The sequence below is a fragment of the Flavobacterium luminosum genome (genome assembly GCF_023635005.1).
GTDB lineage: Bacteria > Bacteroidota > Bacteroidia > Flavobacteriales > Flavobacteriaceae > Flavobacterium > Flavobacterium luminosum.
On sequence record NZ_JAMLJM010000001.1, the window covers coordinates 230687 to 288357 of the forward strand.

Annotated in this window: 47 protein-coding genes and 1 tRNA gene (2 of these 48 running past the window's edge); 19 read left to right on the forward strand and 29 right to left on the reverse strand. The window is 34.3% G+C overall.

Annotated features, from left to right (window positions below):
• Positions 1-1655, reverse strand: the 5' portion of a protein-coding gene (locus NAT50_RS01065; RefSeq protein ID WP_250590614.1) for an ABC-F family ATP-binding cassette domain-containing protein. 262 nt of this gene lie to the left of the window's left edge; only the first 1655 of its 1917 coding nucleotides appear in the window; it begins with the start codon at positions 1653-1655; its stop codon lies beyond the left edge, outside the window.
• A 66-nt stretch (positions 1656-1721) separates the two neighbouring features.
• Between NAT50_RS01065 and NAT50_RS01070 the strand changes: the two genes are divergently transcribed.
• Complete coding sequence (locus NAT50_RS01070) at positions 1722-2111, forward strand: DUF983 domain-containing protein (protein WP_250590617.1); 390 nt, start codon at positions 1722-1724, stop codon at positions 2109-2111.
• Positions 2112-2167: 56 nt separating this feature from the next.
• Here NAT50_RS01070 and NAT50_RS01075 read toward each other — a convergent pair whose 3' ends face one another.
• From NAT50_RS01075 to topA, 7 genes are all read right to left on the reverse strand, one after another.
• Positions 2168-3232 carry an NAD(P)/FAD-dependent oxidoreductase gene (locus NAT50_RS01075; RefSeq protein ID WP_250590619.1) on the reverse strand — a complete coding sequence of 355 codons (1065 nt, stop codon included), beginning with the start codon at positions 3230-3232 and terminating at the stop codon, positions 2168-2170.
• 64 nt (positions 3233-3296) lie between these two features.
• Complete coding sequence (gene porN, locus NAT50_RS01080) at positions 3297-4292, reverse strand: type IX secretion system ring subunit PorN/GldN (protein ID WP_250590622.1); 996 nt, start codon at positions 4290-4292, stop codon at positions 3297-3299.
• Between the two features lie 52 nt (positions 4293-4344).
• Positions 4345-5880 carry a type IX secretion system motor protein PorM/GldM gene (gene porM, locus NAT50_RS01085; protein WP_250590624.1) on the reverse strand — a complete coding sequence of 512 codons (1536 nt, stop codon included), beginning with the start codon at positions 5878-5880 and terminating at the stop codon, positions 4345-4347.
• Between the two features lie 53 nt (positions 5881-5933).
• Positions 5934-6578, reverse strand: coding sequence for a type IX secretion system motor protein PorL/GldL (gene porL / locus NAT50_RS01090; protein ID WP_250590626.1), 645 nt, complete (start codon positions 6576-6578; stop codon positions 5934-5936).
• Between the two features lie 68 nt (positions 6579-6646).
• Positions 6647-8041 (reverse strand): T9SS ring complex lipoprotein PorK/GldK, encoded by a 1395-nt coding sequence (porK, locus tag NAT50_RS01095; protein WP_250591398.1) that lies wholly within the window; start codon positions 8039-8041, stop codon positions 6647-6649.
• 124 nt (positions 8042-8165) lie between these two features.
• On the reverse strand, positions 8166-9308 hold the full coding sequence (locus NAT50_RS01100) for a formimidoylglutamase (RefSeq protein ID WP_250590628.1): 1143 nt from the start codon (positions 9306-9308) through the stop codon (positions 8166-8168).
• Positions 9309-9311: 3 nt separating this feature from the next.
• Complete coding sequence (topA, locus tag NAT50_RS01105) at positions 9312-11813, reverse strand: type I DNA topoisomerase (protein WP_250590630.1); 2502 nt, start codon at positions 11811-11813, stop codon at positions 9312-9314.
• Between the two features lie 201 nt (positions 11814-12014).
• On the opposite strand from topA, the gene miaB reads away from it, so the two are divergent.
• The 7 genes from miaB to groL all read left to right on the forward strand — a co-directional run bounded on the left by miaB (position 12015) and on the right by groL (position 18717).
• The gene (gene miaB / locus NAT50_RS01110; protein WP_250590632.1) at positions 12015-13469 is read left to right on the forward strand and encodes a tRNA (N6-isopentenyl adenosine(37)-C2)-methylthiotransferase MiaB; all 1455 of its coding nucleotides are present in this window, start codon (positions 12015-12017) and stop codon (positions 13467-13469) included.
• Between the two features lie 78 nt (positions 13470-13547).
• Complete coding sequence (locus tag NAT50_RS01115) at positions 13548-14813, forward strand: sigma-54 interaction domain-containing protein (protein ID WP_250590634.1); 1266 nt, start codon at positions 13548-13550, stop codon at positions 14811-14813.
• A 32-nt stretch (positions 14814-14845) separates the two neighbouring features.
• Positions 14846-15349 (forward strand): LptE family protein, encoded by a 504-nt coding sequence (locus tag NAT50_RS01120; RefSeq protein WP_250590636.1) that lies wholly within the window; start codon positions 14846-14848, stop codon positions 15347-15349.
• Between the two features lie 2 nt (positions 15350-15351).
• On the forward strand, positions 15352-16221 hold the full coding sequence (locus NAT50_RS01125; protein ID WP_250590638.1) for a tetratricopeptide repeat protein: 870 nt from the start codon (positions 15352-15354) through the stop codon (positions 16219-16221).
• Between the two features lie 6 nt (positions 16222-16227).
• Positions 16228-16584 (forward strand): preprotein translocase subunit SecG, encoded by a 357-nt coding sequence (gene secG, locus NAT50_RS01130; RefSeq protein WP_250590640.1) that lies wholly within the window; start codon positions 16228-16230, stop codon positions 16582-16584.
• 143 nt (positions 16585-16727) lie between these two features.
• Positions 16728-17003: a co-chaperone GroES gene (locus tag NAT50_RS01135; protein WP_250590642.1), complete on the forward strand. Its 276-nt coding sequence runs from the start codon at positions 16728-16730 to the stop codon at positions 17001-17003.
• An 82-nt stretch (positions 17004-17085) separates the two neighbouring features.
• Entirely contained in the window at positions 17086-18717 is a 1632-nt protein-coding gene (gene groL / locus NAT50_RS01140; protein WP_250590644.1) for a chaperonin GroEL, read from the forward strand.
• A 412-nt stretch (positions 18718-19129) separates the two neighbouring features.
• On the opposite strand, the gene NAT50_RS01145 is transcribed toward groL, so the two are convergent.
• The 12 genes from NAT50_RS01145 to xrtF all read right to left on the reverse strand — a co-directional run bounded on the left by NAT50_RS01145 (position 19130) and on the right by xrtF (position 29792).
• A complete protein-coding gene (locus tag NAT50_RS01145) occupies positions 19130-19810 on the reverse strand; it encodes a DedA family protein (protein ID WP_250590646.1) in 681 nt (226 codons plus the stop codon).
• An 83-nt stretch (positions 19811-19893) separates the two neighbouring features.
• Positions 19894-20529 carry a carbonate dehydratase gene (gene can / locus NAT50_RS01150; protein WP_250590648.1) on the reverse strand — a complete coding sequence of 212 codons (636 nt, stop codon included), beginning with the start codon at positions 20527-20529 and terminating at the stop codon, positions 19894-19896.
• A gap of 4 nt (positions 20530-20533) precedes the next feature.
• Positions 20534-22132 carry a SulP family inorganic anion transporter gene (locus NAT50_RS01155; protein ID WP_250590650.1) on the reverse strand — a complete coding sequence of 533 codons (1599 nt, stop codon included), beginning with the start codon at positions 22130-22132 and terminating at the stop codon, positions 20534-20536.
• 66 nt (positions 22133-22198) lie between these two features.
• A complete protein-coding gene (locus NAT50_RS01160) occupies positions 22199-22489 on the reverse strand; it encodes a hypothetical protein (protein ID WP_250590652.1) in 291 nt (96 codons plus the stop codon).
• Between the two features lie 99 nt (positions 22490-22588).
• Entirely contained in the window at positions 22589-22930 is a 342-nt protein-coding gene (locus NAT50_RS01165; RefSeq protein ID WP_250590654.1) for a heavy-metal-associated domain-containing protein, read from the reverse strand.
• 24 nt (positions 22931-22954) lie between these two features.
• On the reverse strand, positions 22955-24952 hold the full coding sequence (locus NAT50_RS01170) for a TonB-dependent receptor plug domain-containing protein (RefSeq protein WP_250590656.1): 1998 nt from the start codon (positions 24950-24952) through the stop codon (positions 22955-22957).
• 69 nt (positions 24953-25021) lie between these two features.
• Positions 25022-25447: an HYC_CC_PP family protein gene (locus tag NAT50_RS01175; RefSeq protein WP_250590658.1), complete on the reverse strand. Its 426-nt coding sequence runs from the start codon at positions 25445-25447 to the stop codon at positions 25022-25024.
• A 146-nt stretch (positions 25448-25593) separates the two neighbouring features.
• On the reverse strand, positions 25594-26274 hold the full coding sequence (locus NAT50_RS01180; protein ID WP_250590660.1) for a hypothetical protein: 681 nt from the start codon (positions 26272-26274) through the stop codon (positions 25594-25596).
• Positions 26275-26594: 320 nt separating this feature from the next.
• A complete protein-coding gene (locus NAT50_RS01185) occupies positions 26595-27956 on the reverse strand; it encodes an MBL fold metallo-hydrolase RNA specificity domain-containing protein (protein ID WP_250590662.1) in 1362 nt (453 codons plus the stop codon).
• Between the two features lie 2 nt (positions 27957-27958).
• Entirely contained in the window at positions 27959-28792 is an 834-nt protein-coding gene (locus NAT50_RS01190) for an ATP cone domain-containing protein (RefSeq protein ID WP_250590663.1), read from the reverse strand.
• A 36-nt stretch (positions 28793-28828) separates the two neighbouring features.
• On the reverse strand, positions 28829-29272 hold the full coding sequence (locus NAT50_RS01195; protein ID WP_262918553.1) for an exosortase F system-associated membrane protein: 444 nt from the start codon (positions 29270-29272) through the stop codon (positions 28829-28831).
• Complete coding sequence (gene xrtF, locus NAT50_RS01200) at positions 29250-29792, reverse strand: exosortase family protein XrtF (RefSeq protein WP_250590665.1); 543 nt, start codon at positions 29790-29792, stop codon at positions 29250-29252. Before xrtF ends, NAT50_RS01195 begins: the two co-directional genes overlap by 23 nt.
• A gap of 73 nt (positions 29793-29865) precedes the next feature.
• Here xrtF and NAT50_RS01205 point away from each other — a divergent pair, with 73 nt between their 5' ends.
• From NAT50_RS01205 to rpe, 9 genes are all read left to right on the forward strand, one after another.
• Entirely contained in the window at positions 29866-30321 is a 456-nt protein-coding gene (locus NAT50_RS01205; protein ID WP_250590667.1) for a GAF domain-containing protein, read from the forward strand.
• Between the two features lie 97 nt (positions 30322-30418).
• The gene (rpsO, locus tag NAT50_RS01210; RefSeq protein WP_250590669.1) at positions 30419-30688 is read left to right on the forward strand and encodes a 30S ribosomal protein S15; all 270 of its coding nucleotides are present in this window, start codon (positions 30419-30421) and stop codon (positions 30686-30688) included.
• A gap of 151 nt (positions 30689-30839) precedes the next feature.
• A complete protein-coding gene (locus NAT50_RS01215) occupies positions 30840-33008 on the forward strand; it encodes a polyribonucleotide nucleotidyltransferase (protein WP_250590672.1) in 2169 nt (722 codons plus the stop codon).
• A 167-nt stretch (positions 33009-33175) separates the two neighbouring features.
• Positions 33176-33919: a hypothetical protein gene (locus NAT50_RS01220; RefSeq protein WP_250590674.1), complete on the forward strand. Its 744-nt coding sequence runs from the start codon at positions 33176-33178 to the stop codon at positions 33917-33919.
• Positions 33916-36681, forward strand: a complete 2766-nt coding sequence (locus tag NAT50_RS01225) for a TonB-dependent receptor (RefSeq protein ID WP_250590676.1) — start codon at positions 33916-33918, stop codon at positions 36679-36681. The genes NAT50_RS01220 and NAT50_RS01225 overlap by 4 nt, the downstream gene beginning before the upstream one ends.
• A 5-nt stretch (positions 36682-36686) precedes the next feature.
• A complete protein-coding gene (locus NAT50_RS01230; RefSeq protein ID WP_250590678.1) occupies positions 36687-37859 on the forward strand; it encodes a DUF4249 domain-containing protein in 1173 nt (390 codons plus the stop codon).
• Positions 37847-39571 (forward strand): hypothetical protein, encoded by a 1725-nt coding sequence (locus tag NAT50_RS01235; protein ID WP_250590680.1) that lies wholly within the window; start codon positions 37847-37849, stop codon positions 39569-39571. The genes NAT50_RS01230 and NAT50_RS01235 overlap by 13 nt, the downstream gene beginning before the upstream one ends.
• A 75-nt stretch (positions 39572-39646) precedes the next feature.
• On the forward strand, positions 39647-40510 hold the full coding sequence (locus NAT50_RS01240; RefSeq protein WP_014164868.1) for a sigma-70 family RNA polymerase sigma factor: 864 nt from the start codon (positions 39647-39649) through the stop codon (positions 40508-40510).
• A gap of 242 nt (positions 40511-40752) precedes the next feature.
• Positions 40753-41412 (forward strand): ribulose-phosphate 3-epimerase, encoded by a 660-nt coding sequence (gene rpe, locus NAT50_RS01245; RefSeq protein ID WP_250590682.1) that lies wholly within the window; start codon positions 40753-40755, stop codon positions 41410-41412.
• 145 nt (positions 41413-41557) lie between these two features.
• Here the strand turns inward: rpe and NAT50_RS01250 are convergent, their stop codons facing one another.
• The gene (locus NAT50_RS01250) at positions 41558-44392 is read right to left on the reverse strand and encodes a LamG-like jellyroll fold domain-containing protein (protein WP_250590684.1); all 2835 of its coding nucleotides are present in this window, start codon (positions 44390-44392) and stop codon (positions 41558-41560) included.
• Between the two features lie 139 nt (positions 44393-44531).
• Here NAT50_RS01250 and NAT50_RS01255 point away from each other — a divergent pair, with 139 nt between their 5' ends.
• Positions 44532-47345 (forward strand): sensor histidine kinase, encoded by a 2814-nt coding sequence (locus NAT50_RS01255; RefSeq protein WP_250590686.1) that lies wholly within the window; start codon positions 44532-44534, stop codon positions 47343-47345.
• Positions 47345-48091, forward strand: a complete 747-nt coding sequence (locus tag NAT50_RS01260; RefSeq protein WP_250590688.1) for a LytR/AlgR family response regulator transcription factor — start codon at positions 47345-47347, stop codon at positions 48089-48091. Before NAT50_RS01255 ends, NAT50_RS01260 begins: the two co-directional genes overlap by 1 nt.
• A 1-nt stretch (position 48092) precedes the next feature.
• Here the strand turns inward: NAT50_RS01260 and NAT50_RS01265 are convergent, their stop codons facing one another.
• The 8 genes from NAT50_RS01265 to ftsZ all read right to left on the reverse strand — a co-directional run.
• Positions 48093-48509, reverse strand: a complete 417-nt coding sequence (locus NAT50_RS01265) for a CBS domain-containing protein (RefSeq protein WP_250590690.1) — start codon at positions 48507-48509, stop codon at positions 48093-48095.
• Positions 48510-48584: 75 nt separating this feature from the next.
• Positions 48585-49886 carry a TolC family protein gene (locus tag NAT50_RS01270; RefSeq protein WP_250590692.1) on the reverse strand — a complete coding sequence of 434 codons (1302 nt, stop codon included), beginning with the start codon at positions 49884-49886 and terminating at the stop codon, positions 48585-48587.
• Positions 49887-49890: 4 nt separating this feature from the next.
• Positions 49891-52977 (reverse strand): efflux RND transporter permease subunit, encoded by a 3087-nt coding sequence (locus NAT50_RS01275; protein WP_250590694.1) that lies wholly within the window; start codon positions 52975-52977, stop codon positions 49891-49893.
• Between the two features lie 3 nt (positions 52978-52980).
• Positions 52981-54045, reverse strand: coding sequence for an efflux RND transporter periplasmic adaptor subunit (locus NAT50_RS01280; protein ID WP_250590696.1), 1065 nt, complete (start codon positions 54043-54045; stop codon positions 52981-52983).
• Positions 54046-54183: 138 nt separating this feature from the next.
• A complete protein-coding gene (locus tag NAT50_RS01285) occupies positions 54184-55041 on the reverse strand; it encodes a zinc-dependent peptidase (protein ID WP_250590698.1) in 858 nt (285 codons plus the stop codon).
• 161 nt (positions 55042-55202) lie between these two features.
• Positions 55203-55276 (reverse strand) — tRNA-Arg (locus NAT50_RS01290).
• A gap of 35 nt (positions 55277-55311) precedes the next feature.
• Positions 55312-55761, reverse strand: a complete 450-nt coding sequence (locus tag NAT50_RS01295; RefSeq protein WP_250590700.1) for a GatB/YqeY domain-containing protein — start codon at positions 55759-55761, stop codon at positions 55312-55314.
• Positions 55762-55916: 155 nt separating this feature from the next.
• Positions 55917-57671: the 3' portion of a cell division protein FtsZ gene (gene ftsZ, locus NAT50_RS01300; protein ID WP_250590702.1), read on the reverse strand. 210 nt of this gene lie beyond the right edge of the window; 1755 of the gene's 1965 nt are visible here — the last part of the coding sequence; its start codon lies beyond the right edge, outside the window; the stop codon is at positions 55917-55919.

Here is a 57671-nt window from a genome sequence, read left to right on the forward strand (position 1 = left end):
TCCTTTTTAACAGATGGCACGTCCTTTTTTTCCACTTCGCGGAAATTATCCACATTACGCTGTTCCAAAAAGAAGTTAATATCTCCTAGATACTCTTTTATTTTTTGATCTTTGAATTCATAAACGGTATTTGCCATTCCTTGTAAGAAATCACGATCGTGAGAGACCAGGAGCAATGTTCCTTCAAACTTTTGCAACGCTGCTTTTAAGACGTTTTTCGACTTAATGTCTAAGTGGTTGGTAGGCTCATCCATCAACAATACATTAATCGGTTGTAGCAATAGTTTACACAATGCCAAACGATTTCTTTCGCCTCCTGAAAGGACTTTTACTTTTTTCTCGACATCATCCCCTCTGAATAAGAAAGCACCTAACATGTCTCGAACTTTAGAACGATTTGTGTCGGTCGCTGCTTCCAACATAGTATCTAATAAGGTTTTTTCTCCATCTAGGTATTCCGCCTGATTTTGGGCAAAATATCCCAATTGTACGTTATGTCCTAATTTAATGGTTCCATCGTATTCAAACTCGTTGACAATAGCTTTAATAAAGGTTGATTTCCCTTGACCGTTTTGCCCAACAAAAGCTATTTTACTACCTCTTTCTACCAAAAGCGAAATGTCTTTCAGAATAGTTTTATCACCATATGCTTTGGTAACATGCTCCGCTTCCACTACTACTCTACCCGGTGTTACGGAAACCGGAAATGAAATGGACATAACCGAATTATCATCTTCATCGACTTCGATGCGTTCGACTTTATCTAATTTTTTAATTAACGATTGCGCCATGGAAGCCTTAGAAGCTTTCGCACGAAATTTCTCGATTAACTTTTCTGTTTCTTCTATTTTCTTTTGTTGATTTTTCTGAGTCGCCAATTGTTTTTCTCGAATCTCTTCTCGTAACAACAAATATTGAGAATACGGTTTATTGAAATCGTAAGCTTTTCCAAGGGAAATTTCAATAGTTCTGTTGGTCACGTTGTCTAAAAACATTTTGTCGTGAGAAACAATCACTACAACACCGGGAAAAGACTTCAGGAAACTTTCCAACCAAATAATACTTTCTATATCTAAGTGATTCGTAGGCTCGTCAAGAAGTAAAATATCATTTGATTGCAACAATAATTTAGCCAATTCAATTCGCATACGCCATCCTCCCGAAAAAGTATCCGTTTGATTATTGAATTCTTCTCTTTTAAAACCTAAACCTAAAAGAATTTTTTCTGTGTCACCTACATAATTATAACCACCTAATATTTCATAATGGTGTTGCACGTCACTCAATTGCTCAATCAATTCTGAATATTCAGCACTTTCGTAATCTGTTCGGGTAGCCAATTGATGATTAATGTCGTCGATACGCAATTCCGCTTTTTTGATCTCTTCAAAAGCCTGATAAGCTTCTTCAAGCACACTTCTTCCTTTGACGAAATCGATATCCTGACGTAAGAAACCAATTTTCACTTCCTTTTCAGTTGCAATACTTCCTGAGTCTGGTTTGATGTCACCAGCAAGAATTTTAAGCATCGTAGATTTTCCCGCACCATTCTTTCCAACAAGACCAACTCGATCCCCTGCACCCAAACGAAACGTTACTTCCTCAAACAAATAAGTACCACCAAAAGAAACGGACAAATTGTGTATATTAAGCATATTTTTGTGACTAAGATTACCTAGGCAATTAATAAAATTAAGTACCTTTGATTAAAATTTTTGCAAATGTTAAAAAAAGGATCGAAACTAAATAGCATTTTAACAGGAAGTTGTCCAAAATGCCAAGAAGAAAGTATGTATGTTAGCAATAACATGTATAATCCCAACTATACTATTAAAATGAATGAAAGCTGCAGTCATTGCGGAACTCATTATAAAATTGAGCCTTCTTTCTTTTATGGGGCGATGTACGTGAGTTATGCTGTAGGTGTAGCTTTTGGTGTAGCTGCTTTTGTGATTTTTTATTTTTTCTTAAAATCTGACTTAAAAACAGCGTTTATTGGTATCTGTGGTACTTTACTAGGATTTATGCCTATAATCATGCGTTTGTCTAGAAACATCTGGATTAACTTTTTCGTTAGTTATGATAAAGACTGGAAAGAACACAAACATTAAAATCTTTTTAAACACCTTCCATAGTCATAACTAACGGAAGGTGTTTTCGAAAAAGCCTATTCTTTTTTTCTAATTCCTAGTTTTTTATAAAATCGTTCTATATTAATATTAGGATCTAAGTCAATATTAGATTCTATCTTCTCAAACAAGGCCTTAGCCAACCAAGGTCCTAACATTACCCCTCGCGTTCCTAAGCCATTTAGGACATGGAGATGCTCATAAAGATAATGAGTCCCAACCAAAGGTCTTCTGTCTTTTACTGTTGGACGTACTCCTGCAAAATGCTTTATTATTTCAAAATCACAATCAATTAGTTCTTTAAGATTATTAATCAGCTCTTTCTTCCCTTCCTCTGTAGGCAGATCTGTTTTATCCTCCCAATTGTAAGTAGCTCCAACTTTGAATAGTTGATCTCCTATGGGCAAGATAAAAATACTCGATTTTAAGATCACGTCTAGATTAAGTTCAGGCGCCTTAATAATTAGTAATTCACCCTTCGTGCCATCTAGCGGTAAAAAATTGAACCAAGGATTTTTAATCAATCCAAAACCTTCTGCGAAAATAATTTCTTTCGCTTTGTAATTATCATAAGTAACAAAATCTTGATCAATAAGAAGTTTCGTATAATCAAAACTATTAGTATCAAAAGAATTATTGTGAATTAAAAATTCCTTGTAATGATCTAATAACAGAGAAGTATCAACATAGCCCGTATGCAAAACTTCACCAAATCCAAATTCAGAATCAATAGACTGATAATTTCTTTGAATAATCGTAGAGGATAAAAATGGAGCTAAATTAGGTCTATCAGCCGCCTGAAACCAATTGTTCTGTTCTTCGATAGAAGCAAATTTGCGATAAACCGGAATAGGAAAATCAAACTGAATTTTTATTTTGTCTTCTATTGCTTTGTAGAAAGGCAGACCTAATTCAATTTGCTCTTTAGCTTTCCACACCTCACTAAATCGTTTTAAAATTACTGGGTTATACAACCCTCCTGCCACTCTAGAAGACGACGTGGAATTATCGTCTATTACTACAAAACTCTTGTTATTTTGTAAACACAATTCGGCAAAACAAATACCGGCAATACCAGACCCAACTATAATATAATCTAACATGGTACAAAAATAAAAAACTCCAGCTTTAAACTGGAGTTTTTTATGAATTTGGAGAAATTAACTATTAGTAATTCCACATATCTTGTTCGAAATTACGAATTTTATCTTTAACTCTTTCAGATTCTAACAACTGCATTAAAGAGTTATCTGTCATGTATCTTGCAATCTCTCTATCATTGTAGATATTCTCTTCCTTATAAGTTAAGGCGTTGAAACGGCGAGAATTTAACAAATGATCGTAAGAAACCGGCATTGATGAATTTTTATCGTTGAATGCTTTCCACTCGTGTAATAATTCACGTGCATCTGGGTAGAAAACCCAAAATAATTCGATGTAATCTTTTTCTTCTTCCGATTTACCCATAGTATAAACGTCTGGAATAACTGGACAGATTCCTAAGATTCTGTAACGAAGATCTGATTGTCTTTTGTCAAAATACCATACTCCAACAATTTTGTAATCAGAAACATCAATTGAAGCTAAATCAGTTTTGTTGATATATTCAGGAGAGATAAATTTAGTAGCAGGAATTACTTTAGTTTCCACACCAACTTTTTTTCTTTTTTTCCCTTTTCCTTCATAGATAGGAACTTCAACTGTACGAGAGCGGTAAGCATCAATATCAGTATTCATTTCCTCTCTACCGGCATCAGTAGTATCAATTTTAGTTAATGAAGCATTAATATCTTTTAATGTTTTCTTTTCTCTAAAATAACTATCAGAATAAACCTCTGTAATCTTACCAGATTTAATTCCTTTCACTAATACATCGTATAATGAACGACGATCAGCACCAATATTGATAGTATCTATTGGGTAGTATAATGGAAAGTTGATTCTCTCATCAAGATCGATAATTTCCCAAACTTTCTTTGACATTAAGATATCACGATCATCTACATAACCGTACTCTAATGGTTTGTCGTTATCTTTTAATTGTTGAGCTGCAGACTTAAGCCCTATTTCTTTAGGAGTCTTAGCATTCAATAAATTTGATTGTGCGAAAGATACCGCACTACCAGATAAAAAAACAACTAATAATAAATTTCTCCAATTCATAATTTTTATTATTTGAGACGTTTAAAATAATTTAAACGAAATATACATTTTGTTATTGTACTTCGTAAGTACAAGATGAAACTCTCTTAGCTACTTGATCAATTCCAGAGAAACTAGCTTTGATTTCAGAAATCACCACTACGTCACCTCTTTGTGCTTTTTGAATAGCAGCTTTAGCTCTTCCATCCATTTTGTTACCAGAAACTACAATTGTAGGTTGTCCAGGAACTTTAACATTGAATTGTGTTACGTTAACATTTACAGGGAAATCGAAATCTTCCATTACTGCAGAAATTGAACACACTTCTAAGTTAGATTTAGAACCTTTAGCAGCCACCTCACCACGGATTTTTCCAGTTGGAGCAGGTAAACCTTTAATTCTGAATTCTCTCTTATCATTTACTGTTTTACCATCAGGTAAAGTAGCACTAACATTGATCATTACAGTGTTTCCAGGACCTGGTTTCAAAACATATTTTCCAGCGGCACCTGCAGGTGATAAACCTGGAGCAGTAGCTTTTACTTTGTCAGAACCAACACCAGCAAATGAAATAGTCATTGGGTTAGGTACTCCACGATATACTACATTCATTTTATCAGCAGAAATAGTAGCTGAATTTGGACGAGGAACAACAACATATTTACCTTGGAATTTCAAAGGAATATTCTTTCCATCTTCTAAGAATGTAAATTGACCGTTGATAGTTTGCTCTCCAACGCTACCTGCTGTTAATGAAATTACAGCTTGACCGTTTTCTAATTTACCTGGACCTTGGAAAGAAGTTGGTTTAGTGTTTTCGTCATAACGACCTAAAACAACTTTACCTTTTACATTTTCTCCTTGGAAATATGCATTTTTCTCAAGAACTACAATAGCTTGGTAATTGCTGTAAGAAGCTGCTTGAACCGCTGCTTTTCCTAAAGCTGCACTGATTACATCAGACTCCGCTTTTTTAGCATCATTTTGCCAAGCAGATAACTTCGCTAATGAAGCAATTGCAGGGAAACCTTTAAAGTGGTAGCTTAAATATTTGTCTTTTAAACCTTCTTTATTTGGCACATCAGATACATCGAATTTTTTTGTTACCTCGTTTAAGATCGCAGAATATTTTTTCTCAGAACCTAAAGCGGCTTTCATTTCAGCCTTGTAAGCTTCAATAGCAGCAATAACTGCCTCTCCTTCTTTAGTGTAACCTTCTCCACTGAACCATGCATTATCAAGGTTATCCCCTTTATCCATAGCTTCATATGGCAATTTTCCGCTTTCTTCTTTTTCTACTCCTTCTAAAACTTTAACTTTTAAAGTTCCAACAAAATCGTAGAATTTTTTAGTTGCAGCCTCTACTTTGTGAGCCGTAATTGCTGCTGCAGCGAATTCTCCTTTAGCTTCTGCTGCTTTAGTATCAAGAGCAAGTAACATTTGCTCATTTGTAGTCTTAGAAGCTTCATTAGCACCTTCGAATTTTTCATTCATCAAACCGAAAGCAGATAAAACTTCTTTTGACATATTCATTGCCAACATCGCGATGAAAACCAAGTACATTAGGTTAATCATCTTCTGTCTAGGGGTTAATTTTCCTCCTGCCATTTTCTCTTAATTAGTTTTGTTAATAAATACGATTATGATTTAGTTAAAACTAATTAACCTCTATTACTCATTGCAGAAAGCATACCTCCATAAACATTGTTTAATGTAGCAATGTTAGAAGTCATTGATTGCATTTGTTCTTTTAATTTGGCAGCATTTTCAGCTATTTCTTTGTTAGCTTCAGCGTTACGAGCCGCACTGTCTAATTGTAATTTGTATAATCCGTTTAATGATTCCATAGCAGCTGCTGCAGTAGTCATTTCTTCAGCATATTTCTTTTGAGAAGCAATAGCATCAACTGTAGGAGAAATACTTTTTGCAGCTCCTTCGAAGTTTTTAATACTGTTTCCTAAACTAGCCATTAACTCACCGTCAATTTTAGCTTCTTTAAGCATTGCGTCTAATTTTTGAGACAACAATCCTTGAGCATCAGTTGCTTCTTCTTTTTTCGCTTTTGGTTTAGCTTGACCACCTGCTAACTCAGGGTATACTAAAGTCCAGTCTAATTCATGCTCTACCGGTTCGAATGCAGATAATGCGAAAATTGCTGCCTCTACCAATAATCCAATAGATAACATTAAAGTTCCAGTTAAAGGTCCAATTTCAAAGTGAGTAATTTTGAATAATGCTCCAATAATTACTACTGCTGCTCCCATACCGTAAGCGAAGTTCATTGTTTTTTTGCTTAAAATCGCCATAATAATAAATTTAAGTTAAGTTAAGTTAAGTTAATATAAATATTTGTGTTTGGTTTAATATTAAAATTTTATCGAACAGATTTTGAACCTCCTGTTACATCTGTTCCCATATAATCTTGAATAGTACGGAAACCGATATAACTTCTTGCAGAATCAGCATATTCGAAATCACGAGTACTCACTTGTAAGTAATAAGAAACATCTTTCCAAGAACCACCGCGAGTTACTTTACGCATATTTTTTTGATCTGATACGTTTGGATTCATTGTAGAAACGAAATCGTATGCTGTTGGATCATAAGAAGAGTCTGTCCATTCTGCAACGTTACCTGCCATGTTGTACAAACCGTAATCATTAGCTTCGTAAGCATCAACTTCTACAGTATACAAAGCATCATCAGCTGCATAATCTCCACGTACTGGTTTAAAGTTCGCTAAATAACAAGAACGATCATTTTTCGCATAAGGTCCTCCCCAAGGATACGTACCTGATTCAAGACCTCCACGAGCCGCATACTCCCATTCCGCTTCAGTTGGTAATCTATACTGATTCACAAAATCTTGACGACGCTCTTTTCTAGCTATATTATGATATAAAGTTCTCCATGCACAAAATGCTTTTGCTTGTTTCCAGCTCACCCCAACAACTGGATAATCCCCATAAGCTTGATGCCAAAAATAATCATTGTGCATAGGCTCGTTGTAAGAATAAGCAAAATCTTTAATCCAAACAGTAGTATCTGGATAAACCGCTACTTCTTCCTGACGAATAAATTCTTTTCTTTTACCTACTTTAGCTTTAGCTGCAGCTTGAATATCCATCCAAGAATAACGGAATTTCAAGTTCTCTACTCTCAAAGTTCTAAGACCATTGTAAGCTTCCTCAATTGGAGTATACATTGAATCCATTACTTCTGTGTAGTATGCATCAGGATATTCACTTGTTTTCCATTTTAATGGAATTTTGTTGTTCAACTTTCTACCCGCATAAGGATCATCAGCAGTTCCTAAGCTGTAATAGTTATCATACATATACTTATCGTACACACTCATATTAGTAGTATCAGCATCTAAGAAAGCGTAATCTGCAATACTACCACCTTTTTTAGACTTAGATTTCGGATCATTTTTTTGTCCCAACTCATCCGCTGTAATCGCCAATCTCATTCTTACGATTGAATCTCTTACCCAGTGCACAAACTGTCTGTACTCGCTATTACTAATTTCAGTTTCATCCATATAGAACGAACGAACCGTTACTGTTTTTGTTGGCGCATCCTGAACATTTGCCAAATCATCATCAGATTTACCCATGATGAAAGCACCTCCAGGAATCAAAGTCATACCATAAGGCTTTTCTGGATGCCAAGGTTTCCCTTTCACACCTACCAGTTGACCATTGTCTTTTGATCCGCAGCTGTATAAAAATGTGACTAATACTGCTAATAAAATGAACTTCTTCATATAAATTGGGGTTATGTATGTATTCATAAAATTTTAAGGCGTAAACCTATTTATTTATTTTCTAAAAAACAATTTTTTTTCATAAAAAAATCTTAAAACCTCTAACCGCTCTTTTCAGAACTTTCTAGAGAATATTTTTTCGTTGTGCTTTCCACCACCTTTCGGGAAACTCACCGTTACATGCTGACAAATAATCTTCATGTGTACACGGAAATAACGTAGCTTTTTTTAATTTATTGTTTTGTCCTGCTACATAAGGAATTTCTATCCACCATCTTTCTGTTTTATTGCTCTTATAAAAAACTAATTCCTCTTCTAGAGTAACAATGTATTTTATATAATTTTCCTTTGTTCCAAAGGGATATTCGTTAGAACGATAATGATATCCTTCTATAAAATACCAAATTATTTGCGCAATTAGAACCGCTTCATTTTCTGAATTGAAATAATTAAATATCCCAAAAGAAGTAGTTTTATCACTTATTCCTGCATAACGGGACAACACACAAATTTCTTTTCCGTTGAATCCGTTGGGTACAAACTTACTAAAATTACCGGAATCTGAAGACTTTATAGATAATAAATCTACAGAAACTAAATCTGCATCACGAAATATCGGTTCTGCAATTGTGGAATTACTACAAACTTCTCCCAAACGATAGGCCTCGAAGTACAATTTTTCAATCAAATCTATCTCTTCTTGCGAATTAAAATAGGTCTGATAACCTATATTACTATAATTGAATAGATTATTAGGCTCTTCTACTATCATTTTGGTGAGATAAGCATCGGCCTTGGAAGCTTTTTCATTTTCAAAATCGAATTTCGCATCTACCGAAACCACATTGACCATTTGCTCCAATTGGTCGTAAGCACGATACATGGCATAGGTCAAATCTTGAGAACCACCTAGAACAATAGGAATAACATTATTTTTTATTAAATACGCCACTGCATTTTTTAACACATAATACGTATCTTCTGCTTCATTCCCGGGAACAATATCACCTAGATCTACAATCTGAGCTGACCAGTTTCCGGCATATAACGAATAAAATTGTTTTCTGATGAGCGTAATATCGATTTCCTGACCATTGTCTAAACCACGATTTTCCAAAACACCAATAATAGCAATTTTAGCCAATTCAATTTTCGGAAAATCAGTTTGGGTATGAAAAATAGTTTTACGACCCAACGTTTGAGCAGGTAAATCCTGAAAGAAATTTATTAGATCCGAATCTATAGGTCTAAAGAAATCGAAAACCATATTTTATTTCTTTTTTACAGTTGCTTTTTTAGTAGTCGTTTTCTTTGCTGCAGTTTTTTTAGCAGGCGTTTTGGCTTCGATCATTTCTTTCACTTTTTCCAAAGTTAATTTAGAAGCATCAATATCTTTATTCAACTCAATTTTGATCTTCCCTTTGGTAATTACAGAACGACCCCAACGTGCTTTTTCCACTTTGATTCCTTCTTCTTCCCAATTATGAATCACCTTATCGATGTCTTTCTGCAATTTATCTTCAATCAATTCTACAATATCCGATTGGGTCAAATGATCGAAGTTATATTTTTTATTAACATTAATAAAAATTCCGTTCCATTTAATAAAAGGCCCAAAACGACCCACTCCTTTTTGCACATCCATTCCTTTGTATTGTGCAATCGGTGCATCCGCCTGATTCTTTTCATCGATTAATTGTTGTGCTCTTTCCAAAGTCACATCCAAAGGTTCCTCTCCTTTTGGCAAGGAAATAAAGGTTTTACCAAAACGAACATACGGACCGAAACGACCATTGTTCACTTCGACTTCTTCCCCTTTGTAAGTACCTAAATTCTTTGGCAATAAAAATAAGTTTAACGCATCTTCTAATGTAACCGTACTTATGTTTTGTTCTGCGCGAAGGCTTGCGAATTGTTTATTCTCATCATCCGCTTCTCCAATTTGAACCATAGGTCCAAATTTTCCTAAACGAACCGAAACTTGCCTTCCTGATTTTGGATCTGTACCTAAAATACGTTCACCGCTTTCTCTTTCGGCATTTTTTTCTACATCTTGAACATTCGGATGAAAATGATTGTAGAAATCACGCATCATTTTAGCCCAATCTTCATTTCCTGCGGCAATTTCGTCAAAATCTTGTTCTACTTTTGCGGTAAAATTATAATCTAATATGGTTTCGAAGTTTTTTACTAAGAAATCATTCACGATCATACCAATATCGGTAGGAACTAATTTCCCTTTGTCAGAACCTACTTTTTCTACTAAAACCTGCGCATTTACTTCGCCATTATTTAAAGTAATCTGATTGTATTTTCGTTCCTGACCTTCAAAATTTCCTTTTTCAACATAATTTCTATTGATGATAGTCGAAATCGTTGGAGCGTAAGTAGACGGACGTCCAATACCTAATTCTTCTAATTTTTTCACCAAAGAAGCTTCGGTGTAACGAGCCGCTGGCCTTGAAAAACGTTCCGTGGCAGTAATGAAATTATTTTTCAGACGTTCTTCTACTTTTAAAGCAGGCAACATTCCTTCTTCTTGTTCGTCTTCCTCGTCGTGCCCTTCTAAATACACTTTCAGAAAACCATCGAATTTGATTACTTCTCCTGTAGCTACGAAAATTTCTTTATGATTGTCGGCTTCAATTTTAACATTGGTGCGCTCTAATTGCGCATCACTCATTTGAGATGCCAGGGTACGTTTCCAGATTAAATCATACAAACGAGCCTGATCTCTATCTGCCTCTATAGTATGACGAGACATATCGGTTGGACGAATAGCCTCGTGAGCTTCTTGAGCTCCTTTTGATTTTGTATTATAATTTCGCGGCTTGCTATATTCTGCTCCATAATAACTGCTAATTTCTGCTTGAGCTGCATTCATAGCCTCTTGAGACAGGTTCACACTATCAGTTCTCATGTACGTAATCAATCCCGCTTCGTAAAGACGTTGCGCGATTTGCATGGTGATTCCTACCGGTAAATATAATTTACGAGCCGCTTCCTGTTGTAAGGTAGAAGTCGTAAATGGAGCCGCTGGAGATTTTTTTGTCGGTTTGGTTTCTAAATCTGCAACTTTGTAGTTCGAACCAATATTTTGTTGTAAGAACTTTTCAGCCTCTGCTTTACTTGAGAAATTCTTCGGCAATTTGGCTTTAACTATTTTACCCTTTTCATTAGTAAACTCAGCAGTAACACTGTAGGAAGCTTCTGGTTTGAAGTTTTGAATTTCACGTTCACGTTCTACGATCAGACGTACCGAAACCGATTGAACACGACCCGCAGACAAGCCTCCTTTTACTTTTTTCCAAAGTACAGGCGATAATTCATACCCAACCAAACGATCCAACACACGACGAGCTTGTTGTGCATTTACTAGGTCGTAATTAATTCCACGCGGATTTTCAATTGCTTTTTGAATAGCCGTCTTCGTAATTTCATGAAAAACAATACGTTTGGTTTTCTTTGGATCTAGTTTAAGTTCTTCCGCAAGGTGCCAAGAAATCGCTTCCCCTTCGCGGTCCTCATCGGATGCTAACCATACCGTTTCGGCATTTTTAGACAAATCCTTGAGTTTTTTCACTAAAGCTTTTTTATCGGAAGAAACTTCATATTTAGGCTTGAAGTTATTTTCCACATCTACCCCTATTTCCTTAGAAGGTAAGTCGGCAATGTGCCCATAACTAGACTCCACTTGAAATTCTTTTCCCAAAAATTTTTCTATAGTTTTTGCCTTTGCAGGCGACTCAACGATCACTAAATTCTTTGCCATTTACCATTTTATTTCTTCGGCAAAAGTATGGGTTTTTTTTAAATATAGAATTTTTGAAAGGTTTTTTAGGACGAAAGAAAATGTTTCATCGATGTTATACCTATATTTAGGAGTTGAAATAATGTTAAAGAAATCTGACATCTTGTCATAAAATCAAATTTAGTATTATCTTTGCACGCACATTTTACGCAAAGGCAATTTATGGAAAAGGAAATTGATGAAAAAAGACAAGGCACTAGTCTAGTTTTACAAGAAAAAGAAGGAAATACAAAAAAACTTTTTATAGAAAGTTATGGTTGTGCTATGAATTTTTCCGATAGCGAAATCGTAGCTTCAATTTTAACTGAACAAGGTTATAACACAACACAAAAACTAGAAGAAGCCGATTTGGTTCTGGTAAATACTTGTTCCATACGAGACAAAGCGGAACAAACGGTTCGCAAACGTTTAGAAAAATACAATGCTGTAAAACGCAGCATCAATCCAGGAATGAAAGTTGGTGTTTTGGGTTGTATGGCAGAACGCCTAAAGAGTCAATTTCTTGAAGAAGAAAAGATTGTAGATATGGTTGTAGGTCCAGATGCCTACAAAGATTTACCTAATCTTTTGAAAGAAGTAGAAGAAGGACGTGATGCTATAAACGTTATTTTATCGAAAGATGAAACTTACGGAGACATTTCACCAGTCCGATTACAAAGTAATGGAATCAATGCTTTTGTTTCGATTACACGTGGATGTGACAACATGTGTACTTTTTGCGTGGTCCCTTTTACCAGAGGACGTGAGCGCAGTCGTGAACCTCAATCTATTATTGAAGAAATTCAAGATCTTTGGAATAGAGGATTTAAAGAAGTTTGTTTATTAGGACAAAATGTTGACAGTTACCTTTGGTACGGTGGCGGATTAAAAAAAGATTTCGATAAAGCTAGTGAAATACAAAAAGCTACTGCTGTCGATTTTTCACAATTATTGGAGATGTGCGCTGTACAGTTTCCAAAAATGCGTTTCCGTTTTTCAACATCAAATCCGCAAGACATGCACGAAGAAGTGCTCCACGTTATTGCTAAATATCACAATGTGTGTAACTACATTCACCTACCGGTTCAATCTGGTAGTACCCGAATTTTAAAGGAAATGAATCGTCAACACACTCGTGAAGAATATATGGAGTTGGTTGACAAAATCAAACGTATTATCCCTGGATGTTCAATCTCACAAGATATCATTACCGGTTTCCCTACCGAAACGGAAGAAGATCACCAAGACACCTTAAGTCTGATGGAATATGTAGAATATGATTTTGGATACATGTTTGCTTACTCAGAAAGACCAGGTACACTTGCAGCACGTAAGATGGAAGATGACGTTCCGGAGGCTGATAAAATGCGACGTTTGCAAGAGATTGTTGATTTACAACAAAAATTGAGTGCGCAACGTACTGCCCGATTCCTAAATCAAACAGTAGAAGTACTCATTGAGAAAGAATCGAAAAAATCTGACGCTCATTGGTCTGGAAGAAATTCAGAAAACGTTGTTACTGTTTTTCCTAAAGAAAATTACAAACCGGGAGATTTCGTATTGGTCAAAGTAACCGACTGTACTACTGCTACATTAATAGGTGAAGCGGTTGGATATTCTGAAATGCAAGTTAATTAATTTAAAGTTTAACGCTTCAAATTCTAAACACAAGCTACTTTAATTTTTGAATTTAAAGTTTACATAAAACAATTACAAATGGAATCCGTTCAAGCCATAAAACAACGATTTGAGATCATCGGGAACGACCCGAAGCTCAATCGTGCAATTGAAAAAGCCATTCAGGTTGCCCCTACTGATATTTCGGTGTTGGTAACCGGTGAGAGTGGTGTGGGTAAAGAAAGTATTCCTAAAATTATTCATTCTCTATCCCACAGAAAACACGGGAAATATATCGCTGTAAACTGCGGTGCTATTCCCGAAGGCACTATTGATAGTGAATTATTTGGTCACGAAAAAGGATCTTTTACCGGAGCTACTGCAACCCGCGAAGGTTATTTTGAAGTAGCTGATGGCGGTACTATATTTTTAGATGAAGTGGGTGAATTACCTTTAACTACTCAAGTTCGCTTATTACGTGTTTTAGAAAATGGGGAATTCATCAAAGTTGGTTCTTCTCAAGTCCAAAAAACGAATGTTCGAATTGTAGCGGCGACCAATGTAAACATGCTTGACGCCATCGAAAAAGGCAAATTCCGAGAGGATTTATACTATCGTTTGAGTACAGTTGAAATTGGGCTACCTCCATTGAGAGAGCGTAAAGAAGACATCCATTTACTATTTCGAAAATTTGCCTCTGATTTTGCGCATAAATACAAAATGCCTCCGATTAAATTAGAGGATCAAGCGATTCAATATTTATTAAAATACCGTTGGAATGGAAATATTCGTCAGTTACGAAATGTTGCTGAACAAATTTCTGTTTTAGAAACCAATCGAGATATTTCGATCCAAACCTTGGCTTCTTATTTGCCTAACGAAGGAACAAATCTTCCACAAGTAGTCAACAAAAAAGCGGATAGCGACTTTTCAACAGAAAGAGAAATCTTGTATAAGATTCTTTTTGACATGAAGAGCGACCTGAACGACCTAAAAAAATTAACCTTGGAATTAATGCAAAATGGAAGTTCTAAAGTTCAGGAAACCAACAAAGGATTGATTCAGCGTATCTACGGTCAGAAAGACGAGATAAATCCTTATGCTAATGAAGATTTGAGTGTTTCGGTGATTCCAACTCAAAATCCAGAAATTCAACAGGAAGAGTTTTTAGATGATGAAGACGACGGTAATTATATTTTTGCCGATACTGTAGAAGAAGAAGATTCGCTCAGACTAGACCAAAAAGAAATAGAACTCATCAAAAAAGCACTGGAACGCAACAAAGGGAAACGCAAAGCTGCTGCAGACGAATTAGGTATTTCTGAAAGAACATTATACCGAAAAATAAAACAATTCGATTTATAAAATTCCATTTTATATCTTTGGAAAACTGAAACATGAAAAAAATATCCTACATACTATTCACTGCTTTGTTGTTATTACTTAACAGTTGCGGCATTTATAACTTTACTGGTGCGGGTCCAATTAATGCAAAAACGTTTCAGGTAAATTATTTTCAAAATGTATCTGAATTGGTTGAACCGGGAATCGATAGAGACTTTACCCTTCGATTACAGGATTTGATTCAAAATCAGACTAATTTGAGTCTCACTCCTACTGATGGCGATTTAGTTTATGAAGGTGAAATTACAGATTACCGTATTTCTCCTATGACAGCTACTGCTGACCTTACCGCTGCCCAAAACCGTTTGACTATTTCAGTAAACTTACGTTTTTCGAATAAAAACAAACCACAAGAAAACTTTGAGAAGCGTTTTTCGTTTTTTTACGACTACCCGGGAGACCAACAATTAACTGGAGCACAGCTTCGATCCGCTTTGGATGTTATTTTCGAGCGAATTACTCAGGATATGTTTAACGACACCTTAGCTAAATGGTAATTATGAATCTTAACGAATACATACATTTACTTAATAATCCCGGTGCTGTAAACTATAGCCATATTAACGACTTAGATAAAATCTTAGCCGATTTTCCATATTTTCAGAGTGCCAGAACTATTCAATTAAAAGGTTTACATGCCCACGATAGTTTTAAATATAGCCAAGCGTTAAAATTAACGGCTGCGCACACTGTTGATCGTACGGTATTATTCGATTTTATTAATGGATATTTCACTCCAACTCTAAAAAAAGTCTCGGAAGACAAAGAACCCGAGAAGAAAACTGTCGCTATCGCTACGGAACCATCTTTAATTGAAGAAAAAACTCTAGAAGTTCCTCAAAAGACTGTTTCTGAAAACTCTTTGGAAAAATCTATTTTATCTTCTATTAAGGAAGCAACTCCTGCAGTACCCTCTGCTGAAACTGAAAAAATAGAGGCTGAGGAAACAGCTTCCGAATCTGTCGCAACAGATGAAAAACCTGTTGGACTTAACACTTCCGAAACACATTCCTTTCAAGAATGGTTACAATTATCTAAGCTAAAACCTATTGAAAGAAATGAATCGACTGAAGTAAAAGTAGAATCAAAAACTTTGGCTGAAAAAATAGATTTGATTGATAAATTCATCGAATCAAATCCAAAAATATCACCTCCAAAAGAGAATATTGCACCACCAGCCTATACACAAAAAAACGAGGACACATCGTATCTGATGACCGAAACTTTAGCTAAAATTTATCTGGAACAAAGAAAATACAGCAAAGCAATTCAAGCTTATGAAATTTTAATTTTGAAATATCCAGAAAAAAGTAGTTTATTTGCAGACCGAATATTAGAAATTAAAGAATTACAACAAAATAACAAATAGTTAACAATGAGTACATTTTCAATTTTTTTAGTTTTAATCACTATAGTTTGTTTTTTACTAATCGTGGTAGTTATGGTACAAAACCCTAAAGGTGGAGGATTATCATCAACTTTTGGTAGTTCACAAATGATGGGTGGAGTTCAAAAAACAACTGATTTCCTAGATAAAAGTACTTGGTATTTAGCAGGTACGTTAATTGTACTTATTTTATTATCAAGCTTAAGTTTTACTGGAAGCAACAGCGATACAGGATCTAAGATCATTGATGAGACAACTTCTGTTCCTTCAATACCTGCTGCTCCTCAGTCTGCTCCAGCTGCAGATGACAAAACAGCTAATCCTACAGAAGAAGCTAAGAAATAATCTTCAACAGAAAATAATTACACAAAATGCCAGCCTGTCAGTGCTGGCATTTTTTATTTGGCAATTTTGTCACAATTTTCAGCTTGGCACAATTTCTGAAAAAAGCAAAGCAGCAAAATTTAATAATCTAAAAAAATATAATTATGGCATTAAACATTAAACCACTTTCAGATCGCGTTATCGTGGAACCGGCAGCTGCTGAGACTCAAACAGCTTCTGGGATTATTATTCCTGATACAGCTAAAGAAAAACCTCAAAAAGGTACTGTGGTAGCTGTAGGAAACGGTAAAAAAGACCAACCTATGACCGTAAAAGTTGGTGACACGGTTCTTTATGGAAAATATGCTGGAACTGATTTAAAATTTGAAGGCAAAGATTATTTAATCATGCGTGAGGACGATATCCTTGCAATAATTTAATTCTAAGTTTCAGGTTTCAAATTCAAACTTTCTGAAAAACCTTAAACATAATTAAACTCAAAAAATCTAAATAAAAATCAAAATGGCAAAAGATATAAAATTTGATATTGAAGCACGCGACGGATTAAAACGCGGGGTAGACGCATTAGCTAATGCAGTAAAAGTAACTTTAGGTCCTAAAGGACGTAATGTAATTATTTCTAAATCTTTTGGTGCACCACATGTAACTAAAGACGGTGTTTCAGTGGCTAAAGAAGTAGAGTTGAAAGACACTCTTGAAAATATGGGAGCACAAATGGTTAAAGAAGTAGCTTCTAAAACCAATGATTTAGCGGGAGACGGTACAACTACGGCAACTGTTTTAGCACAATCTATCGTTAAAGAAGGACTAAAAAACGTAGCTGCTGGCGCTAATCCAATGGATTTAAAACGTGGTATTGATAAAGCAGTAGAAGCAATTGTAGAAGATCTTGGCAAACAAGCTCAAGAAGTAGGTTCTTCTACCGAAAAAATCAAACAAGTAGCTTCCATCTCTGCAAACAATGACGAAGTAATTGGAGAATTAATTGCAACGGCTTTTGGTAAAGTAGGTAAAGAAGGTGTAATCACTGTTGAAGAAGCAAAAGGTACCGATACTTATGTAGATGTTGTAGAAGGTATGCAATTTGACAGAGGATACCTATCTCCTTACTTCGTAACTAATACTGAAAAAATGGAAGTTGAATTAGAAAGACCTTACATTTTATTATACGACAAAAAAGTATCTTCTTTAAAAGAATTATTACCAATTCTAGAGCCAGTTGCACAATCTGGAAAACCTCTATTAATCATCGCTGAAGATGTTGATGGTGAAGCTTTATCTACTTTGGTGGTAAATAAACTTCGAGGTGCCTTAAAAATTGCCGCTGTAAAAGCGCCAGGATTTGGAGATCGTAGAAAAGCTATGTTAGAAGATATCGCTATATTAACAGGTGGTACAGTAATTTCAGAAGAAAGCGGATACAACTTAGAAAACGCTACTTTAGAAATGTTAGGTACAGCCGAAAAAGTGACCATTGACAAAGATAACACTACTGTAGTTAACGGTGCTGGTGATGCGGAAATGATTAAAAACCGCGTAAACCAAATCAAAGCGCAAATGGAGTCAACTACTTCTGATTATGACAGAGAAAAATTACAAGAGCGTCTGGCAAAATTAGCAGGTGGAGTAGCTGTTCTTTATGTAGGTGCTGCATCTGAAGTGGAAATGAAAGAGAAAAAAGATCGCGTAGACGATGCACTTCACGCTACAAGAGCTGCTGTTGAAGAAGGAATTGTTGCTGGTGGTGGTGTAGCTTTATTGAGAGCAAAAGCAACTTTAGCAAATCTTAAAGCAGAAAATGCAGACGAAGCAACGGGTATTCAAATCATTTCTCGTGCTGTTGAAGCTCCTTTACGTACTATTGTTGAAAATGCAGGCTTAGAAGGTTCTGTAGTAGTAGCTAAAGTTGCCGAAGGTACAGGAAGTTTTGGTTATAACGCTAAATCTGACCAATATGTTGATATGTTGGCTGCAGGAATCATCGATCCTAAGAAAGTTACACGTGTAGCTTTAGAAAACGCTTCTTCTGTGGCAGGAATGATTCTAACTACAGAATGTGCTTTAATCGACATTAAAGAAGAAAATGCCGGAGGCGGAATGCCAATGGGAGGCGGAATGCCTGGTATGATGTAATCGCTTCATCTCACAAAAATAAATTACTACAACAAACCCCGAAGAAGCTATTTTTCGGGGTTTGTTTTTTATTATGACCACTATCATAGCAATCGTTTTACTAATGTTCTTCATTAAATCTTATCCCAAAACCAACTATTCAAAAGCGTTGAAATATCTTGAACTTGGATTTAAATTGAAATCATGAATTTCGAAAAGGCAAATGAGATAAAGTTTTAAATTAACAATTCATTTTTCAGATTTACAGTACATTCTTAAATCTTCTGAAACGAAATACATAGTAGTACGATTTCGAATTAAATTTCAATATTTAGAAAACAAAAAAGCCAATTACAGAATTTCTTCTATAATTGGCTCAATATTATTTAGCTTAACTTTTAGTCCTGCTAAAAGAATTATTTTTTGAAAATGCTTATTCTTCGATGTGTGCTTGTTTCTTTAAAATTTTCCAAAGTACTGGCACCGTTGTAAACAATACGATAATGATCACAATGTACTCGATGTAATGTTTTAAATCCACTCCAAACTCATTCAAAAAGAACGCGTGAAGATAATGTCCAGAAAAAATCATAGAAAAAGACCACAATAAAGATCCTAAAATATTGTACAACATGAACTTCTTTTTGTCCATTTCTACAATTCCGGCAATCACTGGTGCAAAGGTTCTTACTACAGGTAAAAAACGAGCAAAAACAATAGCTTTTGAACCGTATTTTTCGAAAAACTCTTTAGATTGGTATAAGTATTTTTTCTTGTAAAAAAATGAATCTTGTCGACTGTAGAGATAACCTCCACTTTTGGCACCAAACCAATAACTAGTCATATTACCCAAAATTCCCATTAAGGAAACCAATAGTGCAAAAATGGTAACGTTCAAGAAATCATTATGGGTCGAAAATTGATTCATGAGACCTTCGCTGTAAATTCCTGCCAAAAAAAGCAAACTATCTCCAGGCAAGAAGAAACCAGCCAACAAGCCTGTTTCTGCGAAAACAATAAATAATACTACGAACAATCCAATCTTAACTCCTCCTAACTCTAGTAAAATATAAAATTCGGGGTTTAATAATTGCAACCAGTTAAATTCTTCCATTACTTAAACATACTATTTTAAAAGGCGAAAGTACTACATTTAGTACAATCGCCCTATTTTAAAATGATAAATTATTATTAAAATTAAATATCTAATTGATACAGTTCATGCAAATCTTCGTTCTTAGAAAAATTAACATTTAGATCCGTTACATAACCAGAATTGAGACCATATACCCAACCATGTAAGTATAATTCCTGTCCTTCTTTCCAAGCACCTTGCACGATGGATGTCTTTGCTAAATTCAATACTTGTTCTTTTACATTTAACTCCACAAATCTGTTAAAACGCTCGTCTTCGTTTTCAATAGAGCTTAGTTTTTCTTTATTTAATCGGTAAATATCTTTGATATGTCGAATCCAATTGTCTATAACTCCAAAAGAGTTGTTCCCCATCGCGGCTTTAATTCCTCCACAACCATAATGACCACAAACAATGACATGTTTCACTTTCAAAACATTCACCGCATAATCTAGAACGCTCAACATATTCATATCACTATGCACCACCATGTTGGCAATATTACGATGAACAAAGACCTCCCCTGCTTTAGTTCCGGTAATTTCATTGGCAGGAACGCGGCTATCAGAACATCCAATCCACAAAAGCGGCGGGGTTTGCCCTTGTGATAAATCTTTGAAAAAATTAGGATCTTGACTTAACTTCTCTTCTACCCATTTCTTATTATTGTCTAATATTTTTTTATAAAACTCGCTCATATTTTTAATTTATAGATTCAACAAATACATGTTTTTCTTCTTCTTTAGTGTTTTCAAGCTCATATGCTTTTTTGAAACCCACTAGTTTTACTTTTATATTTTTATCCTTTGATTGCACTTTCTTAAAATCCTTAATCAAATCCAAAACGTCATGTGCAATATATACCGTTTCGGAAGCATTGATTCTTACCACCGAATTTTCCGGGATCTCTTGGAGTGTTTTTTTAATCGCTGCTTTGTTTAAAAAAGAGACTTCCTGAGCTAATTTGATATGAATTATATCGTCTTCATGGTATTGTTCTTTCTTAAAATCGTAGGCTCTTTTCATATTCCCTTTCAGAATAAAAACAACACTGATTATCATCCCCAAAGCTACACCTTTTAATAAATCCGTGAACACAACTCCTAGTAAAGTTGCTATGAAAGGTATAAATTGATATTTCCCTTGCTCATAAAAATGAGTAATTACTTTAGGATTAGCCAATTTGTAACCCACCAACAACAATACGGCTGCTAAGGTTGCCAAAGGAATTTTATTAAGCAAAAAAGGAATTGCCAGAGCACTTACAAACAAAAGTACCCCATGAATAACCGTTGCCATTTTCGACTTGGCGCCAGCATTAGCATTGGCAGAAGTTCTTACCACTACAGAGGTCATCGGCAATCCTCCTAAAAGAGAACTTATAATATTTCCTATACCTTGAGCTTTTAATTCGACATTGGTATCTGTATGTCTTTTTTGAACATCCATTTTATCCGCGGCTTCCACACAAAGCAGTGTTTCAATTGAAGCAACAATAGCAATGGTAAACGCAACAATCCAAACTTCCTGGTTCACAATTGCCGAAAAGTCAGGAAAAACAAGAATTTGCTGGAATTCTTCAAAAGATTTTGGCACCGGCAATTTCACCAAATGATCTGCCGTTACTGCTAAACTACTCTCCGTTACGATGAATATTTCGTTAATGATTACTCCAACTATAACCGCTATCAAAGCAGCAGGAATTAATTTCAAATTTTTTAAAAAAGAAATTTTATTCCAGCCAATTAAAATGAGTAATGAAACTGAAGTTATTAGAACAGCTCCCAAATGTACGTTCCCAATAACAGAAAACAATTCGGAAAAAGTATTTTGTCCGTTGGGCTGAAGAAATGCTAAATCTCCAATATAATCCTCATCATAACCAACAGCATGGGGAATTTGCTTTAGAAAAATAATAACCCCGATACCAGCCAACATACCTTCAATGACATTATTGGGGAAATAATTGGAAATAGAGCCCGCTTTTAAAAACCCTGAGATTAATTGCAATACTCCAGCTAAAAAAACCGCCAAAAGAAAAATCTCAAAACCGCCTAAAGTAGTTATTGCACTTAAAACAATTGCCGTAAGACCGGCTGCAGGACCCGAAACAGATAAATGTGATTTACTAATTAAACCAACTACAATTCCACCAACGACTCCTGATATAATTCCTGAAAACAACGGTGCACCCGATGCCAATGCTATCCCTAAACATAGCGGCAGTGCGACCAAAAAAACCACTAGCCCAGCAGGAAAATCTGAACCAAGGTTAGCCAAAAGTTTTGTTTTTTTTGTCATATCCCTTTAAAATTTAAAACATTATTTTACTACAGACCAACAGCCTGTGAGTTTGAATGGTATGTTTTAAACTTGTTCGGGTGGCGGAAAGAACGCCATTAACGTTAAAGAATAATCCTTTAACAAATAGAAGTCAAATTTATTGGAAGCATTATTTTGAAATAAGAAATCGTAAAGCATACTTTCGTCAAAAACAACCTCTGCGAAATTATTTTTGGTGTGCTTGTGATGTTCTTCTTCTTCCGTGATATTAAAAGCAATGGTTGTTTCATTTCTCTCATTAATCACATAAAGGATCATAGAAGAGAACTGAAACAGAATAAACGCTGCTAAAACTATCTTGGTAAAAAATTTCATTTGGCAAAAATACTATTTTGAAAAAAAACACCCAAGGACTTAACATTTTCTTATAGAAAAAAAAGAGCCTCAACAATTCGTCAAGGCTCTTTTTAATAGTTATTTTACTCTTTCGTATCGGCAACAACCGTGAAGTGAGTCGTACTCCTCGTCGGTAGCTTTAACGTTTTTAGTATCGTGTCCGGCTTTGGCTACTGCCTTTTCAACATCTAACATACTGCATTTTTCCTCGTTAAGGATCAAACTTAATTCTTGTGAAGCTACGTTCCAACTCGCTGTTTTAACACCTGCTACAGACATAGCGGCTTTTTGTATTCTTTTTTGACACATTTCACAATTCCCATTCACCTCAACGCCATATTTAGCATTCTTATTCTTTTTTTCCTGAGCCAATGTAGAGAAACCAATCATTAACATCAATAACATTACTATTTTTTTCATCTTATTTAATTTTAAATTATACACTTACTTAATTTTATAACGCAACCCTGCGTAAAACATTTTACCAAAAACCGGTGCATAGATGATAGAAGAATCAAAATTTGTTCCAAACGGATTATCTGCTCCAATAATAGCTTTGGATTGTTTGTAGTTTCCTAAATTTTCAGCTCCTACATATATTTCAAAGACAGGAGAAAAGGTTCGAGTAACTTGCGAATTCATTACCACAAAAGAAGGTGACATGGCAGGTAACTCTCCCCCTGAGTTAGGCAATTGCTGTTTTCCTATCCAATTTAACGTATAATCGAAACGCCATTGTTGCCCTTTTTCTTTGATATGGGTTTCAAATTCTAGGTTCGTAAAAAAACGATGCTTGGCCTGAAGTTGACGCTGAAAACGTCCCATATTATAATCACTTTGTATATCATAGAACTTGTAAGCTGAGCGGAAATTCAAATGTTTGATGATTTCGGTATTAAACTCCACTTGCAAACTATTAGCAAATGATTTTCCTTTCAAATTATAAAAATCCACCTGGTTACTTCCTTGGTATACATCTATAATCACTTGATTTTGAAAATCCGTACGATAAAAATCTACAGATGCATCTGATTTCATTCCGAAAAGTTGAAATTTTTGCAAAAATCCAACCCCGTAATTCCAAGCTATTTCAGGATCTAGCCCGTAAATTTTACCATTGGTATCTAAAATATTAAAAGTTCTTGAACTTCCGAACAACTGCTGATTCTCTGCAAAAATATTAGCGGATCTTTTACCTCTTCCTGCTGAAAAACGAAGCACACCATCTTGCCAAGGATTGTAGCGCGCATGCAACCTAGGAGTTAGAAAAAAGCCCAAACGATTATGATAATCCGCTCTTCCTCCTAAAATTAAACTGAAATTATCCGTATTATCGAAGGTGTATTCAAAAAAAGTACCTAATGAGTTGTCTTTTCGACTCACATCAATAGCATTTACCTTTTCCTGATATTCATCGAAGGTAAAGTTCAATCCTGTGGAGAACTTATGCATCGTATTGTTTATAATCGAATTAAAAATCAGATTAGAATACCCGCTTTTTTGTTTGATATCGTAAGTTCTTAAACCAAAATAAGATTGTTGATTGTGTGAGGTAAACGCATTTTGAAAACCAATACTCTGAAAAGGCATATCCTTCCAAACATATCCAATTTTAGAAGAAAAATCGAATCTTTCAGTATTGATTTCTGAACCCCAATAGGTCGTAGAAAACTTATGTTGGTCCGGTTCAAATGCTACTTCACCCGTTTGCTTTTGATCATTCAAATAACGAAGGTTAAAAAAAGTAACCCATCCTTTTTCGGGATTAGTATACTGCCAACGATTGAGAATGTTGATCTGATTTCCCAGCGGATTGTCTAAAAAGCCATCTTCATTCATATCGTTTTTAGCCAAACGAGCATTGCCATGAACCAATAAACTAGTAGACCACAAACTGTCTAATTTCTTGGTAAAATGTGTATTTAACTCGAAACGAGCATCAGAAGAACCGTAAACATTCAAAAAGAAAGGAATGTCGTTGGCGGGTTTTAGCAATTCGGTATTAATTTGTCCCGAAATACTCTCAAAACCATTAATCACACTTCCTGCTCCTTTGGTAATCTGAATACTTTCGACCCAAGTTCCGGGTGTAAACGACAAACCAAATGCTTGTGAAGCGCCTCGAACAGAAGGAATGTTCTCCTCAGCTATTAATAAATAAGGACTGGTTAATCCCAGCATTTTAATCTGTTTGGTACCTGTTAAAGCATCCGAAAAATTCACATCAATTGAAGGATTGGTTTCGAAGCTTTCGGCCAAATTGCAACAAGCGGCCTTTAGCAATTCCTTGCTAGACAATACAGTGGTATTTGTTGCTTTAATAAGTGATTTTTGTATTTTCGCTCGTTTTGCTTCTACTTTAACTGTTTGCAAAGTATCTGGTATTTGCGCTGAAACAGTATAAGACAGAAAAACAAGAAAATACAAGAACGTATTTTTCATTGTATCTACATTTAATTAATAATAACAAAATTCAGAACTAATTAGTTCCTTAGTTTTTGAAATTATCAACTACGCATAGAAAATATACTGGGAATACAATTTATATAAAGGAGGGGCATGGGTATCACAATAGAACGAAGGGTTTTCGTTTTTTTTAACCACTTCCTTAAGCAAAGGAAATGATAAAGATTGATACTCATGAACTAGAATATAAGACGTAAGATCTAACTGAAAACTTTTTATAAGAACATTTTCAGAAGTCGTTTTTTCTATTTCTATTTTGTTGTTTTTACAACAACTACTTTCTTTTTTCTTTTTTGCACAACACGACTTTTCTTCCTCGTTTTTTTTCTGATCACAAGGGTCGCTGATTTTATAATCAAAAGAGATACCGGCTATTTTATCTCCACAATAATGCACATTGAATGCCAACCCCACATTGGATACCAAAATGAGTACGGCTAATATAATATTTATTTGCACTTTGAATTTCATCAGAGCAAAAGTATAAAATTGTTCAAACAAAATTGACAATAATTTGTTAATTGATTTGAAAACATTGCTTTACCTCTTTGAATAAAAAAATGTCATTAAAGCTTTAAAAACTCCAATGACATTTCTTATTTGTTTATTATGTTAAATTAAAACAACAACACTTGAACAAAGCCTCCAAAATTATTTTCATTATGTTTTAATGGTCCGTAATATTCTACATTTGAACCCAAACCGAAAGCAAATTCTTTATAGCTTACTCCTGCTCTAGCTCTAAAATAACTTCTCGCATGCAAATCTTGCGACATCGTATGCGCGTAAACTCCCTGCAAACGAGTATATAAACGCCATTGATCGCTGATTTTCGGTTTATACTCAACCAAAGCAAGACCTTCTAAGTTAGCATCTTTGCTAAGATCTACACGAGGTACAACGATAAAAAACCAATCTTCACTTGCATGAGCATAAATTAAACTAGCCGATGGTCGGATACCGGTAACAGGTGTATTATGAAAACCTGCGCCCAATTTTAACCCTTTAAACAAATCTACTGTTAAGCTAGCTTGCGTCATGTGATCCTGTAAATTTTGAACACCCCAATCAGAGTTAATATCTGTAACGCTAAAAAAACCAAGACGTGGAATACTTTTGATTTTTTTATCAATAATCATTTGGAAAGAAACTCCTCTGTCACCTACCAATGTTTCAACATTTATTGGAGGATTCTGAAATTCTTTCTGCTCCTGTTCCTGAGCAAAACTGTTAATACTAAAAAATAAACCGAACACTAGAAAGGTTCCTTTTGATAGAAAGTGGGCAATCTTCCTCATTTAATGATTTACAATAATTTTTAATTACTACTAATTTTTGTTTTACTATTTTTAAAAATTTCATAAAAAAATCACCATCAAAGCGATTAATATTCAATTTTAAAAAGCAAAAAATAAACGAACCATTAAAAGAAAAATAGGATTAAAACTCGCAAACAAGGACAAATCACGCCAAAAAAAGCATCCTGCCCGAGTAAAAAAAAACTTAGATAATTCAATAAAAAAGGGTTTTGTCAGTTCTCTTAAAACTTAAAAAGAAAACCAACAAAACCCTGAAAACAGTTAAAGAAATTATATGATTATAAACCCAATGGTTTTTTTTAGTTAATCTCTATCATCTGTTGCAGGTAAGGAACCTCACAATTGAAACCGTAACGATGCTCCACCATATTCTTTAAAGTAAGTAATGAAGGTTGCTCACCATGTACTAGAAAAACATTCTGAGGTTTCGTTTCCAACTCCGACAACCATTGTAATAAATCTTCTTGATCAGCATGAGCCGACAGACCTTCAATTTCTATAATTTGAGCATTCACCGGATAATAGTGTCCGTATATTTTTATTTCTTTAGCGCCCTCAATTAGCTTTCTACCTCTTGTCCCTTCTGCTTGAAAACCTACAATCAGTACGGTGTTTTTATCATCAACAATATAACGTTCTAAATAACTCAACACCCTTCCTCCGGTTACCATTCCACTAGCTGCAATAACTACTTTGGGATGATCGCTGTAAATCGTTTCAATAGTTTCCTCGAAATCGGTAATTAATGAAAACATACTGCACATAGCCTCACAATCTTCTAGTTTTAGCTTGTGCCAAGTCCTGTTTTCTGTAAACAAATCTATTACCCTGATCCCCATTGGAGTATCAATAATATAAGGAATTTCCGGAATACGTCCTTCTTGCTTCAATTTCCAGAGCAGAAACATAATAGTTTGGGCTCGCTCGACTGCAAAACTAGGAATGATCACGTTACCCCCTCTTGCGATGGTTTCATTAATACATCGCTCCAAATCATCCATAGGAATATTCGCGGGATGTAATCTATCACCATAGGTACTTTCTAAAAACACATAATCTGCTTTTTTAGGCTTCACTGGTTTAAACAACAAATCATCTTGATCTCTACCAATATCTCCTGAAAAAACCAATGTCTTACCTTCTAGATTTAACTCGATAGAACAAGCGCCTAAAATATGACTCGCGTAAAAAAATCTAGCTGAAATTTCCGCATCCAAATCAAATGTTTTGTCCAACTGAATCACTCTAAAAAAAGGGAATACTTTTTCAGCTTGATCTACAGTATATAGAGGTTCTGCGGGTATATGTCTAGAATAATGCTCTTGATTCGCTTTTTCAGCCTCTTCTTCCTGAATTTTACCTGAATCTAGAAGAATTAACTGAGAAATAGCCTTTGTGGGACTAGTACAATAAATTTTTCCTTCAAACCCTTGATTGACCAATCTAGGCAACCATCCACAATGGTCTAAATGCCCATGCGTTAATAACACATAATCTATAGAGGATGGTAAAATCGGGAGTGGCTGCCAGTTAAGTTGTCTTGTTTCCTTATTTCCTTGAAAAAGTCCACAATCGATTAATATTCGGATACCATTATCGGATTCGATTAACGTTTTGGAACCGGTTACTGTTCCTACCCCTCCTAAAAACTGTATTTTCATAGTTATTTTGTTTTAAGACATAATTCGGAAACTTCCTTCAAGACATTGGTTATTCTTGTGGGACTGAGTCCTATTATTTCGAGAATTTCCGAGCTTTTGTATAATTCATCCACTAAAATCACTTCGTGCGATAAGAGTTGTTCTTTTTCTGCCAAAGACAAAGTGGTAAGACAAGCGATGGGGTAAAAATGAATATTATCAATTCTGTTGCGTAAGTTATTATCCTTAGGGAAATCCCAACTCAATAATTCAATACCGGAACAAAGAGCAAATCGAACAGCATCTTCAGAAAACCTATTATTGGTGACTATCAAACACTTGTTAATGCGTTCTTTCTCATCAAAAACATCAAACAACTGACTGTTCAAATCATTGAATCTTGATAAAATATACATTGGCACCTTTACATCAGAAACTATATCACGGTCGGTATGAAACTTACACTCGATCATTTTAAGTTCTTCTCCTTTTTTCACCAATAAATCTACTTCGTGAGAAACACATCGACCTTTCAAATTAAGATTGATTTTAGTCTTGTATCCTCCATGTCTGAATAAATGTGAAATATATTTCTCAAAATAAAATCCAGCAGGTCCCAACATTTCTAATGCCAATCTAAGATTGTATCTTGCCGCCGTAGAAGAAGATTCTTCTTTTAAAAGCTCAAAAGCCAATTTGTAAATTTTCTTGGTTGAAATACCCTCGTAGAGTTCCTTTTCAATTTGTTTCAATACCTCTTTAACAACAGAAGGTGTAGCGCCTGATTTCAGTAAAGACCTTTCTAGTTTCTTTCGTTCAAAATCAACTACATCTCCAGAATGCTTAATAATTTTCATGGCTATCCATAATTTTCATAAAGATACAGAAAATAATTATGAATTTTTTCTCTGGTAAAAGAATGCAGGAATAAATAACAATAAAAACAAAGGATGAATAACAAATCTTCGAATGTAGAAAAAGGTCATTTTCTTATCTTCATCAAAGCAATTCAGAAAAACAAATAACAATAAAAGGAGAACCGCTAAAAAAAACAATAATAAAACAGCTGAAAATCGTACTATAGCTATTTCTTTAAACAAAACATAAAGAATCAACAGTGAAAGCAATCCGTTAATGAAATATCTCAGAATCCAATTAAAATAAAGCGAAAAACTGTTGTACTCCGGATAGGGTAAGTTAGAAAATTCTGCTTTGAAATAATCTGTAAAAGGATCATAAAACAGATGATTTTCAAACACTCTCACTAAAACCAAGAGCATAACGAAAAAAAACAGAAGAAAAGTTCTTGCGATGTTATTTTTTATGATTCGAAGCATAAACAGAATATTTATTAACCCAAACTATCCACAACAAAAAAACCATTCCGTAAATAAGCAATGGAAATAAAACACCGTGCAACAAATGAACTTGATTGGGAAACGAAAAAAGTAAAACAGCAAGAATAATGATTCGGAATACATTTACTATATAAAGGAACAAACCGCCACCGACAGCAAAAAACAAAGTAGGCTTCAATCTTCCTGAAAAAGCGATCACAAATGCAACAAATAAAATAATAACGCTAATTGCATTACAGCCCTCAATGATTCGAGCGACATACTCCCCTTCATAAAAGATTTTATAATAATCCTGAAAAGATTGGGTTGCAATTTTTATCCCTAAGATATTTGCTAATTTTTGTGTCAGAAAAGAAACATTGCTAGTAATCCCGTCCACGACATTTTTACCAAAAGAAGAAAGATACATTCGATAGACTGCTGTCAACACAAAGTAAGACAGAAAAAATTTCCCTAAAAATAGCAGAAAAGGTCTATATTGTTGTAAAACTTGTTTCAAATCGATTTTTTAACAAATTTATATAAAATTTAAAACAGCTGTTGTCTACTTTTGTAATAAAAAAGAAAATAAAATGACTTTCGAAGCATTACAACCTAAAATAGTAGAAATAACCTCTGACTCCTCTTTAACTAGAGATGAAAAATTATTGAATATCTGCCAACTGTTACAAGACAATATCAGTTACTACAACTGGGTTGGTTTTTATTTTGCCAATCACGAAACCAAAACATTACATTTAGGCCCTTATGTTGGAGCAGAAACCGATCATACCGTAATTCCTTTCGGAAAGGGAATTTGCGGACAAGTTGCTGAATCTAATGCCAACTTTGTAGTACCGGACGTTAAGGCGCAAGACAATTATATAGCTTGTAGCTTAACCGTAAAGTCAGAAATCGTAGTGCCTTTGTTCGTCAACGGAGTTAACATTGGCCAAATTGATATTGACAGCCATGTCTTAGATCCTTTCACCGAAGCGGACGAACGTTTCTTAGAATTTGTAAATGAACAAGTTGCAAAATTATTTTAACAAATAAATAAAAGTTTGCTACTTCAAAAAATAAGTTTACCTTTGCAGGAAATTGAGATATCTCAATCTGCATAATAATCATTTTAACAATATTAGCATGTACTTAACAAAGGAAACTAAAGCTGAAATTTTCGCTAAACACGGAGGAAAAGCTGAAAACACTGGTTCTGCTGAAGGGCAAATCGCTTTATTCACGTTCAGAATCAACCACTTAACAGAACACTTAAAAAGAAATCGTCACGATTACAACACTGAGCGTTCGTTAGTAAAATTAGTAGGTAAAAGAAGATCACTTCTTGATTACTTAAAAAATACGGAAATCAACAGATACCGTGCGATTATCAAAGAATTAAACATCAGAAAATAATCAAGATGAAAAGAGGTGCCTGCGCGCCTCTTTTTATTTTTGCATTTTTTACACAGAAAAAGTTTGGTTTTTCATTGGGTTTCAAACAACTACACAACAACACACAACAACACAACTAAAACCCATTGTTTAATTAACAAATGAATTATTTATGATTCCAAAAGTATTCCAAGAAGTTATCGATTTAGGTGACGGAAGAAGCATCAGTATCGAAACTGGAAAATTAGCCAAGCAAGCCGATGGGTCTGTAGTTGTGCGTATGGGCGATGCAATGTTATTGGCAACGGCAGTTTCAGCAAGAACTGCAAATCCTGGGGTAGACTTTTTACCTCTAACTGTTGATTACCGCGAGAAATTTGCGGCAGCAGGTCGCTTTCCAGGCGGATTTTTCAAAAGAGAAGCCCGACCTAGCGACAGCGAAATTTTAACGATGCGTTTGGTTGACCGCGTTTTACGTCCATTATTCCCGGACGATTACCACGCGGAAACACAAGTTATGATTCAATTAATGTCTCATGACGAAAACGTTATGCCTGATGCTTTAGCAGGTTTAGCAGCTTCTGCTTGTCTTGCTGTTTCAGATATTCCTTTTTACAATCTTATTTCCGAAGTACGCGTAGGTCGTGTAAACGGTCAGCTAATCATCAATCCTAGCAGAGAACAACTAGAACAATCAGATATTGACATGATGATTGGTGCATCTGACGATTCTGTTTGTATGGTGGAAGGTGAAATGAAAGAAATTTCAGAAGCAGAAATGATCGAAGCTATCAAATTTGCACACGAAGCTATCAAAATTCAGATCAAGGCTCAAGAGCGTTTAAGAGCTGCTGTAGGCACTCCAACTTACAGAGAATATGAAACTGAAAAAACTGACGATGCTGTTTATGCAAAAGTAAAAGAGGCTTCTTACAAAAAATATTATGAAGTAGCTCAAGCAGCTTCTGCAAAAAGTGAAAGAGGTGAAAAATTTGCTGAAATCAAAGAAGAAGTTAAAGCATTGTTTTCAGAAGAAGAATACGCTGAAAACCCAGATTTAGCAGAATTAGTATCGAAATACATATACAAAACACAAAAAGAGGCTGTAAGAAATGTTGTCCTTGAACAAGGTGTTCGCCTAGACGGACGTAAAACAACAGAAATTCGCCCAATTTGGTCTGAAGTTGATTATTTGCCTTCAGCACATGGTTCTGCTATCTTTACCCGTGGAGAAACTCAAGCCTTGGCAACCGTTACTTTGGGAACATCTAGAGAAGCCAATGTGATTGATTTACCATCAGAACAAGGCGAAGAACGTTTCTACTTGCATTATAACTTCCCTCCTTTCTCAACTGGAGAAGCGAAACCTTTAAGAGGTACTTCTCGTCGTGAAGTAGGACACGGTAACTTAGCGCAAAGAGCTTTAAAAAACATGATTCCTGCTGATTGCCCTTACACCATCCGTGTAGTTTCTGAAGTATTAGAATCTAATGGATCGTCTTCAATGGCAACAGTTTGTTCTGGAACTTTAGCATTAATGGATGCTGGAGTACAAATGATCAAGCCTGTATCAGGAATTGCTATGGGATTGATTACAGATGGTGAAAAATTTGCCGTTCTATCTGACATTTTAGGTGATGAAGATCATTTAGGAGACATGGACTTTAAAGTTACAGGAACTGCTGATGGTATTACTGCTTGTCAAATGGATATCAAAATTGACGGTCTACGTTACGACATCATGGAACAAGCGTTGAACCAAGCTCGTGAAGGTCGTTTACATATTTTGGGTAAAATCATGGAAACGCTTTCTCAACCAAGAGCAGAAGTAAAACCTAAAGCACCAAAAATTATCACTCGCACTATTCCAGGAAACTTCATCGGAGCGTTAATTGGTCCTGGCGGAAAAGTAATTCAAGAATTACAAAAAGCTACGGGAACTACTATCGTGATTAACGAAGTAGACGAACAAGGTGTTGTAGAAATTCTTGGAACAGATCCGGATGGAATTGCAAAAGTACTCGCTAAGATTGATTCAATTGTTTTCAAACCAGAAGTAGGAGAATCTTACGAAGTAAAAGTCATTAAAATGTTAGACTTTGGAGCTGTTGTAGAATACACAAAAGCACCTGGAAATGAAGTATTGTTGCACGTATCAGAATTAGCATGGGAACGTACAGACAAACCATCTGACGTTGTTAATCTTGGTGATGTATTTATGGTGAAATATTTAGGTATCGATCCAAAAACTCGTAAAGAGAAAGTATCAAGAAAACAATTATTGCCTCGTCCTCCTCGTGAAGACAAGAAAGACGAGAATAAGGATAAATCACAAGGTTAATTAAATATTTTTAATTCGTGAGTCAAACCCCCAGAGCATATTCTTTGGGGGTTTTTTAATTTACAAAGTATATCTTTATTAAATAATTCATCTTTTTTTATGTTAATTTTCTCACGAGATGAAAAAAATAACATTAATATTGTACTTTCTACATTATCAATCAACAAATGAACTACAAAACAACAGTATTAACTGTCATTTATCTTTTCTTTTTTAACCTCACCTCCTATAGTCAGATTAAAAAGGATACTTTATATAATTGGTTTGACACACAAACCGGATTAGTTAGCCTACCTCTATATAATGGAAGTATTCATTTAAACTATGATAAAACTTCAGAAAATCATCACCGCTATTGGATTTTAAACGAATTCCAAACTGGAACTGTTAACTACGATAATCAAGTATTCAATAATCTCAGTATTAAATATGACATCTTAGAAGACGAATTAATTTTGATGCCGCAAAATCAAGATTATAAGATTGCTATAAACACAAAGAAAGATCTCATCTTGTATTTTATTCTAAATCAAACAAAATTTGTAAATCTAGACCATCATAAAAATAAAAATTCTTTCCTAAAAGGTTTTTATGCTGAACATTTTACTTCCCCAAAGCTTTCACTCTACATCAAACATTACAAGAAAAAAAGGGATCTCATAAAAAATGATCGAATTTTAAGAGAATACGACTATTACCAAAATTTCATCCTCGAATTCAAAGACAATTTCTTTATCATACATTCTAAAAAGGACGTCATTCGTATTTTTCCAGATATTAAAGAAAAAATTAATGCTTTCTATACTTCAAATACGAATCTGGAAAAAAACAACAAAATAAGATTCATGGAACAATTAATCCAATATATAAACAGCATTACAACAAAATCGTTAAACGGAATAAACGAATGAAAAATATTTATCTATTCACTTTTTTATTCTTCTTTAATTTGTTAGTAGCACAAAACAGCACTAATAAAGTCATTTCTATTTCATTTAACGATTTGACAAGAGAAGCAGTACTTCAAAAAATGGAAACAGAACATGGGTTTCAAGTCTATTACATTGAAGATTGGTTTAAAGAAGACAAAGAATTAATTTCAGGAAATTATTCTGAGAAACCAATAAAAGAAATTTTAAATGAGCTTCTAAAAAAAACTAATCTTAATTTCTATTTAGAAAACAATCGAATTATACTTACGAAAAACAGTATCATCTACGATAAACTACCAGAAAATTATTTCAACAATCAAGACATAGTAAACAAAACAGTTAAAAACCCTATCTTTTTTCGTCAGTTTGATTCTATAAAAAAAATTGAACAAAAAAATACTGACAACATTACATTAATTGGAAAAGAATCCACAGGTTCAGACACAGAATCTTACACTCTTGAAGGTTACATCAAAGACCTTAAAACCGGTAAACCAATCCAAAATGTAACTGTTAAAGTCAAAAACACAAAAAATACCACTTCAACGGATAACCAGGGGTATTATACTCTTAAAGTTCCTCAAGGGCTAATCACAATTGAGACAGAAACTGAAGAATACAAAAGAGTATCCAGAAAAATTATGGTTTACAGTAATGGTAATTTAGACCTACAATTAAAAGACAATACAAACATATTAGACGAAGTAATTGTCAAAGGAAGACGCAGACAAAATATTAGAACTTCAATAACTGGAGTAACTACCATTGAAGCAGAAGGCATTAAAAATACTCCTTTAGTTTTAGGGGAAAGAGATGTTTTAAAAATTGCCTTAACCATTCCTGGTATAAAAACAGCGGGAGAAGGATCAGCAGGATTTAACGTAAGAGGAGGAAAAGAAGATCAGAATCTGATATTATTAGACAATGGAACACTATATAATCCTGCCCATTTTTTTGGTTTTTTCTCGGCAATCAACCCTTATGCAACCAACAAAGTTGACATCTACAAAGGAAGTATTCCTACTGAATATGGAGGACGATTATCTTCTGTTTTCGACATCATTTCTAAAAACGGAAATACAGAAAAAATAGCAGGAGAGGCCGGTATAGGCCCAGTAACAAGTAATTTAACGATTTCTACTCCTTTAGTCAAAGGCAAAGCTAGCCTATTGGGCGGATTTAGAGCTACTTATTCCGGATGGATTCTCAGGAGTTTAAAAGAAGAACAACTTCAAAAAAGTGAAGCTTCATTCTATGATGGAATCATAAAATACCATCATGATTTGAACAAAAAAAACAGTGTAGAAGCTACATTCTACTACAGCAAAGATGCTTTTAGCATCACCTCTGATTCTGTTTATAAATACAGTAACAGAATGGCTTCAATAAAATGGAAACATACTTTTAACGAGAAAAACAAAGGAGAATTTAATATAACTAACAGCGAGTACAAATTCAACATCGCTTACAATTCAAATAATCCAAATGCTTTTGATTACGGATACAAAATCAACGAAACACAAGGTATTATGAAGTTTAACTACACCTTGAACGACAAAAACAAATTTTCGTATGGAATAAGCAGTAAACTTTACACTATTGATCCAGGTAACTTCACTCCAAGAGACCCACAATCGGATTTAAACGCAATTACTATTCCTCAGGAAAAAGGTTTAGAATCGGCACTATTTGTAAGTGATAATCTTAAAATCAATAAAAAACTACTTTTCGACATCGGTTTCCGTTACTCTATATTTGCTGCATTAGGAGCTTCTACCCAAAGATTATACGAACAAGGAAAGCCAAAAAATGATGCCACAGTAGTTGGTGAAAAAACATACGGAAACAATGAAATCATACAAACTTATGGTGGATTTGAACCGAGAATCTCTATGCGTTATATGTTTAATGAAGATTTCTCGATTAAAGCAGGCTTTGATAAGACTTTTCAATATATTCATTTGTTATCTAGTAACACAACACAATCTCCCACAGACACATGGAAACTTTCAGATTTAAATGTTAAACCACAAAACGGACAACAATTCTCATTGGGTCTTTTTAAAAACATTGCATTTAAAGATCTAGAATTCAGTCTAGAAGGGTATTACAAAAAATCAAACAATATACTAGATTATAAAACAGGAGCCCAGTTACTTCTTAACGAAAACATCGAAACAGAATTACTTCAAGGAGAAGGAAAATCTTATGGGATGGAATTCTTAATTAAAAAACAAACGGGCCAATTAAACGGTTGGGTTGGTTACACCTACTCTAGAACCTTCATTAAAACGAATAGTAAATTTGCAGAAGAAAGAGTCAATAATGGAAAGTATTTTGCTGCTAATTTTGACAAACCTCATGATTTTAGTGCAGTTCTAAACTATAAATTCACGAAACGTTACAGTTTATCAGGAAATTTTGTATATCAAACCGGAAGACCCATCACCTATCCCATAGGGAAATATACTTATGGAGGGGCCGAATATACACTCTATAGCGATCGCAACAAATACCGCATTCCAGATTACTACCGTTTAGACATTGGTTTTAACATCGAAGGAAACCATAAATTAAATAAGTTGGCACATAGCTTTTGGAATATTTCCATTTATAATGTTTTAGGTCGAAACAATCCATATTCGGTCTATTTCATCACAACAAAAGGGGAAATAAAAGCTTATAAAACATCTATTTTCGGAATACCGGTACCCACCATAACTTATAATTTTAAGTTCTAAAAATTATGAAAAAAACAATAATTCAATTTTCTTTATTTCTACTCATAAGTTTATTCATTATAAGTTGCACGGAACCTATGGCTCTTCAAACAGATACCTTTGAAGAAGTTATAGTTATAGAAGCAACAATAACCAATGAGTTGAAACGACATGAAATAAAAATTTCTAAAACCTATAAATTTGAAGATGCAGGGCCAACCTATGTAACTGACGCCACTGTTTTTATAAAAGACGATCTAGGAAATATGTACAATTTTGTTCAGGATGCTGGCAAATATGTCTCCGTCAATCCCTTCAAAGCTGTTACCGGAAGAACCTATCAACTCAGAGTCATTGCTGAAAACAAAGAGTATTCATCAACATTAGAAAAATTAACCACAGAAAATACCATTGAAGATATTGTTCCAACAGTTACTACTAAAGAAGGAGTTAAAGGATTAGAGTTGTTTGTAAAAAGTTATGACCCAACCAATACCTCTAAATACTATCGGTATGAATATGAAGAAACTTATAGGGTTGAAGCTCCAAATTGGGTTTATAAAAAAGCCATTGTTACGGGTCCTACTTCCATAGATTTTGTATTTAGGGACTCCGAAGCCAGAGTGTGTTATAGTACCGAAAAATCTACTGACATCATTGTAACCAATACAAACGAACAGAGTGAAGATAGAGTAAATTTTCCTATACGATTCATCAGTGACCAAAACCCAATCATTGCTCATAGATATAGCATATTGGTTAAACAATACGTACAGAATCTAGAAGCTCACACTTTTTACAAAACACTCAAAGAAATATCGGGCAGCGAAGGAATCCTTTCGCAAAACCAACCTGGTTTTTTGTACGGAAATCTGAAATGTGAAACAGATCCAGATGAAAAAGTCATCGGTTTTTTTGATATAAGTTCGGTATCAGAAAAGAGAATTTTTTTCAATTTTACTGACTACTTTCCTGATCAACCATTTCCTCCATATTTTTACAAATGTGAACCTTTCAACATGATTTTTTGCTTTGGTCCCTCACCTGAATGTGTCGGTGAAGACATTATTTATTACCTAAATAATAATCAAATTGTTTATTATTATGGAAACAAACCCGATTTATACTTTTTAGACACTCCTTGCGGAGATTGTACTTCATTTTCGTCGAACATAAGACCTTCATTTTGGATAGATTAAAACTCATTTTCAACATCATTATTTCTTTAGCAACACAACATTTTGTATTTGCTCAGGACAGTATTTCTCCAAACGAAATCACAACAATAGATCGTCAGATCAATGAAACCGTTTTTGTTAGCATCAACAATACTGCGTTTATTACTGGTGAAACTATATTTTATAAAATCTATTCTTTAGATAAAGAACATATCTCTAAATCCGATTTAAGTAAGATCGTTTACATTGAATTAGTCAATGAAAATAAAGAAAGTGTCATGAAACAGAAAGTGTTTTTAGACAATGGAAGTGGATCAGGAGATTTCTTTATCCCTACAACATGGGAAACTGGAAATTACAAATTAATTGCCTATACCAATTGGATGTTGAATTTTAAATCTGATTATTTTGCCAATGACATCACCATATATAATCCATATAAGCCCAGCAACAAAGCTATTAATACATCCTTAGACACGCTCGCAAATAAAACCACAGAGAATAATTCAGAAGAAATCACAATTAAGCTAAATAAAACTGAATTTTCACATCGAGAAGCGGTTAACGTTACTTTCGATATTCAAAATAAAAAATTAAAAGAGGGAAACTTCTCTATTTCTGTACGTAAAAAAGATAATCTAGAACAAAATTCCAATTGGAATCCTTTAACTTTTGTTTCTAGTAGAAAAAATACTCCTTCTGTAGTAGAAAACCTGAGTAGTATCCATTTGCCCGAGCTAAGAGGCGAGATTATTCAGGGAAAGATCACTCCTAAAAACACAAACTTATCCGTAGAAGGAAAAAATATAGCTTTATCTATTCCTGGAAATTCTTTTGCCTTTAAAATTACCAAAACAGACCGTAACGGTAATTTCATCTTTCTTCTTGACAAACCTTATGAAAATTCCAATATAATTATACAATTAGTAGGCAATGATCTATACGATTATACCATAGAAGTTACAAAACAAAAAAACTTCGATTACAGCCAATTGGTTTTTCCAAATAATCTTTCATTTAATTCAGCAATGAAAGAGTCATTGGAACAAAGATTAATTGCCAGTCAAATAGAAAACGCATACTATTCGGTAAAAAAAGATTCAATAATGCCTTCCAATTATAATAAACCTTTTTATGATCATTTAGCTAAAGAATATATTCTCGACAATTACACTAGATTTTCTTCTATAAAAGAAACAATTATCGAAATTATTCCTCGAATTTATTTCAAACAACAAGAAAATAAAAGTTATATCTATCTAGATGATTATAACGAAGGAAATGAACTACCAATGCCTTCATTGGTTCTAGTTGATGGACTTTATATTTCGGATATTAATGAATTATTTTCCTACGACCCCAAAAACATCCAAAAAATAGAAGTGGTCTATGGTGGTTATCAATATGGTACAATGCTATTTAATGGTATCGTTTCCTTTACCACAAAATCTTTCGATTATGAGAGCAAATTAAAAGGAGATTTTATCATAAAACCTGAAGTATTGAGACCTATTCCCCAAAAAGAATATTATTTTCCTAACTATCTACAAGCAAAAAACTTGAATCGAATCCCAGATTTCAGACATCAGCTATTATGGATTCCTCAAATAGATTTGAAAAAGGAAATCAACTTCTTTACATCGGATGTTTCTGGAAACTTTGAAATCAGGATAGAGGGTTTTTCATCGATGGGCACACCAGTTTTAGTAACAAAAACATTTAATGTAAATTAATTCAAAACATTTTGTAACCTTTTTGCTATTTCACACGTATAACTACTGAAACTTATAAAGTAAGGAACCTATTCAATGAGACAGCTCAAAATTACAAAGCAGGTAACTAATCGTGAAACTGCTTCCTTAGACAAATATTTACAAGAAATTGGTAAAGTAGATCTTATTACTGCTGATGAAGAAGTTGAGTTAGCGCAACGCATTAAAGCAGGTGACCAACGTGCCTTAGAAAAATTAACCAAAGCTAATTTACGTTTCGTAGTGTCAGTTGCTAAACAATACCAAAATCAAGGTTTAACATTACCCGATTTAATCAATGAAGGAAATTTAGGTCTGATTAAAGCAGCTCAACGTTTTGACGAAACTCGTGGATTTAAATTCATCTCTTATGCCGTTTGGTGGATTCGTCAGTCTATCCTTCAAGCATTAGCAGAACAATCTCGTATTGTGCGTTTACCTTTAAATAAAATTGGTTCTATCAACAAGATCAATAAAATGTATGCTCTATTAGAGCAATCTAATGAGCGTGCTCCTTCCGCTGAAGAAATAGCCGCAGAATTAGACATGACCGTAAACGACGTAAAAGAGTCTATGAAAAATTCTGGTCGACACTTATCAATGGACGCTCCATTGGTAGAAGGAGAAGACTCGAACCTATATGACGTATTACGTTCTGGGGAATCACCTAATCCAGACCGTGAGTTAATTCATGAATCTTTACGTACTGAAATCGAGCGTTCATTAGAAACATTAACTCCACGTGAGGCAGATGTTGTTCGTTTGTATTTTGGTTTAGGAGATCAACACCCTATGACTTTAGAAGAAATTGGTGAAACTTTCGACTTAACTCGTGAACGTGTTCGTCAAATTAAAGAGAAAGCTATCCGTAGATTAAAACATACCTCAAGAAGTAAAATCTTGAAAACATATTTAGGCTAATCCCTAAATTACAGTAACAACAGTCTAAGACTGTTCGTTTTTTGATTGATGATTGAAACTCCGGCTGATTACCGGAGTTTTATTTTTTTTGGAAATAAAACTCCAGTCTGTTCGCTTCGCTCGGGTTTCCGGAGTTTTATTTTTTACTAAAGCGTCAAATCATAAATATTTCTAAGAAACAATTTGGAAAAGGAACAAATAGACTAATTTTGTACCACAACACAACAACAATTTTCAACAAGATGAAAAACACTTTGATTGCCCCATCAGTTTTAGCGGCTGATTTTGCTAATTTACAACGCGACATTGAAATGATTAACAATAGTGAAGCTGATTGGTTTCATATTGACATTATGGATGGCGTTTTTGTTCCGAATATTTCTTTTGGAATGCCCGTTTTAGAAGCTATCAACAAACATGCAAAAAAAACTATCGATGTTCATTTAATGATTGTCGATCCTGACAGATACATTACAACATTCAAAAAATTAGGTGCTGATGTTTTAACGGTTCATTACGAAGCTTGCACACATTTACACCGAACACTTCAAGCTATTAAAGCAGAAGGCATGAAAGCAGGTGTTGCTTTGAATCCTCATACCAACGTAGATTTATTAGAAGATATTATTCAAGATATTGATTTGGTTTGTATCATGAGTGTAAATCCGGGTTTTGGAGGACAATCTTTTATCGAAAATACTTATTCGAAAGTAGAAAAGCTGAAAGCATTAATCAACAAAAAGAATGCTTCTACCTTAATTGAAATTGACGGAGGTGTTACCAACAAAAACGCCAAACAATTAGCTGATGCTGGTGCTGATGTTCTAGTAGCGGGTAGTTATGTTTTTGGAGCTCAGGACCCCATAGCAACTATTGCTGATTTGAAACAGATTACGAAATAATTTAATTTATTTATATTAAAAGTAAAGCCTGTCAGAAATTTTCCTGACAGGCTTTTTGATTAAAAAACTAACAACCCAATAGAGAAAAGCAATAGATATAAAATAAATAAAGTAATCTCGAGTTTGTAAAATTCTATTTTTTTCATTATTTCTTAACCAATTTACTAACTCCTATTTTTCCTGATTCTGTTTCGATATTTATCATATAAATTCCAGAAGCAAACGAACTAACATTTAGAGTTGACTGATTTGAATCTAAAAGCATTTTTCCTGTTACATCAAAAATTCTAACTTGTTTGACTACTTCATTTGGCACTTCAATTGAAAATATTGCGTCTGTTGGGTTTGGAAATAAACTTACCTCTGCTAAATTAAAATCTGAATTAGATAAAGCGGCACATGCAGTATTTATTGCTGCAACTGACTCACAACCTGTGGCGTTACCAGAAACCGTTAAAGGTTTTCCTGTAACTATATAATCACACAGCCATGTACTTGCGCATGCTGCTAAATTAGGATTAGATGTAATTGCTAATGTTGTAATTCCAGAAACATCTATAACATTCAAAGCACTTACATTAGTTAAACTTGCATTATTATTAATATTTACAGGCAACGAATAAATAATCAGATTACTTGATAACCCATTTAAAGAAATAATATTTGTATTTGATGTTATTGACAATCCAATATTTGAACCTTGTCCATTAATTGCATTTAAGTTTGCTAATCCATTTAGATTAGTTAATTGATTGCAAGATGAAATTTGCAAACTACCACAACTAGTTAAATTTTGAAGAAAATTTAAATTAGTTAAAGAGGTATTAGCAATCTGTACTAAACCATTTACTGTAAAACTTGCAGAACCCAAATTAGATACATTATTAATCAACGCACCTGTAATAATCATAGATTCACAATTACTTGAACCATTAAAATCAATATTGCCAATGGTCGTTAAAGCAGAATTATTTTGAATTCTCAAATATCTAGCACCAGTTGTCCCGTTAGAAAAATTATGGTTTACCATGTTAGGAAAAGTGGCATTGGTAAGTAAAGGATTACTATCAATACTTAATTGACCGTTGTTGGTTTGTAATGAAGAGAGAAAATTTAAGTTTGTCAACTTAGTATTTCTAATCAACAAACCATTTACCGTTTGCAAATTTGAGAAAGCATTAACGGTTTCAAGATTAGTGTTTGTAGCAAAACCTAAATTACCCGAAGTTAAGCTATTTAAACTACCAAAACCCGAAATAGTAGTTAACTGAGAATTTCCAATAAATTGAATATTACCTGCTGTTAAAGTAGTAAAAGCATTCAATCCTCCAAATTGTTGAAAGGTATTACCTTGTATTGCAATACCATTTCCTACTGTAGTTAAATTAGGAAATATATTTACTTGGTTATTTGACAAACCAGTAATAAACAAAGTCCCAGTAATACTTGTAATATTATTTAACGGTGCTAAGTTCAAAGAATTCCCACCTCCATTAATGGTTAAATTTCCTGATATAGAAGTACAACTTGCTAGTGCATCTACTTCTGCTTGAGTTGTTAGAGTAACATTACCTGTGGGGCAAGTAAAGGTTCTATAATTTTTTAATTGTATAATTTCTGCTTGAGTTAAAGCTCTGTTATAAAAAAACGCTTCGTCAATTTTTCCGTTAAAGCGTTTATTATTGGCAATAACGGTTCCATTAGAAGAAGTTCCTCCTCCTAAGTAAATTGATTTCAAAGTTGTAGTAATTAATGGCAACACATTATACCCAGCTGTATTCATACCATAATCTACTCCATCAAAATACACTTTCATTCCTACTAAATTAGAACCAGATGCTTTATGAACAATGGCTATATGATGCCATCCGCCAATTCCAAAACCCACATCACGTGATGCCCAAACATTATTAGACATTAACCATCCCCATTCATCGCGTAAATTTGTTGATAATTCTTGATGCCTATAATATAATCTTTCATTCATTTCAAATAAAGTTGGATATGGAACCGTACCTGTTATGTTATCAGTGTAATGCCAAAAAGCAATTGTAAATTCAGTATTGCCAAGATCATTCGAAAGATTAGCACTTCCACTGATGCCATCTCTGTTCATAAGAGTATATGATTGTTGAAAAGACACTCCATTCCCATTAATTGCATTTATGTAAGGAATATTATTATTACTTGCCTCTTGAAACTTATAAGTCCCATTATGACTGTTTAAATTGTTTTCAAAATTAAAATATGCTAATAAATTATTCGTTGGATAAGATGTTGTATTTGCTCCATGATAATCGTTAAAAACCTGCTGATTTGTTAAGGCAGTATTATAAATTTTAAGATCGTCTAACTGAAATCCTTTATCAGAAGTAAGACCAGATAAAGATGTTCTTCCTATATAAATCTTTTTGTCTGTTCCGTTTGTATTGATTGATATATTGGAAGTACTCACTAATTTTCCATTAATGAATAGTTTTCCTTTTTCAGTAGCAGAAGTAGGGTCATACGTTGCAGCAATATGAAACCACATTCCAAACTTTAAAAACTGTATAAAGTTAGTTTCATTTCCCCAATAATAATTTCTGATGGTATTGTTTGGACCATGACTAAACCCAAATGATTCTCCACTAACATTTTCTCCATATCCAACCAAATGTTGAATATCAAATTGTGTAACATCTGTCATTCTTACCCAAAAGGAAATGGTTCTTGCTTGATTTCCAACGGGTAAATCGGGTAATGTTGATGAAACAAAATAATTAGTGTTATTAGGAGTTCTAATTAACGTACTTTCGTTAGCTCCAAATCTATCTGGATAATAAAATGTGGTTCCAGGCGCTCCATTAGTATAGGAAGTAAAACCAAGTGTTGAACTACCTTTGGCCAGTAGACTATTATTAAAATTAAATTCATAAATTGGTGTTTGTGACCAACTTACTTGCACTAATAAAATTAAAGTGAGTAATAATTTTTTCATATTTTAATTTGTTAAATTTGACACAAATATGTTGGAAATTCACACAAGGTTTTAAATAAATTAAATGAAACCCTGTTTTGAGTGAGTGAAAATATTTTTTGACTTCTATATTATTAATTCCTTTGCAAAAATTTCTAAATTGAAAAATATACTCATCCATTTTCTATCCTTTTTTTGGACCTTGACAAGTGGTAGTCAAACTATTTTTTATGACCAATTAGATATAAAAAGTGGTTTGCCTTCATCTGTTGTTTATGATATTTTTCAAGATTCCAAAGGTTTCATTTGGATAGCTACAGACGAAGGGCTTTTAAAATACAACGGTTTCGATTTCAAATCGTATTCGCATCCTGACTTGCATGCTAAATCGGGTTCCAATATTAAAGAAGATACATGGGGAAGAATTTGGTACCAAACCTTTGATGGTTTCTTATTCTTTGTGGATCGTACAGGCCAAATGCAAACCTTCACCCAAAAAAACAACATTGGCTTCGTAAACTTTGTGATTACCAATCAGTATTTAATCAAAACGACTTGGGACGGAATTGAAGTGAGGGATATAAAAACCCTAAAAATTAAAAAGGAAATCAAAATCCCCGAAATACAAACGAGTTTCTTAGAAGTTTGTGATGATGAAATTATCTTCGGTAACCACAACACGCAGAGCATTTCATTGAAAAATTGGAATCGAAAAAACGTGAAAAATGAAGCAATTAAAATAGCCCCTAAAATTCTATCTTTTCGAAAGCAAAACAATCTTTACTTTCTTACCCAAGAATCGGATTTCAAATGTAAGCTCTACCAATTTTCGAAAAACAATTTTCTACCGGTAGCCTCAATTAACATCGACAACAACATACAGAATTTCGAAATTATTGACGGCACCATCTGGATATCCACCAAAAAAGGAGTTCATGCTTACACCATGAAGGGCGAGGAATTGCTTTTTACTTCAAGACTTCCCGCCGAAGACATATCTAAAGTATTCAAAGACATTAATAATGTGTATTGGTTTACTTCGTTATCGAAAGGAATTTTCATTATTAAAAACTTCAACACTTGGGAATTACAACTTCCAAATGAAAAGTTCAATACAATAACTTCCGATGGCAATCAATTGTTTGTCAGTTCAAGTTCGGGCAAAATATTGGCGTTAGACGCAGAACTAAATCACAAAGTCTATTGGAAAAATCAAGATTCACATCCCATATATTACCTTAATTTCAATGCAGACAGCCGTTTCAATTTCTTTTCTGCTAACGGTTTTTATGTTTTAAACAAAAAAGATAAAAAAGTAACGCACTTTAACAGTGCCGTAAAACAAATCATCCCTTATGAGAACAATTCTTTTCTTACTACAGGAACAGGCTTTGTAAATACTATCGCAACCCATCCTACCATAGAATGGAAAGACAATATCTTAACGAACATCAGAGGAAAATCCATTGTTTTTGATAAGACAAGTAAACAGATTATCGTTGCCACTAATAATGGATTGTTAGCCCTAAAAAATGGCAAACCTCATTCGATAACCTATCGCAACAAAACGCTATTTATCAAAAGCCTAATCCCTGAAAACCAAAGAATCATTGCACTTAGCAACCAAGGCGAATTATTTGAAATCAAACGAAATACAATTCAAAAGATAAAGAGCAAACGCCTCTTTACGCTATTAAAAAAAGACCAAAACCAAACCTTACTGGTAGATAAAAACACTGTATTTCGTTTAAAGAACGATAAGATCACGAAACTTTTTTCGGTTGGCAAGTTTTTAAAAATCAAAGATTTACTTTCCTTTAAAAGGAATTATTTTGTAGTTACGGAAGACAAAATCATTCGCATTGACAAAGAAAATTCCTTTGAAAATTCATATCAGAAGCCAAAAATAATTTTGGAGAACATTTGGGTAAACGAGAAGAATGTATCGATTCATAACCAAAAATTAAAAGCTAGTGAAAACGACATTCAAATCAATTTTGACGTACTAAACTTTAATTTTGACAGCGATTATCAGTTGGTGTATCGCATTAATGGCGCTTTAAAAAATCTGAACCACAATTCTAAAAACATCAAGCTTATTTCCTTGGCGCCTGAACAGTATTTCATTGAAATTGGGATACAGAATAAAAATACTTCGCAGATTGAATTCATTCATAGCCTTTCTTTTGAGATTCTGCCACCATTTTGGAAGCGAACTTGGTTTTTGGTAGGTAGTATTGCTTTACTAAGCACGATTAGTTTTTTTATTTACCGATGGAAAATCAAACAAATAAAAACCAAAAATGAAAAAGCCATCGAAAAATTAACCCTAGAGAATAATTTGAAAGAATCTAGACTGCAATTAATCAAATCGCAAATGAATCCTCATTTCTTTTTTAATGCCATCAACAACATACAATCGTATATTTTTACGAATGAAACTAAAGAAGCTGCTACGTACTTATCCAAGTTTTCAAAATTAACTCGAAAAATCCTTGAATTTTCAGATGTAGACTCTATTTCGCTAAAAGAGGAAATCGCCGCGCTACAACTCTACTTAGAATTGCAACAAATGCGATTCAAAGATTTGAAATTTGAAATTACCTATGGTACGATCTCAAATCTTGAACAAATTAAAATTCCAACCATGTTATTTCAGCCCTATGTAGAAAATGCCATTCTTCATGGATTATCACACAGCAGTAGAGACAAAAAGTTGAAAATAGCATTTCAATGGCAAGCGCCAAACCTATTAATAGGCACTATTTACGATAACGGCATTGGAAGAGTAAAATCTGCAGCATTGAATCAGTTAAATACCTCAAAGCCAAAATCATTTGCTACAAAAGCAAACTTAGAGCGAATCATGTTATTGAATAAAGATCAATATCAAATTGAGGTAGAGTATCAAGACTTGTATGATGATAATTTAGAAAGCAGTGGAACACTAGTAACCATAAAAATAAAAGTATAATGAAAGCCATTATTATTGAAGACGAAAAAAGAGCGCAGATTTATTTACAAGGAGTACTCGAACAAATAGCGCCTGAAATAACTGTTGTGGCGGTTTGCGACGATTTGCCTTCTGGAGTAATTGCCATCAGAAAGCACAATCCTGATTTGGTTTTCCTAGATATCGAAATGCCTAAATACAGCGGATTGGAAATCGTTAACTTCTTTGGAGCCCATGAAATTCAATTTACGATTATTTTTACCACGGCTTACAACCAATATGCTATTCAGGCTTTCAAAACTTCTGCTCTAGATTATTTACTAAAACCTATCGATCCAGAAGAATTAACAGAAACCATAAACCGCTACAAACAAAAAAATAAGATTCCGCAATACGAACAATTGGTTTCACTAAATGAAAGTTTGATAAAAGAAACAAAAATTGCCATTCCTGACGGCAACATGTTACAACTTATTCCTACCGAAGAAATCATATATCTAAAAGCGGATAGCAATTACACGCAAGTTTTCTTGGAAAACGGAAAAAAACACATCACTAGCAGAATCTTGAGAAATTTTGAAGAAACTTTGAAAGATTACAAGCAATTCTTCAGATGCCATAAATCGTACATTATTAATACAAAATTTGTAGAATGTTATAGCAAATCAGACGGCGGAACTATTATTCTAAAAAACAAACAAGAAATTCCTGTTTCGCCGGAAAAATCGGAAGAATTGCTTTCTTTCTTCACCAAAATTGAACGTTAATCTAATATTGGTCGATTAGATATTGTATCAAATCAGTTGTGGTGACAATACCCACTAGCAAATCACCCTCGCAAACTGGTAAAGCATGAAACTCTCTTGAAGCAAGAATTTCGGCAGTCTCCTTTATTGTTGTATCGGGAGAGACTTTTACCAAATTCTTAGACATTACTTGCTCTATAGTAAACATATTATAAACGGTTACATCTACCACTTCCTCATCATCTACTGCGTCAGCAAATGAAATTCGAAGCAAATCAGTATAACTAAGTATCCCAAGAATTTTATTGCCTTCTACAACAGGAATATGCCTAATATTATGCTTTTTAAACAGAGATTCTGCTTTTGTCAAATTATCTGTCAACGTAATTTTCACAACGTTTTTAGACATTATAGTCGAAACTGGAACATGCTGTTTCATAATTGTAACTTTTAAGATTACTTAAATTTACAACTAAAAAACCGTTTTATACCTGATTTAAATCAGTTTGCAATATTAAAAAGCAATATTTCCTGCAATTTGTTGTAAGACGATTTCGGAAATTTTAGCCTGAAATCTAGCACTATTATTTCGAGCGATCGCATTAATGTAATTTTCTTGAGCATTTCTAAATTCAATAGTAGGGATTGTTCCTATTTTGAATTTATCTAAGGTTATTTCAAGATTTTTTTTAGCGATAGCTTCATTGCTTTCTTCTAACTTAACTAATTCTAAATTGGTTTGGTAAGTCTGATATGCCGAAGCCAATTGCACATTAACACTTTGTTTTTGTTGCTCGATTGCTAAAGCAGAGTTTTCCACCTGTAACTTGGCTATTTTTTCGTTTCTATTCTGAGCAAAACCATCAAAAATAGGCATCGTTGCTGTAACTCCATAATTCAAACCTTTACTTGAAGTAGCCGAAGTAAACCCTAAACTACTTTCTGTTTCTAGAAAAGTATATCCAGTGTTCAAACGTACAGTAGGGTAACGATTGGCTTTGGTTTGTTTCAAATCTAATTCTGCTACTCGCTTATTGATTAAAGCCATTTGCAATTGAAGATTTTGCTTTTCCATTAAAGTTTTTAACTCTGTCAACTGTAATTTGTCGTCAATAGTAACTTCTTCAGCTACTAAAAAATCAGTAGACAATTCTCTCGCTAAAAGTTCATTCAAGCGAATTTTAGTAATACCGAACAATTCTTTTTGTTTCAATAAAACAGACGCATCCGTATTCAAATCGACTTGTGCATTCAATACTTCTAACTTAGCGGCTTTCCCAATAGAAAATCGGTTTTCAGCAGTTTTTAAACGTTGTTTCGAAATTACAATCGAAGTATCTAATGCCTTGATTAACTGTTGTTGTTGCACTAGATCGTAATACGTAGTCATTACATCGCTTACTTTATTGAGAACCATCAATTTCAGTTGAACGTCACCTTGCTTTTCTAGTTCTTTGAGTTGGTCATGTCTAGCAAACATTTTCAACCCGTCAAAAACAGTCCAACCTAAATTTACACCATATTCTAAACGGTTGTTTTTTGCATTATCTAATTCTCTTACAACACCATTTGTCTGAGTTTGTTTCGAATTTTGTATACTGTTATTCTTATTTAAAGAAGCATCTACCTGTGGTAACATCCCCGCATTACCAATGCTATTGTTTACTTTATCTACACTTAACTCGTTTTGTGCAATTTTAATTTCATAATTATTTTCCAAGGCAATTTTAACTGCTTGTTCCACGGTTAATAGCTCTTGAGCCATCAATTTGGGCAGAAATACCAGATGGATTATTAAAAAGAATATATTTTTCATAAACCTAAGCTTTATATTTTTCAATGTTATCAAATTCCGGACGGTGTTTTCTTTCACGAGACCACATCAAATAGATTGCTGGAATCACAAATAAAGTCAGAGCCAAAGAAAAAAGTGTTCCTCCAACAATTACAACTCCCATACCCATTCTACTTGTTGAAGCTGCTCCCAATGACAAAGCAATTGGAAGTGCTCCTAAAGCAATCGCTAAACTTGTCATTAAGATAGGACGCAAACGGGATTCTGAAGCTTCCAAAATGGCTTCATATTTAGATTTACCTTGTTCGCGAAGTTGATTAGCAAATTCAACAATTAAAATTCCGTTTTTGGTTACCAATCCGATAAGCATAACGGTCCCAATCTGACTGAAAATATTCCACGTTTGTCCGAACAACCACAACGAAAATAAAGCTCCAGCAACAGCCATCGGTACAGTTAAAATAATAATAAACGGATCGATAAAACTCTCAAATTGTGCTGCTAAAATCAAGAAAATCAACAACAATGCTAGTCCGAAAGCAAAAGATGTATTTGAGCTACTCTCCATGAAATCTCTAGATTCTCCACTCAAATCGGTCGTAAAAGAATCGTCTAAAACTTTTCCTTTAATACGTTCCATTGCTTCAATTCCATCGCCAATACTTTTTCCAGGTGCTAAACCAGCAGAAACTGTAGCTGACATGTATCGGTTGTTATGGTATAATTGTGGTGGACTACTTTGCTCTTCCATAGTCACAAGATTATCCAATTGAATCAACTCACCTTTATCACTTTTCACAAAAATAGACGTCAAATCCATCGGAGCATTACGGTCTTTTTTGTCAAACTGACCCATAACCTGATATTGTTTTCCATTCATCATGAAATAACCAAAACGTTGACCACTTAAGGATAACTGTAAGGTCTGAGCAACATCGATAACAGAAACACCTAAACTCTGCGCTTTTTCTCTGTCAATGGTCACATATACTTCTGGTTTGTTGAACTTCAAGTTTACATCAGAATTTGAAAAAGTAGGATCGTTAGAAACCTCCTCCATGAATTGAGGAATTTTTTCCTGTAATTTTTTAAAATTTGGAGCCTGAATTACAAACTGAATTGGCAATCCACCTCTTCTATTCACCGCAATTGTTGGCGATTCTGAAATCGAAACTTTTGCTTCAGCATATTGTTTAGTCCACTTAGTCAAGCCTTCTGCAATTTCTTTTTGAGATCTTTCTCTTTCATCGGGCTGAACCAACGCGATTCGAGCAAAACCACTATTAACTGAAGATGAACCAAAACCAGGTGAAGTTACAATTAAACTCACCTTTTTTTCAGGGATAGAATCATTGATTAACTCTGTCAACTCATTCATGAATCGGTCCATATAGTCATAAGAAGCACCTTCTGGAGCGGTTACTCTAGCGCTAATGAAACTACGGTCGTCGTAAGGAGCTGTTTCTTTTTGAAGTACGTTAAAGAATAAATAAATCAGACCAAAACAAGCAATCAGGATAGGAAAACTTAACCATTTCTTTTTCATGAATCCTGACAACGCTTCGGCATAAGAGGAATTCATTTTTTGGAAAAATGGTTCAGTAAGTTCATACATTCTCGATTTCTTTTGTTCTCCAGCCTTCATTAAATAAGCATTTAACATAGGAGTTAAGGTCAGCGACACAAAGGCTGAAATTAATACTGCCGCACCTATGACGACACCGAATTCTCTAAATAAACGTCCTACGAATCCTTCTAGGAAAATCACTGGTAAGAATACAGCAGCTAATGTAATTGAGATCGATATTACTGCGAAAAAAATCTCATTAGAACCCTTAATCGCTGCCTCTATAGGAGTCATGCCCTCTTCTACTTTCTTAAATATATTCTCCGTTACAACAATACCATCATCTACCACAAGACCTGTAGCCAAAACAATAGCCAAGAGAGTCAATACATTAATGGAAAAACCAAAAATGTACATAATGAAGAAAGTGGCAATCAATGATACTGGGATATCGATTAATGGACGAAACGCGATTGCCCAATCACGGAAGAAGAAATAAATGATTAGTACCACCAAAATGATCGACAACAATAATGTTTCGGCTACCTCTAAAACCGCTTTCTTTACGAAAACCGTATTGTCTATGGCGATATTCAATTTGAAATCTTTTGGTAAATCTTTTTGTAACTGATCGTATTGTTCATAAAACTTCTCAGCAATATCCAAATAATTGGTCCCCGGTTGCGGAATGATAGACATACCAATCATTGGCTGACCTGAATCAGACAATTTAGTTTCTAAGTTTTCTGCTTCAAGAGCTGCTTTACCCACATCACTCAATCGGACGATTTTTTCACCTTCCGCTTTAATGATAATATTATCAAACTCTTCTTCAGTAGAAAGATTCCCAATTGTTTTTACGGTTAATTCTGTATTAGCTCCCGTCAGTTTTCCTGAAGGCAACTCCACATTTTGTTTGTTAAGTGCGTTTCTAACATCGGCTACCGTACATCCGTATGAAGCTAATTTTACAGGATCTATCCACAAACGCATAGCGTATTTTCGTTGACCCCATATTTGAACACTACTTACCCCAGGAATAGATTGTAATCGTTGAGACAATACATTATCTGCATAATCGGTTAGTTCCAGAACATTCTTATTATCACTCTGAACCGTCATAGTAATAATAGGCTCTGAATCTGCATCCGCTTTAGAAACCACAGGTGGCGCGTCGATATCTTGCGGTAAACTTCTCACCGCTTGAGACACTTTATCTCGAACATCGTTCGCTGCCTCTTCAAGGTCTTTATCTAAGTTGAACTCTACGGTAATGTTACTTCTTCCTTGGCTACTAGAAGAAGATATGTTTCGAATTCCATCAACAGAATTGATTGCTTTTTCAAGAGGTTCTGTAATTTGGGATTCAATAATATCTGCATTGGCTCCTGAATAATTGGTTTGAACCGAAATTTGTGCTGGGTCTATAGAAGGATATTCTCGTACCCCCAAAAAGGTGTATCCGATAATCCCGAAAAGTACCAACATTAAATTGAGTACAATCGTTAGAACCGGTCTTTTTATACTTAAAGTAGATAAACTCATAACTTAAGACTTGATGTTAACTTTTACCGGAGATTCTTCTTTTAGAGTCATAACTCCGCTGGTTAATAGTGTATCACCCACTTTTAAGCCCGAAATTACCAACGCTTCTTTGTCAGTTCGAGCTCCTGTTTCAACCATAACTTCTTTTGCCATTCCGTTTACAGAAATAAACACTTTTTTACCGTTTTGTACCGGAATTAAAGCTTCGGTTGGCACCAAAATAGCATCATTGATTTTATCTAGTGGTAAAGAAACATTTGCAAAAGTTCCTGGGATTAATTTTCCATTCGGATTTTGCGCAATAGCTCTCATCTTTAAGGTTCTAGTAGTCTCTTCGATCTCTGGTTCTATGGCATAAACTTTTGCAGAATACACTTCCTTACCTCCAGATATGGTAAAACTAAGAACTGATCCCACTTTCATTTGTGCTGCATATTTTTCAGGAATAGAAAAGGTAATTTTTACCTGACTGGTATTTACCAAATTGGCAATCACTGTCGTTGGTGTAACATAAGTCCCTTTAGAAATAGAACGTAAACCTATTTTCCCAGAAAATGGAGCGCGAACAGAAGTCTTGGCAATTTGCGCTTGAATAAGTTGCGTTTGAGCCTGAGCCGAACGAAAATCGGCACTAGCAATATCGTATTCTTCTTGGCTTATCGCTTCTTTTTGCAATAACAGTTTCGCTCTTCTTTCATTTTCAGAAGCTAGAGCTTGTTTCGTTTTAGCTTGTGAAAGTTGAGCTCTTAATTCTAAATCGTTAATTTTCAACAATAGCTGTCCTTTGGAAACATAACTTCCTTCTTGAAAATTGATACTTTCTACAACTCCTGAAACCTCACTTCGAACTTCAATTTGTTCGTTAGCCTCAATAGAACCTGAAAGCGATAAATTATCTGAAAAAACTTGAGATTTTAAAACTATTCCGGTAACTTTTGTTGGCTTTTTATCGCCTTTACCTTTTTCTTTTCCTCCTTCTTCTTTGCTACTATTAGCGGTTATTCTATAAAAAATCATTCCGCCTATAACAACAGCCAGAAGAAAATAAATGATATGTTTTAATTTCATAACGAGTAAGTATAGTTATATCTATTTTAAATGGATTACTCAACAAAACTACTTGGAAAAATTTAGTTCTCTTAAACGATTAGATTTTATTTAACATTATATTAGCAATCACTTTTGACTTCCTGAAATGAATTTACCTCATGAGATAAAATGATTTTCATTATAATTAATCATTCTTTTAACTTGTGTGTATATTTCAGGAAATTGTGCTTTCATTGGCTCAGGAGATTCGAAAAAGTGTTCTAAAAGTACCGCTACAAATTCAAATTGGTTTTCGTAAGCATACTCCCTTAACATTCCTGAAGCTATAAGTTTGTGTTTTAAGTCTTCGTTTTGTAAGATTACAAATAAGCTTTGTAAAGATTCTTTAAAAAGAACCGTTTTAAAAGATATTATTTTTTTAGATTCGATATGTAAGGTATGCGTAAATTCATGCAAACCTAAATTCAAATTATCATTGGTAATACTGATGCCTTCATGGAAATGTTTCCAAGAAAAAATAACACATCGTTTCATAGGATTGAACTCTCCTTTATGGTATTGTTCGGATATTTCTGAAAAATATATATCAGGATAGATTACAATTGAATCAAACATCCGATTGAAATAGTGTCTTTGTCCAAAAGTTAGTTTTACATAAACCCCTGCAATCAATATTTTCATCTCGTCTGTAATATCGACTCCTCGACCTTCGAAATGATATTTCTTAACAAATTTCACAACTCTATGTTCGAAATAGTTTTGGTATTTAGGTTTTAATCGATTGTAGAAAGTAAAATTCTGAATTAACAAGTCTCGTTGATACGGTTTTACTTTTCTGGGAAACCAATGGGTATAAACAATGAGTGGTTTTTTGGTGGTTCTGATATACATTACTTCTACAACCTGTAAGAAATAAATAAAGAAAAAAAATCCGAAGACAATTAGTAAAATTGAAGCAACAATAGCGTCATTTTTAAATTGCTCTTCAGTGGAGTAAGCATGTAATGAAAACATTAAAATCAAGTGTTTTATAAATATAATAAAGAACCCTTCACTGGAATTAAACAATTATTGTTTCAGGAAACAAAAAACACCTAACTTTTGAGAAAAAACAAAAAACACTACAAACTTTTCTCAATAGTTTAAAAACAAATTTAATATGTAGTGTTAATTAGTGACCGCGGAGGGATTCGAACCCCCAACCCTCAGAGCCGAAATCTGATATTCTATCCAGTTGAACTACGCAGCCTTGTAGAGAAAATATCTTTCTCTATCTATATTGTATTATGACAATAATTTTTTAACGATGTTAGATATCGTTTTTCCATCGGCTTGTCCTGCCAAAACTTTAGAAGCAGCACCCATTACCTGTCCCATGGCTGCCATTCCTGAAAAACCACCTTCTGCAATAATTTTTGCTACAGCCGCTTCAACTTCGGCTTCCGATAATTGAGCAGGTAAGAATTTTTCAATTACCGCAACTTGTGCCAACTCTGGTTCTGCCAAATCCGGACGATTTTGCTCTGTGTAAATATTAGCACTGTCTTTACGTTGTTTTACCAAACGCTGTAACAATTTAATTTCTTCATCAGCAGAAAGTTCTTCTTTGGCTCCGCTTTCGGTTTGTGCTAACAAAATAGCCGATTTGATAGCTCTTAATGCCTCTAATGCAACAGTATCTTTTGCTTTCATGGCGTTTTTCATTTCATCCATGATTTGTGCTGATAAGCTCATATCTTTAAAATTTTAGGCGTAGATCGTGTAATTATCAAGACCTACGAAACAATTATTAATTCAAACTTCTGATTGAAAAATCAGAATGCAAAGTTAAAAAATAACCCGAAAAATCGAGAGAAATTTCGGGTTGTTTATATATTATTCTAATTTTATTAATCTACGTTGTCGTGCAAGAAAGAATTATTAGAGCGTAATTGTACTTCGTCATTTCCATCTAATCCTAAAGACATTCTTGATTGGTTATTTTGAATAGGATTTTGCGTTACATCGATTCCCATTCGTTTATAAGCCGGTACTTTCTCGTACTCATCGACACGAGCGGCGTTGTTATGAAATTTATAATTAAATTCTTTCATCTTACGGCGACGCTCCTCTGCTCTTAATTTCAACGATTCTTCAATAGACATTTCTGTTGGAGAAATCATTTCGTTAGCAATTGGCTGCGAGATAGGCTGTGTAAACGCTGGAGTTTCAACATGCTTTATCGTGATGTTTAATTCTTCCGGTGTTTTTTCTACCACTGACTCTACCTTCTTCGCCTGAACAAATTGATCTTCTTTTTGCATGTATTCCTCCAAAGAATGACGGATTACACCATTTTGAGCTACTTCAGTTACTGGAACAAAATGCACCGCTTCGTTCACTTTAATATCTCTGATTTCATTAGTCAAATCGAAAACCAAACGTTCCGTATTGATTTTTGGCTCTTCTGTTTTTGCAATCGGCAAATCAAATGTAAATGAAATCTGCTCTTGTTCTGCCTTTACAAATTGAGGTTCTACCACGACCATTTCTCTTACTTGAGGAGGTGTAAAATAAAACTCGTTTTCTTTTACTTGGTTGGCAGAAACGATTTCGAAAGTTACATCCAAATCCTTGATAAACTCAGTTGTTGGAACTAAATCCATAGAAAAAGAAGGCGCTGTTACATTTGGGGTCGCGTTTTCTTCCTCTAAAGAAAAGATTATTTTATCTTCAACTACCGGTGCAGCAGGAGCAGCTGGTGTTACTGGCGTTGAAAAATCGAAGCCTTTTGCTTCAAAACTTTGCGTCAGGTTTTGCACCAATTTTTGCTCATCTTCTAGTGAGTGAATGATTTTTTTAGGTTCCGTATTCACAATTTCTGCTTGTTGTTCAACACAGAAACCTGTAGCAATAATAGTAACAGCAACTTTATCTCCAAGACTTTCATCTTCACCAACTCCCATGATAATATTGGCGTTGAATCCGGCTTCGGCCTGAATATGATCATTAATTTCGCCGATTTCGTCGATAGTAATTTCATTGGTACCGGAAACGATAAGCAACAATACGTTTTTAGCACCAGTAATTTTATTATCATTTAACAATGGAGAATCTAGAGCAGAAACAATAGCTTCTTTGGCTCTGTTTTCTCCTTCTGCCATAGCGGAACCCATAATAGCCGTACCTGAATCTGCTAAAACTGTTTTAGCATCTTTCAAGTCGATATTTTGAGTGTAATGATGAGTTATCACTTCTGCTATTCCACGAGAGGCAGTAGCTAACACTTCATCCGCTTTAGAAAAGCCAGCTTTGAAACCAAGATTTCCGTAAACCTCTCTTAATTTATTATTGTTGATTACGATTAACGAATCTACTTGTCTTCTTAATTTTTCAATTCCAAGCAATGCTTGCTCAGAACGTATTTTCCCTTCAAACTGGAATGGCATAGTTACTATACCTACAGTAAGAATTTCTTTTTCTTTAGCTAATTGTGCAATTACCGGAGCAGCACCTGTACCGGTACCCCCACCCATACCTGCAGTGATAAAAACCATTTTAGTATTGCTGTCTAGCATCTTTTCAATGTCTTCAATGCTTTCCAGCGCAGCTTGTTGTCCTACATCAGGATTAGCACCAGCCCCTAAGCCTTCCGTTAAATTAGC

Coding starts and splice junctions, on each gene's coding strand:
- NAT50_RS01070 (WP_250590617.1), top strand. CDS start 1,722: ATGTTAAAAAAAGGATCGAAACTAAATAGCATTTTAACAGGAAGTTGT.
- NAT50_RS01075 (WP_250590619.1), bottom strand. CDS start 3,232: ATGTTAGATTATATTATAGTTGGGTCTGGTATTGCCGGTATTTGTTTT.
- porN (WP_250590622.1), bottom strand. CDS start 4,292: ATGAATTGGAGAAATTTATTATTAGTTGTTTTTTTATCTGGTAGTGCG.
- porM (WP_250590624.1), bottom strand. CDS start 5,880: ATGGCAGGAGGAAAATTAACCCCTAGACAGAAGATGATTAACCTAATG.
- porL (WP_250590626.1), bottom strand. CDS start 6,578: ATGGCGATTTTAAGCAAAAAAACAATGAACTTCGCTTACGGTATGGGA.
- porK (WP_250591398.1), bottom strand. CDS start 8,041: ATGAAGAAGTTCATTTTATTAGCAGTATTAGTCACATTTTTATACAGC.
- NAT50_RS01100 (WP_250590628.1), bottom strand. CDS start 9,308: ATGGTTTTCGATTTCTTTAGACCTATAGATTCGGATCTAATAAATTTC.
- topA (WP_250590630.1), bottom strand. CDS start 11,813: ATGGCAAAGAATTTAGTGATCGTTGAGTCGCCTGCAAAGGCAAAAACT.
- miaB (WP_250590632.1), top strand. CDS start 12,015: ATGGAAAAGGAAATTGATGAAAAAAGACAAGGCACTAGTCTAGTTTTA.
- NAT50_RS01115 (WP_250590634.1), top strand. CDS start 13,548: ATGGAATCCGTTCAAGCCATAAAACAACGATTTGAGATCATCGGGAAC.
- NAT50_RS01120 (WP_250590636.1), top strand. CDS start 14,846: ATGAAAAAAATATCCTACATACTATTCACTGCTTTGTTGTTATTACTT.
- NAT50_RS01125 (WP_250590638.1), top strand. CDS start 15,352: ATGAATCTTAACGAATACATACATTTACTTAATAATCCCGGTGCTGTA.
- secG (WP_250590640.1), top strand. CDS start 16,228: ATGAGTACATTTTCAATTTTTTTAGTTTTAATCACTATAGTTTGTTTT.
- NAT50_RS01135 (WP_250590642.1), top strand. CDS start 16,728: ATGGCATTAAACATTAAACCACTTTCAGATCGCGTTATCGTGGAACCG.
- groL (WP_250590644.1), top strand. CDS start 17,086: ATGGCAAAAGATATAAAATTTGATATTGAAGCACGCGACGGATTAAAA.
- NAT50_RS01145 (WP_250590646.1), bottom strand. CDS start 19,810: ATGGAAGAATTTAACTGGTTGCAATTATTAAACCCCGAATTTTATATT.
- can (WP_250590648.1), bottom strand. CDS start 20,529: ATGAGCGAGTTTTATAAAAAAATATTAGACAATAATAAGAAATGGGTA.
- NAT50_RS01155 (WP_250590650.1), bottom strand. CDS start 22,132: ATGACAAAAAAAACAAAACTTTTGGCTAACCTTGGTTCAGATTTTCCT.
- NAT50_RS01160 (WP_250590652.1), bottom strand. CDS start 22,489: ATGAAATTTTTTACCAAGATAGTTTTAGCAGCGTTTATTCTGTTTCAG.
- NAT50_RS01165 (WP_250590654.1), bottom strand. CDS start 22,930: ATGAAAAAAATAGTAATGTTATTGATGTTAATGATTGGTTTCTCTACA.
- NAT50_RS01170 (WP_250590656.1), bottom strand. CDS start 24,952: ATGAAAAATACGTTCTTGTATTTTCTTGTTTTTCTGTCTTATACTGTT.
- NAT50_RS01175 (WP_250590658.1), bottom strand. CDS start 25,447: ATGAAATTCAAAGTGCAAATAAATATTATATTAGCCGTACTCATTTTG.
- NAT50_RS01180 (WP_250590660.1), bottom strand. CDS start 26,274: ATGAGGAAGATTGCCCACTTTCTATCAAAAGGAACCTTTCTAGTGTTC.
- NAT50_RS01185 (WP_250590662.1), bottom strand. CDS start 27,956: ATGAAAATACAGTTTTTAGGAGGGGTAGGAACAGTAACCGGTTCCAAA.
- NAT50_RS01190 (WP_250590663.1), bottom strand. CDS start 28,792: ATGAAAATTATTAAGCATTCTGGAGATGTAGTTGATTTTGAACGAAAG.
- NAT50_RS01195 (WP_262918553.1), bottom strand. CDS start 29,272: ATGCTTCGAATCATAAAAAATAACATCGCAAGAACTTTTCTTCTGTTT.
- NAT50_RS01205 (WP_250590667.1), top strand. CDS start 29,866: ATGACTTTCGAAGCATTACAACCTAAAATAGTAGAAATAACCTCTGAC.
- rpsO (WP_250590669.1), top strand. CDS start 30,419: ATGTACTTAACAAAGGAAACTAAAGCTGAAATTTTCGCTAAACACGGA.
- NAT50_RS01215 (WP_250590672.1), top strand. CDS start 30,840: ATGATTCCAAAAGTATTCCAAGAAGTTATCGATTTAGGTGACGGAAGA.
- NAT50_RS01220 (WP_250590674.1), top strand. CDS start 33,176: ATGAACTACAAAACAACAGTATTAACTGTCATTTATCTTTTCTTTTTT.
- NAT50_RS01225 (WP_250590676.1), top strand. CDS start 33,916: ATGAAAAATATTTATCTATTCACTTTTTTATTCTTCTTTAATTTGTTA.
- NAT50_RS01230 (WP_250590678.1), top strand. CDS start 36,687: ATGAAAAAAACAATAATTCAATTTTCTTTATTTCTACTCATAAGTTTA.
- NAT50_RS01240 (WP_014164868.1), top strand. CDS start 39,647: ATGAGACAGCTCAAAATTACAAAGCAGGTAACTAATCGTGAAACTGCT.
- rpe (WP_250590682.1), top strand. CDS start 40,753: ATGAAAAACACTTTGATTGCCCCATCAGTTTTAGCGGCTGATTTTGCT.
- NAT50_RS01250 (WP_250590684.1), bottom strand. CDS start 44,392: ATGAAAAAATTATTACTCACTTTAATTTTATTAGTGCAAGTAAGTTGG.
- NAT50_RS01260 (WP_250590688.1), top strand. CDS start 47,345: ATGAAAGCCATTATTATTGAAGACGAAAAAAGAGCGCAGATTTATTTA.
- NAT50_RS01265 (WP_250590690.1), bottom strand. CDS start 48,509: ATGAAACAGCATGTTCCAGTTTCGACTATAATGTCTAAAAACGTTGTG.
- NAT50_RS01270 (WP_250590692.1), bottom strand. CDS start 49,886: ATGAAAAATATATTCTTTTTAATAATCCATCTGGTATTTCTGCCCAAA.
- NAT50_RS01275 (WP_250590694.1), bottom strand. CDS start 52,977: ATGAGTTTATCTACTTTAAGTATAAAAAGACCGGTTCTAACGATTGTA.
- NAT50_RS01280 (WP_250590696.1), bottom strand. CDS start 54,045: ATGAAATTAAAACATATCATTTATTTTCTTCTGGCTGTTGTTATAGGC.
- NAT50_RS01285 (WP_250590698.1), bottom strand. CDS start 55,041: ATGTTTTCATTACATGCTTACTCCACTGAAGAGCAATTTAAAAATGAC.
- NAT50_RS01295 (WP_250590700.1), bottom strand. CDS start 55,761: ATGAGCTTATCAGCACAAATCATGGATGAAATGAAAAACGCCATGAAA.